General features: G+C 61.0%; 55 protein-coding genes (1 of these 55 only partly in view). 29 read left to right on the forward strand and 26 right to left on the reverse strand.

Annotated features, from left to right (window positions below):
* The first annotated feature begins 385 nt into the window (after nt 1-385).
* From GTP41_RS19170 to GTP41_RS19215, 10 genes are read left to right on the forward strand one after another with little or no spacing between them, the layout of a single operon-like run.
* On the forward strand, nt 386-1,864 hold the full coding sequence (locus tag GTP41_RS19170; protein ID WP_161027187.1) for a B12-binding domain-containing radical SAM protein: 1,479 nt from the start codon (nt 386-388) through the stop codon (nt 1,862-1,864).
* Nucleotides 1,865-1,915: 51 nt separating this feature from the next.
* Nucleotides 1,916-3,040 carry an MlaE family ABC transporter permease gene (locus GTP41_RS19175; RefSeq protein WP_161027188.1) on the forward strand — a complete coding sequence of 375 codons (1,125 nt, stop codon included), beginning with the start codon at nt 1,916-1,918 and terminating at the stop codon, nt 3,038-3,040.
* On the forward strand, nt 3,037-3,867 hold the full coding sequence (locus GTP41_RS19180; RefSeq protein WP_161027189.1) for an ABC transporter ATP-binding protein: 831 nt from the start codon (nt 3,037-3,039) through the stop codon (nt 3,865-3,867). The genes GTP41_RS19175 and GTP41_RS19180 overlap by 4 nt, the downstream gene beginning before the upstream one ends.
* A 10-nt stretch (nt 3,868-3,877) precedes the next feature.
* The gene (locus tag GTP41_RS19185) at nt 3,878-4,816 is read left to right on the forward strand and encodes an MlaD family protein (RefSeq protein ID WP_161027190.1); all 939 of its coding nucleotides are present in this window, start codon (nt 3,878-3,880) and stop codon (nt 4,814-4,816) included.
* Nucleotides 4,817-4,825: 9 nt separating this feature from the next.
* Entirely contained in the window at nt 4,826-5,422 is a 597-nt protein-coding gene (locus tag GTP41_RS19190; RefSeq protein ID WP_161027191.1) for an ABC-type transport auxiliary lipoprotein family protein, read from the forward strand.
* Nucleotides 5,423-5,428: 6 nt separating this feature from the next.
* Nucleotides 5,429-6,607, forward strand: a complete 1,179-nt coding sequence (locus GTP41_RS19195) for a VanZ family protein (RefSeq protein WP_161027286.1) — start codon at nt 5,429-5,431, stop codon at nt 6,605-6,607.
* A gap of 27 nt (nt 6,608-6,634) precedes the next feature.
* Nucleotides 6,635-6,955: a (2Fe-2S) ferredoxin domain-containing protein gene (locus GTP41_RS19200; protein ID WP_161027192.1), complete on the forward strand. Its 321-nt coding sequence runs from the start codon at nt 6,635-6,637 to the stop codon at nt 6,953-6,955.
* Nucleotides 6,955-7,584: an alpha/beta hydrolase gene (locus tag GTP41_RS19205; protein WP_161027287.1), complete on the forward strand. Its 630-nt coding sequence runs from the start codon at nt 6,955-6,957 to the stop codon at nt 7,582-7,584. Before GTP41_RS19200 ends, GTP41_RS19205 begins: the two co-directional genes overlap by 1 nt.
* 32 nt (nt 7,585-7,616) lie before the next feature.
* Nucleotides 7,617-8,762 (forward strand): D-alanyl-D-alanine carboxypeptidase family protein, encoded by a 1,146-nt coding sequence (locus GTP41_RS19210; RefSeq protein ID WP_161027193.1) that lies wholly within the window; start codon nt 7,617-7,619, stop codon nt 8,760-8,762.
* Nucleotides 8,762-9,637: an aldo/keto reductase gene (locus GTP41_RS19215; protein ID WP_229502969.1), complete on the forward strand. Its 876-nt coding sequence runs from the start codon at nt 8,762-8,764 to the stop codon at nt 9,635-9,637. The genes GTP41_RS19210 and GTP41_RS19215 overlap by 1 nt, the downstream gene beginning before the upstream one ends.
* A gap of 50 nt (nt 9,638-9,687) precedes the next feature.
* On the opposite strand, the gene pssA is transcribed toward GTP41_RS19215, so the two are convergent.
* Complete coding sequence (gene pssA, locus GTP41_RS19220; RefSeq protein ID WP_229502973.1) at nt 9,688-10,446, reverse strand: CDP-diacylglycerol--serine O-phosphatidyltransferase; 759 nt, start codon at nt 10,444-10,446, stop codon at nt 9,688-9,690.
* A 127-nt stretch (nt 10,447-10,573) separates the two neighbouring features.
* Between pssA and GTP41_RS19225 the strand changes: the two genes are divergently transcribed.
* Together GTP41_RS19225 and GTP41_RS19230 are read left to right on the forward strand one after the other, a co-directional pair.
* Nucleotides 10,574-11,509, forward strand: coding sequence for a CAP domain-containing protein (locus tag GTP41_RS19225; protein WP_229502970.1), 936 nt, complete (start codon nt 10,574-10,576; stop codon nt 11,507-11,509).
* Between the two features lie 106 nt (nt 11,510-11,615).
* The gene (locus tag GTP41_RS19230; RefSeq protein WP_161027196.1) at nt 11,616-12,158 is read left to right on the forward strand and encodes an Hpt domain-containing protein; all 543 of its coding nucleotides are present in this window, start codon (nt 11,616-11,618) and stop codon (nt 12,156-12,158) included.
* On the opposite strand, the gene GTP41_RS27180 is transcribed toward GTP41_RS19230, so the two are convergent.
* The 6 genes from GTP41_RS27180 to rpmH form a co-directional block, all read right to left on the reverse strand.
* Complete coding sequence (locus GTP41_RS27180) at nt 12,155-12,343, reverse strand: hypothetical protein (protein ID WP_202419812.1); 189 nt, start codon at nt 12,341-12,343, stop codon at nt 12,155-12,157. The two genes, GTP41_RS19230 and GTP41_RS27180, sit on opposite strands and share 4 nt — an antisense overlap.
* A 332-nt stretch (nt 12,344-12,675) precedes the next feature.
* Nucleotides 12,676-14,055, reverse strand: coding sequence for a tRNA uridine-5-carboxymethylaminomethyl(34) synthesis GTPase MnmE (mnmE, locus tag GTP41_RS19235; protein ID WP_161027197.1), 1,380 nt, complete (start codon nt 14,053-14,055; stop codon nt 12,676-12,678).
* Between the two features lie 169 nt (nt 14,056-14,224).
* Nucleotides 14,225-15,925: a membrane protein insertase YidC gene (gene yidC, locus GTP41_RS19240; protein ID WP_161027198.1), complete on the reverse strand. Its 1,701-nt coding sequence runs from the start codon at nt 15,923-15,925 to the stop codon at nt 14,225-14,227.
* Between the two features lie 8 nt (nt 15,926-15,933).
* Nucleotides 15,934-16,164 carry a membrane protein insertion efficiency factor YidD gene (gene yidD / locus GTP41_RS19245; protein ID WP_161027199.1) on the reverse strand — a complete coding sequence of 77 codons (231 nt, stop codon included), beginning with the start codon at nt 16,162-16,164 and terminating at the stop codon, nt 15,934-15,936.
* Nucleotides 16,161-16,568, reverse strand: coding sequence for a ribonuclease P protein component (rnpA, locus tag GTP41_RS19250; RefSeq protein WP_161027289.1), 408 nt, complete (start codon nt 16,566-16,568; stop codon nt 16,161-16,163). Before rnpA ends, yidD begins: the two co-directional genes overlap by 4 nt.
* Before the next feature lie 21 nt (nt 16,569-16,589).
* Nucleotides 16,590-16,727: a 50S ribosomal protein L34 gene (gene rpmH, locus GTP41_RS19255; protein ID WP_078035393.1), complete on the reverse strand. Its 138-nt coding sequence runs from the start codon at nt 16,725-16,727 to the stop codon at nt 16,590-16,592.
* A 390-nt stretch (nt 16,728-17,117) separates the two neighbouring features.
* Between rpmH and dnaA the strand changes: the two genes are divergently transcribed.
* The 3 genes from dnaA (at nt 17,118) to gyrB (ending at nt 22,416) form a co-directional block, all read left to right on the forward strand.
* On the forward strand, nt 17,118-18,509 hold the full coding sequence (dnaA, locus tag GTP41_RS19260; protein WP_161027200.1) for a chromosomal replication initiator protein DnaA: 1,392 nt from the start codon (nt 17,118-17,120) through the stop codon (nt 18,507-18,509).
* Between the two features lie 159 nt (nt 18,510-18,668).
* Nucleotides 18,669-19,775 (forward strand): DNA polymerase III subunit beta, encoded by a 1,107-nt coding sequence (gene dnaN / locus GTP41_RS19265; protein WP_161027201.1) that lies wholly within the window; start codon nt 18,669-18,671, stop codon nt 19,773-19,775.
* Nucleotides 19,776-19,920: 145 nt separating this feature from the next.
* Nucleotides 19,921-22,416, forward strand: coding sequence for a DNA topoisomerase (ATP-hydrolyzing) subunit B (gene gyrB, locus GTP41_RS19270; protein WP_161027202.1), 2,496 nt, complete (start codon nt 19,921-19,923; stop codon nt 22,414-22,416).
* Between the two features lie 185 nt (nt 22,417-22,601).
* Here the strand turns inward: gyrB and GTP41_RS19275 are convergent, their stop codons facing one another.
* Nucleotides 22,602-23,774: an FRG domain-containing protein gene (locus GTP41_RS19275; protein ID WP_161027203.1), complete on the reverse strand. Its 1,173-nt coding sequence runs from the start codon at nt 23,772-23,774 to the stop codon at nt 22,602-22,604.
* Nucleotides 23,775-24,503: 729 nt separating this feature from the next.
* Between GTP41_RS19275 and GTP41_RS19280 the strand changes: the two genes are divergently transcribed.
* Nucleotides 24,504-25,163: a hypothetical protein gene (locus GTP41_RS19280; protein WP_161027204.1), complete on the forward strand. Its 660-nt coding sequence runs from the start codon at nt 24,504-24,506 to the stop codon at nt 25,161-25,163.
* Between the two features lie 70 nt (nt 25,164-25,233).
* Here GTP41_RS19280 and GTP41_RS19285 read toward each other — a convergent pair whose 3' ends face one another.
* Nucleotides 25,234-25,599 carry a hypothetical protein gene (locus GTP41_RS19285; RefSeq protein WP_161027205.1) on the reverse strand — a complete coding sequence of 122 codons (366 nt, stop codon included), beginning with the start codon at nt 25,597-25,599 and terminating at the stop codon, nt 25,234-25,236.
* On the reverse strand, nt 25,596-26,048 hold the full coding sequence (locus tag GTP41_RS19290; protein WP_161027206.1) for a hypothetical protein: 453 nt from the start codon (nt 26,046-26,048) through the stop codon (nt 25,596-25,598). The genes GTP41_RS19285 and GTP41_RS19290 overlap by 4 nt, the downstream gene beginning before the upstream one ends.
* A gap of 211 nt (nt 26,049-26,259) precedes the next feature.
* Here GTP41_RS19290 and GTP41_RS19295 point away from each other — a divergent pair, with 211 nt between their 5' ends.
* The 3 genes from GTP41_RS19295 (at nt 26,260) to GTP41_RS19305 (ending at nt 29,534) form a co-directional block, all read left to right on the forward strand.
* A complete protein-coding gene (locus GTP41_RS19295) occupies nt 26,260-27,291 on the forward strand; it encodes a retron St85 family effector protein (RefSeq protein ID WP_161027207.1) in 1,032 nt (343 codons plus the stop codon).
* Nucleotides 27,281-28,219 carry a retron St85 family RNA-directed DNA polymerase gene (locus GTP41_RS19300; RefSeq protein ID WP_161027208.1) on the forward strand — a complete coding sequence of 313 codons (939 nt, stop codon included), beginning with the start codon at nt 27,281-27,283 and terminating at the stop codon, nt 28,217-28,219. Before GTP41_RS19295 ends, GTP41_RS19300 begins: the two co-directional genes overlap by 11 nt.
* 397 nt (nt 28,220-28,616) lie before the next feature.
* A complete protein-coding gene (locus GTP41_RS19305; protein WP_161027209.1) occupies nt 28,617-29,534 on the forward strand; it encodes a hypothetical protein in 918 nt (305 codons plus the stop codon).
* 240 nt (nt 29,535-29,774) lie between these two features.
* On the opposite strand, the gene GTP41_RS19310 is transcribed toward GTP41_RS19305, so the two are convergent.
* The gene (locus tag GTP41_RS19310) at nt 29,775-30,260 is read right to left on the reverse strand and encodes a type II toxin-antitoxin system YhaV family toxin (protein WP_161027210.1); all 486 of its coding nucleotides are present in this window, start codon (nt 30,258-30,260) and stop codon (nt 29,775-29,777) included.
* Nucleotides 30,257-30,583, reverse strand: coding sequence for a type II toxin-antitoxin system PrlF family antitoxin (locus GTP41_RS19315; RefSeq protein WP_161027211.1), 327 nt, complete (start codon nt 30,581-30,583; stop codon nt 30,257-30,259). Before GTP41_RS19315 ends, GTP41_RS19310 begins: the two co-directional genes overlap by 4 nt.
* Before the next feature lie 314 nt (nt 30,584-30,897).
* On the opposite strand from GTP41_RS19315, the gene GTP41_RS19320 reads away from it, so the two are divergent.
* The 8 genes from GTP41_RS19320 to GTP41_RS19355 all read left to right on the forward strand — a co-directional run bounded on the left by GTP41_RS19320 (nt 30,898) and on the right by GTP41_RS19355 (nt 40,297).
* Nucleotides 30,898-32,364, forward strand: a complete 1,467-nt coding sequence (locus GTP41_RS19320; RefSeq protein WP_229502974.1) for a TonB C-terminal domain-containing protein — start codon at nt 30,898-30,900, stop codon at nt 32,362-32,364.
* A 95-nt stretch (nt 32,365-32,459) separates the two neighbouring features.
* Entirely contained in the window at nt 32,460-33,206 is a 747-nt protein-coding gene (locus GTP41_RS19325) for an HNH endonuclease (RefSeq protein ID WP_161027213.1), read from the forward strand.
* 215 nt (nt 33,207-33,421) lie between these two features.
* Nucleotides 33,422-33,769 (forward strand): c-type cytochrome, encoded by a 348-nt coding sequence (locus tag GTP41_RS19330; protein ID WP_161027214.1) that lies wholly within the window; start codon nt 33,422-33,424, stop codon nt 33,767-33,769.
* Entirely contained in the window at nt 33,766-35,133 is a 1,368-nt protein-coding gene (locus GTP41_RS19335; protein WP_161027215.1) for a D-arabinono-1,4-lactone oxidase, read from the forward strand. Before GTP41_RS19330 ends, GTP41_RS19335 begins: the two co-directional genes overlap by 4 nt.
* Nucleotides 35,130-36,419 (forward strand): alanine racemase, encoded by a 1,290-nt coding sequence (locus tag GTP41_RS19340; protein ID WP_229502971.1) that lies wholly within the window; start codon nt 35,130-35,132, stop codon nt 36,417-36,419. Before GTP41_RS19335 ends, GTP41_RS19340 begins: the two co-directional genes overlap by 4 nt.
* 41 nt (nt 36,420-36,460) lie before the next feature.
* On the forward strand, nt 36,461-38,470 hold the full coding sequence (locus GTP41_RS19345; protein WP_161027216.1) for a neutral/alkaline ceramidase: 2,010 nt from the start codon (nt 36,461-36,463) through the stop codon (nt 38,468-38,470).
* 59 nt (nt 38,471-38,529) lie between these two features.
* Nucleotides 38,530-39,183: a TetR/AcrR family transcriptional regulator gene (locus GTP41_RS19350; RefSeq protein WP_161027217.1), complete on the forward strand. Its 654-nt coding sequence runs from the start codon at nt 38,530-38,532 to the stop codon at nt 39,181-39,183.
* 115 nt (nt 39,184-39,298) lie between these two features.
* On the forward strand, nt 39,299-40,297 hold the full coding sequence (locus tag GTP41_RS19355) for a tetratricopeptide repeat protein (RefSeq protein ID WP_161027218.1): 999 nt from the start codon (nt 39,299-39,301) through the stop codon (nt 40,295-40,297).
* A 59-nt stretch (nt 40,298-40,356) separates the two neighbouring features.
* Here GTP41_RS19355 and GTP41_RS19360 read toward each other — a convergent pair whose 3' ends face one another.
* From GTP41_RS19360 to GTP41_RS19400, 9 genes are all read right to left on the reverse strand, one after another.
* Complete coding sequence (locus GTP41_RS19360; protein WP_161027219.1) at nt 40,357-41,112, reverse strand: hypothetical protein; 756 nt, start codon at nt 41,110-41,112, stop codon at nt 40,357-40,359.
* Nucleotides 41,113-41,249: 137 nt separating this feature from the next.
* On the reverse strand, nt 41,250-42,515 hold the full coding sequence (locus GTP41_RS19365) for an NAD(P)/FAD-dependent oxidoreductase (RefSeq protein WP_161027220.1): 1,266 nt from the start codon (nt 42,513-42,515) through the stop codon (nt 41,250-41,252).
* On the reverse strand, nt 42,512-42,835 hold the full coding sequence (locus tag GTP41_RS19370) for a c-type cytochrome (RefSeq protein WP_161027221.1): 324 nt from the start codon (nt 42,833-42,835) through the stop codon (nt 42,512-42,514). The genes GTP41_RS19365 and GTP41_RS19370 overlap by 4 nt, the downstream gene beginning before the upstream one ends.
* On the reverse strand, nt 42,832-43,509 hold the full coding sequence (gene soxA, locus GTP41_RS19375; RefSeq protein WP_161027222.1) for a sulfur oxidation c-type cytochrome SoxA: 678 nt from the start codon (nt 43,507-43,509) through the stop codon (nt 42,832-42,834). Before soxA ends, GTP41_RS19370 begins: the two co-directional genes overlap by 4 nt.
* Nucleotides 43,510-43,625: 116 nt before the next feature.
* Entirely contained in the window at nt 43,626-43,949 is a 324-nt protein-coding gene (gene soxZ / locus GTP41_RS19380; RefSeq protein ID WP_161027223.1) for a thiosulfate oxidation carrier complex protein SoxZ, read from the reverse strand.
* 1 nt (nt 43,950) lies between these two features.
* Nucleotides 43,951-44,394: a SoxY-related AACIE arm protein gene (locus GTP41_RS19385; protein ID WP_161027224.1), complete on the reverse strand. Its 444-nt coding sequence runs from the start codon at nt 44,392-44,394 to the stop codon at nt 43,951-43,953.
* Nucleotides 44,391-44,828 carry a sulfur oxidation c-type cytochrome SoxX gene (gene soxX, locus GTP41_RS19390; RefSeq protein ID WP_161027225.1) on the reverse strand — a complete coding sequence of 146 codons (438 nt, stop codon included), beginning with the start codon at nt 44,826-44,828 and terminating at the stop codon, nt 44,391-44,393. Before soxX ends, GTP41_RS19385 begins: the two co-directional genes overlap by 4 nt.
* A 4-nt stretch (nt 44,829-44,832) precedes the next feature.
* The gene (locus GTP41_RS19395; RefSeq protein WP_161027226.1) at nt 44,833-47,019 is read right to left on the reverse strand and encodes a xanthine dehydrogenase family protein molybdopterin-binding subunit; all 2,187 of its coding nucleotides are present in this window, start codon (nt 47,017-47,019) and stop codon (nt 44,833-44,835) included.
* Entirely contained in the window at nt 47,016-47,510 is a 495-nt protein-coding gene (locus tag GTP41_RS19400; RefSeq protein ID WP_161027227.1) for a (2Fe-2S)-binding protein, read from the reverse strand. The genes GTP41_RS19395 and GTP41_RS19400 overlap by 4 nt, the downstream gene beginning before the upstream one ends.
* Nucleotides 47,511-47,678: 168 nt before the next feature.
* On the opposite strand from GTP41_RS19400, the gene GTP41_RS19405 reads away from it, so the two are divergent.
* Nucleotides 47,679-48,281: an OmpW/AlkL family protein gene (locus GTP41_RS19405; protein WP_161027228.1), complete on the forward strand. Its 603-nt coding sequence runs from the start codon at nt 47,679-47,681 to the stop codon at nt 48,279-48,281.
* Nucleotides 48,282-48,295: 14 nt separating this feature from the next.
* Here the strand turns inward: GTP41_RS19405 and GTP41_RS19410 are convergent, their stop codons facing one another.
* The 4 genes from GTP41_RS19410 to GTP41_RS19425 are packed head-to-tail and all read right to left on the reverse strand — an operon-like array spanning nt 48,296 to nt 54,430.
* Complete coding sequence (locus tag GTP41_RS19410; RefSeq protein ID WP_161027229.1) at nt 48,296-49,519, reverse strand: hybrid sensor histidine kinase/response regulator; 1,224 nt, start codon at nt 49,517-49,519, stop codon at nt 48,296-48,298.
* Entirely contained in the window at nt 49,519-50,127 is a 609-nt protein-coding gene (locus GTP41_RS19415) for a chemotaxis protein CheB (protein WP_161027230.1), read from the reverse strand. The genes GTP41_RS19410 and GTP41_RS19415 overlap by 1 nt, the downstream gene beginning before the upstream one ends.
* On the reverse strand, nt 50,124-50,954 hold the full coding sequence (locus GTP41_RS19420; protein WP_161027231.1) for a CheR family methyltransferase: 831 nt from the start codon (nt 50,952-50,954) through the stop codon (nt 50,124-50,126). Before GTP41_RS19420 ends, GTP41_RS19415 begins: the two co-directional genes overlap by 4 nt.
* Nucleotides 50,954-54,430, reverse strand: coding sequence for a response regulator (locus GTP41_RS19425; RefSeq protein WP_308700868.1), 3,477 nt, complete (start codon nt 54,428-54,430; stop codon nt 50,954-50,956). Before GTP41_RS19425 ends, GTP41_RS19420 begins: the two co-directional genes overlap by 1 nt.
* Nucleotides 54,431-54,530: 100 nt before the next feature.
* On the opposite strand from GTP41_RS19425, the gene GTP41_RS19430 reads away from it, so the two are divergent.
* Complete coding sequence (locus tag GTP41_RS19430) at nt 54,531-55,031, forward strand: hypothetical protein (RefSeq protein ID WP_202419807.1); 501 nt, start codon at nt 54,531-54,533, stop codon at nt 55,029-55,031.
* 12 nt (nt 55,032-55,043) lie between these two features.
* Here the strand turns inward: GTP41_RS19430 and GTP41_RS19435 are convergent, their stop codons facing one another.
* Nucleotides 55,044-55,974 carry the 3' portion of a zinc-dependent alcohol dehydrogenase family protein gene (locus GTP41_RS19435; protein ID WP_229502972.1) on the reverse strand. It continues 17 nt past the right edge of the window, so 931 of the gene's 948 nt are visible here — the last part of the coding sequence; the start codon falls outside the window, past its right edge; its stop codon occupies nt 55,044-55,046.

Here is a 55,974-nt window from a genome sequence, read left to right on the forward strand (position 1 = left end):
AATCTCTGTTTTTCGGTATTGCTACCGAGGTCACTCACTCAAAATACTGACGAATCTCTTTCGAGATTACGTTTAATATATTTTGTGCGAGCGTTATAACGTATATTTTGAGCATCGGACCCGAAGGTCCGGGCATATCGTCAAACGCCCACACTTATCGACTGTTGATTTTTAAAGATCGCTGCCTGTTTGTTCGACGAAGCGTTGTGTTCGTCAGCAGCAGAGAGGCGAGATTATGCGGTACAGCGTGCAACTCGTCAACCCCTTCTTTTTCTCGCTTCACTCTGCAGTTTTGTCTGCGGTGCGTTGCGAGGGACAGAACTATAACGGAGCGGCGCCCTTCGCGCAAGGGTAAAATGTGAGGTTTCGCGATTCCGGTTTCATCATGACGATCCTGCTCACTACTCTTAACGCCCGTTACACCCATGCTTCGCTCGGGCTGCGCTACCTGCTTGCCAATATGGGCGAGCTGCAGGCGCAAACGCGCATCCAGGAATTTGTCATCGGGGCGAAGACGACCGAGATGGTGGAACGCATCCTGGCAACACAGCCGAAGATCGTCGGCTTTGGTGTCTATATATGGAATGTGGAGGAGGCCTGCCGCCTGGTGGCGACCCTCAAGCGCGTGGCGCCGCATGTGGTGGTGGTGCTGGGCGGGCCGGAAGTGTCTTATGAGACGGGCGAGCAGGAAATCACGCGCCTGGCGGACTATGTGGTGACCGGCTGGGGCGATGTGACTTTCCCTAAGCTGTGCGGCGAGATCCTGAACGGGCCGAAGCCTTTGATGAAGGTGCATGCGGGCGTGCAGCCTCCGATGGCGGAGATCAAGCTGCCCTACTCCCTTTATTCGGATGAGGACCTGGCGCACCGCACCTTGTACGTGGAGGCTTCGCGCGGGTGTCCGTTCAAGTGCGAGTTCTGCCTGTCTTCGCTGGACAAGACTGCGTGGCCTTTCGGCATCGACGCCTTCCTGGCGGAGATGGAGGCGCTGTATGCGCGCGGTGCGCGCACCTTCAAATTTGTCGACCGCACCTTCAACCTGAATATCAAGACCAGCCTGAAGATCATGCAATTCTTCCTGGATAAGCTGGCGGCGGCGCCGGATGATCCGGTCTACGCGCACTTTGAGCTGGTGCCGGACCATCTGCCGGATGCGCTCAAGGAAGGCATTGCGAAGTTCCCGCCGGGGACGCTGCAGTTTGAAATCGGCATCCAGAGCTTTAACCCCGTGGTGCAGGCGAATATCTCGCGCAAACAGGATAACGCCAAGGCGGCGGACAATATCCGCTGGCTGTGCGAGCACTCGAGCGTCCATATGCATGTGGATTTGATCGCGGGCTTGCCGGGTGAGACGGTGGATAGCTTTGCGGAGGGCTTCGATAAGCTGTGGGCGCTGGGGCCGCATGAAATCCAGTTCGGTATCCTGAAGCGCCTGCGGGGCACGCCGATCATCCGCCATACCCAGGAATTCGGCATGGTGTACGACCCGTTCCCGCCGTATACGATCCTGGCGAACCGGGATATTGATTTTTCGACCATGCAGCGGCTGGTGCGCTTTGCGCGCTACTGGGACCTGGTGGCGAATTCGGGGCGCTTTACCCATACCGTGCCGGTGCTGCTGGGGGCGGCGCCGTTCAAATCGTTTATGGCGTTTTCGGACTGGCTGTACGCCAATACGGATGCGACGCATCGCATTGCGCTGGATCGGCTGGCGGTGATGGTAGGGCGCTGGCTGGGCGAAGCGGGCATGCAGGCCGGGGATATTTCGGAGCTGCTGGCGCGCGATGGGCATGGGGTGCGGCAGAAGGCGGTGGCTCAGGCTTCTGCGGCGCCGGCGCGGCAGGTGAGGCATTTGGCGGCCTGACCCACCCTGTCACGGGTGGCGCGGGAAACGAATCTCTTTTACACTGGCGGCATGCCTATTGCTCAAGAGCCAACGTTATCTGTCAGCCCAGACGGGCGCACGGTATTCGCCCGGGGAACCTGGCAAGTGCATGCGCTTGCGAGCAAGCGGGTGATGAAGGCCATTTCGGGCTGCCTGGGCCAGGTGCGCGATATCGATGCCGTTGAATGGGATTTGAGCGATATTGACATGCTCGATCACGTCGGCGCGCAGCTGTTGTGGGGCGCCTGGGACTATAAGCGGCCCGCCAAACTGAAACTGGTCAACGGCCAGGACGAAATCTTTAAACGCATCGAGTCGACCGGCAAGCTGGAATGCCCGCGCCCGCGCAAGGAGCATTTGGGCTGGGTGACGACGCTGGGCTTCGGCATCCTGCACTTCCTGGAACATATGCAGGGCTTCGTGAAGCTGATCGGCTCCGTGGTGCAGGACCTGGGCCGCTTTGCCGCCAACCCGATGCGCGGGCCGTGGCGCGAAATCTCGGCGAACATCTTCCATGCCGGCTTCCAGGCGCTGGGCATCACCGCGCTGGTGGGCTTTTTGATCGGCGTGGTGCTGTCCTATCTGTCGGCGCAGCAGCTGCGCAATTTTGGCGGCGATATCTATCTGGTCAACCTGCTTGGCATGTCGGTCATCCGCGAACTGGGGCCGCTGATGGCGGCGATCCTGGTGGCGGGCCGCTCCGGCTCGGCGATCACGGCGCAACTGGGCGTGATGCGGGTGACGGAGGAGCTGGATGCCATGCTGGTGATGGGCATTTCGCACGGCTACCGCCTGATCCTGCCGAAAGTGATTGCACTGGCGGTGTCGATGCCGCTGCTGGTGATCTGGACCGATGCGGCGGCGCTGTTAGGCGGCATGATCGCGGCCAAGGTGGAACTGAACCTGTCCATGCGCTACTTCGTGCAAAAGCTGCCCGATGCGGTGCCGCTGGCGAACTATTACATCGGCCTGTTCAAAGGCGCGGTGTTCGGCATGCTGATTGCGATGGTGTCCTGCCACTTCGGCTTGCGCATCAAGCCGAACACGGAAAGCCTGGGGCGCGGCACAACCACCTCGGTGGTGACGGCGATTACGGTGGTGATCCTGGCGAACGCGGTGTTTGCGATCGTCTTCAATGGAGTGGGCTACCGATGAACGAGCTGCCCGAAGAGAATTGCGGTTGCCCGGACGGCGAGGGCGGGCTGACCCTCGACGGCAGCGTGCCGGTGGTGGAAATCACCAACCTGCAGACCAAATTCGGCCGCACGGTCATCCACAATGACCTGAACCTGACCATTGAGCAGGGCGAGATCCTGTCCATCGTGGGCGGTTCGGGCACCGGCAAGACCGTGCTGCTGCGGCAGATGCTGGGGCTGGAGCGTCCATCCAAAGGGTGCGTGCGCATCTTCGGCGAGGATATCACCACGGCGTCGTCCAGCCACCTGCAGGAGCTGCGCAACCACTGGGGCATGCTGTTCCAGCAGGGCGCGCTGTATTCGGCGCTGACCGTGTTTGAGAATATCGCGCAACCGATGCAGGAGCTGGGCACCCTGCCCGCCCGCCTGATCCGCGATGCGGTGCTGCTGAAGATGAATATGGTGGGCCTGGGTCCGGAGCATGCGAACAAGATGCCGAGCGACCTGTCGGGCGGCATGATCAAACGGGTGGCGCTGGCGCGCGCCCTGGCGCTGGAGCCGAAACTGCTGTTCCTGGACGAGCCGACAGCCGGCCTGGACCCGGACCTGTCGGAGAGCTTTGTGTCGCTGATCAAATCGCTGCACCGTGAGCTGGGCCTGACCGTGGTGATGGTGACGCACGACCTGGATACGCTGTTTGCGCTGTCCACGCGCATTGCAGTATTGGCGGAAAAGCATGTGCTGGCCATCGGGCCAACGCGCGAGGTGATCAAGACCGATCATCCGTTTATCAAGGAATTCTTCCTGGGCGACCGCGGCAAACGCGCGCTTGAGGCCCTGGAGTAAGGAGCAAGGCATGGAAAACAGATCGCACGCTTTGATGACTGGGCTGTTCACGATCACGCTGCTGATCGCGGCGGTGCTGTTCGGCATCTGGTTCAACCGCGACCGGGTGCAGTACGAGCCTTACCTGATTGCGACGACGCAGTCGATCCCCGGCCTGAACCCGCAGGCGGCGGTGCGCTACCGGGGCTTGGAAGTGGGCAAGGTGGACGAAATCGATTTCGATCCGAAGATGGCGGGGCAGATCCTGATCCACCTGAGCATCGATCCGGCAACGCCGATTACCAAGACGACTTATGCGACGCTGGGCTACCAGGGCGTAACCGGCATCGCCTACATCCAGCTGGATGATGAATCGGTGGGTTCGCCGCGCCTGGCGACGGCCAAGGGCAATCCCAGCGCCATTCCGCTGCAACCGGGGCTGTTCGACCAGCTCGAGAAGCGCGGCACGGCGATCCTGGGCCAGGCGGAGGAAGTGACCAAGAAGCTGAATACCCTGCTCAGCCCTGCCAACCAGAAGGCCATGGTGGGGGCGTTCAGCGACGTGAGCGAGGCGGCGCGTTCCTACAAGGACCTGGCGGCGCAGCTGGAGCCGGCGGTGCAGAAGGTGCCGGCGCTGGTGGAGCGCGGCGAACATACCCTGCGTTCGGTCGATACCCTGGCCAGCGAGGCGAGCAAGGTGGTGCGCACGCTGCAGGGCCCGGATGGCGCGGTGCAGCGCATTAGCGCTTCCGTGGACCGGGCTGTGACCTCGGTCGAAGCGGTGGCCAGCGGGATCGAGCTGGAGACCCTGCCCGGCGTGACCGGGCTGGCGGATGAAACCAAGTCGTCGATGCGGGCGATCCGCCGCACCATGAATAACCTGAACGACCGGCCGCAGAGCATTTTGTTCGGCGCGCCGGGCACACCGCCAGGGCCGGGGGAGCCGGGTTTTGATCCCAAGGGCAAATAAGGAAACCGCATGAAGAAGACCATCCTCATTACCATTGCCGCCGCTGCCGTGCTGGCGGGGTGCGCCAGCAAAGGCCCGCAACCCACCGCGTTCGACTTCGGGCCGCTCGGGCCGCCGCAGCAGGCCGCCGGCACGGCGGCGCTGCCGGCGATCGTGGTGGCGGACGTGAGCGGGCCTGCCTCGCTGGATTCGCAGCGCATGTTCTACCGCCTGATGTACGCGGACGCGCGCCAGTCGCGCCCCTATGCCTACAACACGTGGGCGGCAACGCCCTTGCAGCTGATGTCGCAGCGCCTGAAGTCGCGCATCGCCCAGTCCGGGGTGAAGGTGGTGTCGACCACCGATTCCGCCGGCGGCCTGCCCCTGCTGCGCCTGGAGGCCGACGAATTCTCGCAGAACTTCGACAGCGCCACCCAGAGCAGCGCCAGCATCACCCTGCGCGCATCGGTCTTCCGCAACCACAAGCTGGTGGACCAGCGCACCTTTACCCGCACCGCGCGCGCGCCGAGCGCCGACGCGGCGGGCGGCGCCAGCGCGCTGGCCGAGGGCACCGACGCCATTGCCGCCGACATCCTGTCCTGGCTGGCGTCCCTGCCGCAGCAGTAATCGATGATGGAAGACGCGCCCGCCCCAGCCCCGGCCCCAGGGCGCCCGCCGGAAGCGAAGCCGCCCGCGCGCACCGGTTCGCCCGTCGCGCGCGCCACCCTGGCGGCCTACACCATGCTGATCGTGTACGCCAGCTGGTTCCCCTTCTCCGGCTGGCAGAACCAGGGCCTGTCGCCGCTGATCTTCCTGGAGTGGACCTCGCTGCCGCGCTACTGGACGGTGTTCGACGCCGGCATCAACGTGATCGGCTATATCCCGTTCGGTATGCTGCTGGTGTACGCCATGCGGCCGAAGGTGACCGGCTTCTGGGCCTTCCTGCTGGCCAGCCTGGCCGGCATGATGGTATCCGGCGCGATGGAGGCGGTGCAGACCTACCTGCCGACGCGCGTTTCCTCCAACCTGGACTTCTACACCAATAGCGCGGGCACCGCCGTGGGCGCCTTCATCGGCGCGCTGACGGCGCGCAAGCTGATGGACACCAGCCATTTGTACAAGCTGCGCCAGCGCTGGTTCGCCCAGCACGCCAGCCAGGGCCTGGTGCTGGTGGCGCTCTGGCCGCTGGCGCAGATCTATCCGCAAAGTTTCCTGTTCGGCCTGGGCCAGCTGCTGCCCATCCTGTCCGAGTGGCTGAGCGAGCTGCTGGATATGGAGATCGACCTGGCAGCCCTGGTGCGCCCCGACGTTGCGCTGACGGTGGAGCAGTACTGGCTGTCCGAGACCATTGTGACAGCCTGCGGCATGGTGGGCGCGGCCCTGGCCCTGCTCTGCATCCTGCGCAAGCCGGCCCCGCGCGCGCCGCTGGTGGCTTTGCTGGTAGCGGCTGCGGTGCTGGTGAAAACCCTTTCCACCGCGCTGCAATTCGGCCCGGACAACGCCTTTGCCTGGATCACCCCCGGCGCACAGGGCGGCTTCCTGATCGGCGTAATCATGCTGGGCGGCCTGATTTTCGCCCCCCAGGCAGCGCAGCGCCGGCTGGCGGTGGCCACCTTGCTGCTCAGCCTTTTAATCGTCAATACCACGCCGGTTAACCCTTACTTCAGCGAGACGCTGCAAAATTGGGTGCAAGGCAAATTCCTGAACTTTTACGGGGCGGGCCAGTTCCTGTCGCTGGCGTGGCCGCTGGCGACCCTCTGGTACCTTTGCCTGCCATCGCACAAGCTGAATAAGGAAACCCCGGTAAAATAAGCGCCTGCATTCAATTCGAGGCACCACATGAGCGACAACCAATACTTCAAGCATCACGTGTTTTTCTGCATGAACCACCGTGATGATGGCCGCGAAAGCTGCGGCCCGCGCGGCGCGGAAGCGGCGCAGAAGCACGCCAAGAAGCGCTGCAAGGAGCTGAACCTGAACGGCGCCGGCAAAGTGCGCATCAACCAGGCCGGCTGCCTGGACCGCTGCGAGCACGGCCCGGTCGCCGTGGTTTACCCCGAAGGCACCTGGTACACCTACGTTGACACCAGCGACATCGACGAAATCATCGACAGCCACCTGGTCAACGGCAAAGAAGTAGAGCGTCTGAAAATCAAATGATGAACAAGTTTTCCGAGAAGTTTACGCTGCAGGGCGGCGCCGGCCTGATGGAGGGCCTGATCGACTTACCTGCCGGCGCGCCGAAAGGCATCGCCCTGGTGGCCCACCCGCACCCGTTGTACGGCGGCACCATGGAGAACAAGGTTGCGCAAACGCTGGCGCGCACCTTTGTCACCATGGGCTATGTGGCGGCGCGCATCAACTTCCGCGGCGTGGGCGCGTCGGAAGGCGTGCATGACCACGGCCTGGGCGAGACCGACGATATGATGATCCTGTACCAGCACATGGTGCAGCAGTACCCCGGCCTGCCGGTAGCGCTGTCCGGCTTCTCGTTCGGCACCTTCGTGCAGTCGCACCTGGCGCAGCGCCTGGCCGCCGCCGGCACCCCGGCGGAACGCCTGGTGCTGGTGGGCACCGCCGCAGGCAAGTGGCAGCTTGCCGACGTGCCGGCCGACACTATCCTGATCCACGGCGAGAATGACGAAACCATTCCGCTGATCGACGTGCTGGATTACGCGCGCCCGCAGGACATTCCTGTGATCGTGATTCCCGGCGCGGACCATTTCTTCCACCGCAAGCTCGGTCACATCAAGAATTGGGTGATCGCCTTGTGGGGCCAGAAAGCCTGACTATTTTTAACCCCCCTACGAAATAAGCACCAATGAAAAAGATCATCGCTGCACTGGCAACCAGTGTGCTGCTCATGACTTCCGCGGTGGCGCAAACCCTGCCGCCGCCGACCATCGCCGCCAAATCCTGGCTGCTGCTGGACTCCACCAGCGGGCAAGTGATTGCCGCCCAGGACCCGGACGCGCGCGTGGAACCGGCCTCGCTCACCAAGATAATGACCGCCTACCTGACCTTCCAGGCATTGCGCGACAAGAAGCTGGCCATCGACCAGAAGGTGAATGTGTCGGTCAAGGCCTGGAAAGTGGACTCCAGCTCGTCCAAGATGTTCATCGACCCGGCCACCCCGGTGTCGATCAACGACCTGCTGCACGGCCTGATGGTCCAATCCGGCAATGACGCCGCCGTTGCGCTGGCGGAAGCCGTGGCCGGCGACGAGGCGGCCTTCGTCACCCTGATGAACCGCGAAGCACAGCGCATGGGCATGGCCAATTCGCGCTTCGCCAATCCGCACGGCCTGCCGTCGCCGGACAACTTCACCACCGCGCGCGACCTGTCGATCCTGGCGCGCCATGTGATCCAGGACTTCCCTGAGTACTACAAGATCGATTCGGTGAAGAGCTTCACCTACAACAAGATCACCCAGCAGAACCGCAACCGCCTGCTGTGGCTGGACCCAACCGTGGATGGCATGAAGACCGGCCACACCGAATCGGCCGGCTACTGCATGGTGGCTTCCGCCAAGCGCCCGGCGGGCAACCTGGAGCGCCGCCTGGTCTCCGTGGTCATGGGCACGAACTCGGACAGCACCCGTACTGCCGAAAGCCAGAAACTGCTGAACTGGGGCTTCCAGAACTTCGACACCGTGAAGCTGTACTCCAAGGGCCAGGCGATCGATTCGCCGGAAATCTGGAAGGGCTCGCAGTCGAACCTGAAGATCGGCTTTACCAGCGACGTGCTGGTCACCGTGCCGAAGGGCGTGGCGGCCAAGATGAAGCCTGTGCTGGAGCGCAAGGACCCGCTGGTGGCGCCGGTGGCGGCCAATACCCGCGTCGGCACCCTGAAGATGATGGTGGACGGTAAGCCCCTGCTGGAACTGCCGGTGGTGGCGCTGCAGACCGTGGAGCAGGCGTCGATCTTTGGCCGCGCATGGGATTCCGTGCGCCTGTGGCTGAAATAATGGCGCAGCTCAACCTCTCCCGCGTGGTGGCGGGCATGTGGCGCATGTCCGAGTGGGACATGACGCCGCAGCAGCGCCTGGATTTCATTGAGCAGTGCATGGCGCTGGGCGTGACTTCCTTCGACCATGCAGACATCTACGGCGGCTATGGCGTGGAGGGGTTGTTCGGCGAGGCGCTGGCGTTGAAGCCTGCGCTGCGCGCGCAGATCCAGCTGGTGAGCAAGTGCGGCATCAAGCTGGTGTCCGGCCGCCGCCCGACGCACTCCATCCAGCATTACGACACCAGCGCCGGGCATATCGTGGCGTCGGTGGAAAATTCGCTGAAGGAGCTGCGCACGGACTATCTGGACCTGCTGCTGATCCACCGCCCGGATCCCTTGATGGATTTCGATGAAGTGGCGGCGACCTTCCAGCGCTTGCGTTCAGAAGGCAAAGTGAAGGAGTTCGGCGTGTCGAACTTCTCGCGCCACCAGTTCGAGATGCTGCATAAGCGTATTCCGCTGGCGACCAATCAGGTGGAGTTTTCGCCGCTGCACCTGGCGCCGCTGTTCGATGAGACATTCGATGGGCTGCAGGACCTGGCTGTGCGGCCGATGATCTGGTCGCCGCTGGGCGGTGGGCGTTTGTTCACTGCCGGCGATGAGCAGGGCGAGCGCCTGCGCTTGAAGATCAAACAGATTGCGGACGAGTTGAATCGTCCGTTTGCGAGCGTGGTGTTTGCCTGGATTATGCAGCTGCCTTGCAAACCGGTGCCTCTCACGGGCTCCGGCCGTCTTGAGTCGATCAAGGTGGCAGTGGAGGCGACACAGTTCCAGTTGAGCAAACCGCAATGGTTTGAGATCCTGCGCGCCGCGCGCGGGCACGAGGTGGCCTAAAACCAGTAACCAGTACCTGACCCACAGGGTCAGGTACTGGTGTAACGGTTTTAATCGTCGTTAAACACCTGCGGCGGTGCAATCCCCTTCCAGCCGCTGCGCCACGCCAGGTTCAGCGCCACGGTCACCGCGATGTACACCACAAAGAACAGCACAAAGTAGTAAGCCCGCAGCCACACCAGCAGCCCCACATTCACCGCCAGCAGCACCAGCGCCGCCGCGCTCTTCTTCTGCTTCGAGCTAGGGAAGCGAATGGTGGACACCATCAAGCTCCCCACCACGAACAGCAGCGCCACCACCAGGTAGCCCTCCAGCTTGGTATCCGGGAACTGCGGCCACGCCACCACCACGGACGCCACGCAGGCGGCACCCGCCGTAATCGGCATGCCCACAAAATACTTCGGATCGGTGCGTCCCACATTCACATTGAAGCGCGCCAGGCGCAAGGCCCCGCAAGCGACGAAGAAGAAAGCCGCAATGCCGCCAATGCGCAGCAGGGTCGGGTCCGCAGGCCCCATCTGCACAAAGCCGTAGCAATACAGCAGCACCGCCGGCGCGCAGCCGAAATTCATCACATCCGCAATCGAATCGAGCTGCACGCCGAACTCGGAACTGGTGCCGGTGGCGCGCGCCACAAAGCCGTCCAGGGCATCGAAGATCCCCGCCAGCACCAGCAGGAAGGCGGCCAGGCGGTAATCCTGGGCGAAGCCGTAGTGGGCGTTATCGACCGAGATCACAATGCTGGCAAAGCCGCAGGCGATGGAAAGCAAGGTCACCGAACTCGGTAACGCAAATTTGGCACGCTGCAGGCGCTGTTGACGTGGAGTATTCAAATTCTGGCAATGATAAAGAAATGGTATGCCTATTTTACCCCGCCCGAAAAGAAACGCATCCTGTAGGAAATTGGCATAGAATCGGCGAATGGAGAAGTCAATCATGCGCTCGCTCACTTTCTTGCTCGCTGCCTTGCTGGTGGCATGCGGCGGCGGCGGCTCCGGGACGAATACCCCGCCCGTCACGCCTCCGGTTACGCCTCCCGTAACACCGCCTGTCACGCCGCCCGGCGCGCCTGTCGCCACCGGCGATACGGCGTTGGATGGCTTCAACTGGTTCAACTACCGCCGCACGGGCATTGGTCTGTCCACCCTGACGCGCAACGCGCGGCTGGACGCCGCCGCCCTTGGCCACTCCAACTACCTGCGCCTGAATAACACGGTGTCGCACGACCAGGTGCCGGGCAACCCGGGCTATACCGGCGCCACGCTGCAGAACCGCATTACGGCGGCGGGCTACACCCTGTCCAATCCTTACGCGTTCGGCGAGGTGATTTCCGCTGCGGGCGACCGCGCCGGTTTCTATCACGCGGAAGAACTGATCACCGCGATCTATCACCGCTTTGTGATCCTGGAACCGGTGTTCCGGGAAATGGGCACCGGCGCCTCCACCAGCTCCGGCAATTACACTTACTTCACCACCGACTTCGCCACCAGCGGCGGTTTCGGTCCGGGACTGGGGCGCGGCCGCATCGTGACTTACCCCGGCGATGGGCAGGTGATGGTGCCAACCATCTTCCTGAGCGATACCGAATCGCCGGACCCGGTACCGAACCAGAACGCGGTGGGCTACCCAGTCAGCGTGCACGCCGATATCTCGTCCAGCATCACGGTGAGCAGCTTCACAATCAAGCCGCGCAACGGCGCCGTGCTGACCACGCGCCTGCTGTCCAGCGCGACGGACTCGTACACCAAGCCGCAGGTGGCGGCCATTGTGCCGCTGACAACCCTGCTTGCCAACACTACCTATGACGTGAGCTACAGCGGCACGGTGGATGGCGTAGCCGTGGCGCGAAACTGGTCGTTTACGACAAAATAAGGTCCAGCCCCCTAGCCCGCGCCAGGCCGGAGTGCTAAATTCTGCCCTGATGAGCAACCTTGTTTCCAACGCGCCAATACGCCGATGCCTCGATACCGAGGAGGGATTGGATCGCCTGATGGGCGAGCGCGCGCTCTACCTGCAGATCCTGCGCCGCTTCCTGCAGGACCACCGCGACGCCTGCGCACGCATCCGCGTCCTGCTGCTGCAACGACTGGAAAGCCAGGCGCAACTCGCAGCGCACTCGCTGAAAGGATCGGCCGGGCTGATCGGTGCGCAGCAGGTGCACGACCATGCGGTGGAGGTGGAAAACGCCATCGCAGCGGGCGCCGATAGCAGCACGCTGCTGCCGCAGCTCGATGCGCTACTGGGCGCAGCCTGCACCAGCATCGACCAGCTATTGCATGATCAAGGCGACCAGGTCGCGCCGAGCGAAGCGCCGGTCATCGACGCGGCGCAATTGCGCGCGCTGCTCCAAGAGCTGGTAGGGTTGCTGCGGGACGGTGATGGTGCCGCGATCGACCTGGTGGAAAAATCGGCGCCGGTGCTGGCGGCGGCCCTGGGGGTGCCCACCTACCAGATGGTGGCGGCGGCGACCCATGCATTTGATTTTGAGACGGCACTCGACGCGCTGGAGATGGAACTCTAACCGGTGTAATTCGCCTCTTCGTCAAAGGCATCTGCGCACTCTTTGCCGCAGAAACGGCGCACCGCATCCAACGGTTTTTCGCAGTACCAGCACGAGCCCTTGGGCGGCAAGGACTGGCGCACGCCGCTCGGGCGCGCGACCGCTGCGACTTTCTCAGCGGGTGGGATTTCCTGTTGCGTCTCCACGTTATTCCCCTTTACAGGCAAGCCTCGGTAAAACAAGGTTACTGCATCGGCCGGCCAAGAGCATGACCTGCCTCAACAAAATAATAGCAGGATTAAATCTGTGGCATAGGTGACGCAACGTGCGCCAACACACCAAATGAAACAAAAAAATTCCAATTGGATGCGCCGGCGCGATAGGGAGTTAACAGCTGGCGCCTGGGATGTTTTCACCGGTACGCAGATCGAATCCCATCTAGCATCGGTATCCGTCCTTCGGGTGGAAACTGCAGATTCACCTCACCCAATTCTCACGCAGCATTGGCAACTATGGCTTAAGCAAAGTCAGCGTACGCTCACTTGCCAATGCAGAAGCGCGAGAAGATCACGCCCAGCAAATCGTCCGACGAGAATTCGCCGGTGATGGTGGAGAGCTGCACCTGCGCCAGGCGCAGCTCCTCGGCGAAGAGGTCGAGCGATTGGTCGGTTTGCGCGGCGTGCTGGCCGGCGAAGTCCAGATGCGTGGCGGCGTTGCGCAGCGCGATCAGGTGCCGTTCACGCGCCAGGTAAAGCGACTCGCCGGTTTGCTGCCAGCCGGCGATGCGCAGCAGTTCGGCGCGCAGCAGGTCGATACCGGTTTTCTCATTGGCGGACAGGTAGATGTGGGTGGCGTCATCCATCGCATCGACCGAGGGCTTGTGGCCCGACAGGTCGATCTTGTTCCAGATGCGCAGCACCGGCACGCCCGCCGGGAAGTTGGCGACGATCGCCTCGTCGGCGCGGGTCGGGCCGTGGTCGGCGTCCAGCAGGTGCAGGATGACGTCGGCCTTGCCCACTTCGCCCCAGGTGCGCTCGATGCCGATGCGCTCCACCACGTCCACCGCCTCGTCATGGCCGCGGATGCCCGCAGTGTCGATGATGTTGAGCGGGATGCCTTCGATCTGGATGGTCTCGCTCACCTTGTCGCGCGTGGTGCCGGCAATCGGCGTGACGATGGCGACATCGGCGCCGGCCAGCGCGTTCAGGAGTGAGGACTTGCCCACGTTCGGCTGCCCGACCAGCACCACGTTCAGGCCTTCGCGCAGCAGGGCGCCTTGCGAGGCTTGCTTGAAGACGTGGTCGAGGGCCTCGACGATGCCTTTCAACTGGCCGCGCGCGTCGGACTTTTCCAGGAAGTCGATTTCTTCTTCCGGGAAGTCGAGCGTGGCTTCCACCAGCATGCGCAGGTGGGTGACGCGCTCCACCAGGGCGTGGATGGTTTGCGAGAACGCGCCGCTCAGCGAGGCGGACGCGGACTTGGCGGCGGCTTCGGTGGAGGCGTCGATCAGGTCGGCCACGGCTTCGGCCTGTGCCAGGTCGAGCTTGTCGTTCAGGTAGGCGCGGCGGGTGAATTCGCCTGGTTCGGCCAGGCGCAGGCCCAGTTCCTGGCCGGCTTGCAGCACGCGCTGCAGCAGCATTTGCAGCACGATCGGGCCGCCGTGGCCCTGCAGCTCGATCACGTCTTCGCCGGTGTAGGAGTGCGGGCCTTTGAAGTAGATCGCGATGCCCTGGTCGATGATGCTGCCGTCGGCCTGGGTGAAGGGAATGTAGGTGGCGTGGCGCGGTTTCAGCTCGGCGCCGTTGAACAGGGCTTGCGCCAGCGCTTGCAGGTTCTTGCCTGAAGCGCGCACAACGCCGATGCCGCCGCGGCCGGGGGCGGTGGCGATTGCTGCGATGGGGGATGAGTCTAGGTTCATTTTGCTGATCGTGTTCTTTAAAACCGGTACACCAGTGTCTGACCCGCAGGGTCAGACACTGTCTACGCAACGGACTGCGGCTTCGGCATGAATGGTGTCTGACCCTGTGGGTCAGACACCGGTTTACCGGTTCAAAAAAAAGCCCGCGTCTGGCGCGGGCTTTTATGAGTTACTTGGCTTCGCCAGTTTCAAACTTCTTGGTGATGACCCATTGCTGCGCGATCGACAGCAGGTTATTCACCACCCAGTACAGCACCAGGCCGGACGGGAAGAAGAAGAACATGACCGAGAATGCGATCGGCATGAACATCATCATCTTGGCCTGCATCGGATCGGCCGGCTGCGGGTTCAGGCGGGTGGTGATGTACATCGAAATCGCGTACAGCACCGGCAGCACAAAGTACGGGTCCGGCTTGGTCAGGTCATGGATCCACAGCGCCCATGGAGCACCGCGCATTTCAACCGATGCATTCAGCACCCAGTACAGGGCGATAAACACCGGCATCTGCACCAGGATCGGGAGGCAGCCGCCGAGAGGATTGATCTTCTCGGTTTTGTACAGCTCCATCATGGCCTGGTTCATCTTTTGCGGGTCGCCTTTGTGGCGCTCGCGGATGGCGGTCATCTTCGGGGTCACCAGCTTCATCTTCGCCATGGAGCGGAAGGAAGCAGCCGACAGCGGGAAGAACAGCAGCTTGATCAGCACCGTGAAGGCGATGATGGTCCAGCCCCAGTTGCCTACCACGTCGTGGATCTGGTCCATGGCCCACCACATCGGGCGCGCCACCACGGCCAGCATGCCGTAGTCTTTCACCAGGTCCAGGCCTTCGGCGACCTTTTCCAGGGTCTCGGTATCCTGCGGGCCGGCGTACAGCTTGGCGTTGTTGGTGATAGTCGCGCCAGGAGCAACGGCGCCCAGCGGCTGCACCACGCCCACGGTGTAGATGTTCTCGCTCTCACGCTTGGTGAAGATATCGCGCGCCAGCTTTTCCTGCGGCACGAAGGCCGACACGAAGAAGTGCTCGGTGATCGCGAACCAGCCATCGTTGGACTTCTTGGCGTGTTCGGCAGGCGAAGGCTTGCCTGGGTTTTCCGCCATCCACTTGGCGTCTTTCTCGATATGCTTGAACTCGTACTTCTGGTACTTGGTTTCCGGCGTGTAGATGGTCGGCGCGATGAATTTAGGATTCAGCCAGGAGGAACCGTCCGGCTCCCAGCCGTCGTGCTTGAGCTGCAGGTACAGCTGCGGCGACAGCGGCGCGGCGCTGGTGTTGGTGACGGCGTGCTGCACGTCCACCACGTAGTCGCCCTTCTTGAAGGTGAAGGTCTTCACCAGCTTGACGCCGCCCTGCTCCGCTTCCAGCACCAGCTGCACTTTGTCGCCATCGTTCAGCATGCGCGCGCCCGGCTGGGCCACGAACGGGGTCAGGTGGGTTGGCAGGTTAGGCGCGCCCACCAGGCCGGTTTCGCCCAGGTAGGTGTGCTTCCCGCCCTGGCGGAACAGCAGCTGGTTCTTCTTCTCTTCGGTGCCGTCGTTATGCTTCAACAGCTCCAGGCGCTGGATCACACCGCCCAGGGTGTTGATATCCACGCGCATCACGTCGGTGGTGATGGTCACCACTTCAGTCTTGATCGGTGCCGGGGCGGCAGCATCGCCGGCCGGTGCGGTGGCGGCGGCCGCGGCCGAAGCGGCGGCAACTGCGGCAGGCACGCCGCCGGCGGCGGTGGCGGATGCCGAAGCCACGGCTGGCTTGGCCGGCGCCGGAGCGAACATGGACGGCTTACCAGTCGATACCATCCAGTTATTCCACAGAATAACCAGCGATACGGCGAAGACGATCCACAGGATTGAGCGTTTATTGATATCCATTCGGTTCTTCAGGAGTGGTTGAAGTGCTTGGGCGGCACGGGATCGACCCCGCCCGCATTCCAGGGATGGCAGCGGCATACCCGGCGCGTGGCCAGGTAACTGCCTTTAGCCGCACCATGCACGCGCAGGGCTTCCAGCGCATAGTTGGAGCAGCTAGGGTAAAAACGGCAACGAGGGCCCATCAGCGGGCTGAGGGCCACTTGATATACGCGAATCAGGAACGTGAGCAGCGTTTTCATTTCGCCGGCCTGGGCTTGTTGGCATTGGCGAACAGGCGCGTGAGTTCCTGGCGCAGTTCGGCCTTCAACTTGGCGGTGGTCGCCGGGCCATCTTTGCTATTCACGGGGCGCGACAGGCGCACCACGCAATCGATGGCGGGCAGGCTGGTGACGCGGAACAGTTCGCGCGTAACGCGTTTGATGGTGTTGCGGGTAACAGCGCGCGGTGCAAAGCGTTTGGCAACGACAATGCCCAGCCGCGCATTCGGCAGCTGATTCTGGCGGGTATAGAGCACGAAGTGCGCGCTCTTCTGCGTTGGGCGCAAACTAAAAACGGATGAAAATTCATCCGTTTTTATGATGCGCCGAGCGCGAGCGAAGTCGTGTCTGCCTTCGCCTGTCGAGCTGTTTTGACAGCTGTCCACGCGATCAGCGTACAAGCGGGCTTAAACTACAGCCAGACGCTTGCGGCCTTTTGCACGACGTGCGTTCAGGACTTGACGGCCACCACGGGTAGCCATACGGGCGCGGAAGCCGTGGGTGCGCTTGCGACGCACAACGGAAGGTTGGTAAGTACGTTTCATGTTGGTCTCGCTTAAAAATACAAAATCGGGACGGTGCTGTCCCTAAAAATGTTGGTGCCAATGACATTTCGCGCACTGCGCCAATCTCACTGCCCGCTAAAATCCGCGCATCGTATCTGCAAAAACACGGACTACGGGCGGGGAACCCAGAATTATCAGGATTTTTGGGCCCGGTGTCAACCACCAAACCCGGTAAACCTGGGTCAGACCCGAGGGTCTGACCCTTGGGCCTGACCCCGCCTTAGCGGCGTGGTTGCGAAAAAGCCAACCATAGCACGCTTGTGCAAAAATTCTGGTTAACCTGTGGATAACTTCCGACTTAGCGGCTAGAATAGCGCGTTACGTGTGGCGATTCGAACGCCCTCCCACACCTTTTGCATATAGAGATTCATGGAAACTTTCTGGCAGACCTGCTCCGCGCAGTTGGAGCTTGAGCTGACGCCGCAACAATTCAGTGCCTGGATTAAGCCGCTTGTCCCTCTCGACTTCGAGAATAACAAGCTGCGCGTTGCCGCGCCTAACCGGTTCAAGCTGGATTGGGTAAAAACCCAATTCGCGAGCCGCATCACGGCCCTGGCCTGCCAGTATTGGGAAACCGTGATCGAGGTGCAGTTCGTGCTCGATCCGCGCACCCATGCGCTGAAAAAGCCCGCCGCACCGGCGGTGATTTCCGGCCCGCTGAGCGACATCCGCCCGGAAACGCCGGCCGCCGCCGCCGCTCCCACCGCCGCCGCCGAATACTCAAACCCGAGGGGTCGCGAGAACAGCCGCATCAACCCGGACCTGACGTTTGACTCCTTCGTTACCGGTAAGGCCAACCAGTTGGCGCGCGCCGCTGCGATCCAGGTGGCGAACAATCCTGGCGTGTCGTACAACCCGCTGTTCTTCTACGGCGGCGTAGGCCTGGGTAAGACCCACTTGATCCACGCGATTGGCAACCAGGTGATGGCCGACCAGCCGGGCGCCCGCATCCGTTACATCCACGCGGAACAGTATGTCCGCGACGTAGTGACCGCCTACCAACGCAAGGGTTTCGACGACTTCAAGCACTATTACCACTCGCTGGATATGCTGCTGATCGACGATATTCAATTCTTCGGCGGGAAGTCCCGCACGCAGGAAGAATTCTTCTACGCGTTCGAAGCGCTGATCGCGGCCAAGAAGCAGATCATCATCACGTCCGATACGTATCCGAAAGAGATCACCGGCATGGACGACCGCCTGATCTCGCGCTTCGACTCCGGCCTGACGGTGGCGATTGAGCCGCCGGAGCTGGAAATGCGCGTGGCGATTTTGCTGAAGAAGGCGAAGTCGGAAGGCGTGACCCTGAACGACGACGTGGCCTTCTTCGTGGCCAAGCACCTGCGCTCCAACGTGCGTGAGCTGGAAGGCGCGCTGCGCAAAATCCTGGCTTACTCGCGTTTCCACGGCAAGGATATCTCGATCGATATCGTGAAAGAGGCGCTGAAGGACCTGCTGTCGGTGCAGAACCGCCAGATCTCTGTGGAGAACATCCAGAAGACGGTGGCGGACTTCTTCAACATTAAGGTCGCCGACATGTACTCGAAGCGCCGCCCGGCGAATATCGCCCGCCCGCGCCAGATTGCCATGTACCTGGCCAAGGAATTGACCCAGAAGTCGCTGCCGGAGATCGGCGAGCTGTTTGGGGGGCGCGACCACACGACCGTGCTGCACGCGGTGCGTAAGATTGCGGCGGATCGCACCAAGAACCCGGAGTGCAATCACGAGCTGCATGTGCTGGAGCAGACACTGAAAGGCTAACCCGGTACGGCAGGGTCAGACCCCGGTGCGCGGAAGCCACGGACTTCGGCAAGGAAGGGGTCAGACCCTTGGGTCTGACCCCGGTTTACCGGGTTCAGCCTGATATACTGTCAAGTTAACAAAAGAACTAACGTAACAACCCATTAACTGAGGATATTTATGCAACTGGTCAAAACCACCCGAGACACGCTTCTCCGGCCACTGCAGATTGTGAGCGGTATTGTCGAGCGTCGGCACACTATGCCGATTCTGGCCAATATCCTCATCCGCAAGGAAGGCGAAAGCGTCTCTTTCCTCTCCACCGACACGGAAGTGCAAATCACCACGCTGGCAGACATTGGCTCGGGTGCCGAAGTCACCGGCACCACGGTGGCGGCACGCAAGCTGCTGGACATCCTGCGCGCGCTGCCGGAAGCCGGCGACGTGACCATGACCCTGCTGAACAAGCGCCTGACCGTTCAAAGCGGTAAATCGCGCTTCGCCCTGCAGACCCTGGCCGCGGAAGAATTCCCGACCGTGCAGCAGGCAGAGAGCTTCAACGCCAGCTTCCAGCTGCCGCAAAAGACCCTGAAGCACCTGTTCAACATGGTGCACTTCTCGATGGCGCAGCAGGACATTCGCTACTACCTGAACGGCCTGCTGCTGGTATTGGACGGTAACAAAGTCATCGCCGTGGCGACCGACGGCCACCGCCTGGCTTTCTGCCAGGTCGAGACCGACCAGAACTTCGCCCGCGAAGAAGTGATCATCCCGCGCAAGACCATCATCGAGCTGCAACGCCTGCTGGAAGAGTCGGACGACGCCGTGTCGCTGGACATCGCCGCTTCGCAAGTGAAGCTGCAGTTCGCGGACATTGAACTGATCTCCAAGCTGGTGGAAGGCAAATTCCCTGACTACACCCGCGTGATCCCGAAAGGCTACGTCAACAACTTCACCATTGGCCGCGAAGAGCTGCTGCGCTCCCTGCAGCGCGCCGCGATCATGACCAGCGATAAGTTCAAAGGCGTGCGCTGCATCATCACCCCGGGCTCGCTGAAGATTTCTTCCACCAATGCGGACCAGGAAGAAGCGGTCGAAGAACTGGAAATCGACTACGGCGGCGACAGCGTGGACATCGGCTTCAACGTGACCTATTTGCTGGACGTGCTGAATAACCTGAAGTGCGACCAGGTCAACGTGGCGCTGGGCGACAGCAACTCGTCGGCCCTGATCTCGATTCCTGAGAATCCAGACTTCAAGTATGTAGTTATGCCGATGCGCATTTAAACCCGGTAAGTCTGGGTCAGACCCAAGGGTCTGACCCAAATATGCCGGAGCCCCAGGCCGTAGAGCCGCCAAGGGTCTGACCCTTGGGTCTGACCCCGGTTTACCGGGTTTAGAAGAAGAAATTCGTTAAGAGAGAAAGCAGTCCATGTCCGAAAGCCACAACGAACAACCAAAGGCCAAAGCAGAAGAATACGGCGCCGCCTCGATCCAGATCCTGGAAGGCCTGGAAGCAGTCCGCAAGCGTCCCGGCATGTACATCGGCGACACGTCCGACGGCACCGGCTTGCACCACCTGGTATTCGAGGTGCTGGACAACTCGATTGACGAATCCCTGGCCGGCCACTGCACCGAGATCCACGTCACCATCCACAGCGACAACTCGATCTCGATCACCGACAACGGCCGCGGCATTCCAGTCGGCCTGAAGATGGACGACAAGCACGAGCCAAAACGCTCCGCAGCCGAAATCGTGCTGACCGAGCTGCATGCCGGCGGCAAGTTCGACCAGAACTCGTATAAAGTCTCCGGCGGCCTGCACGGCGTGGGCGTGAGCTGCGTGAACGCACTGTCCAAGCTGCTGCGCGTGACCATCCGCCGCGACGGCAAAGTGCACCAGATGGAATTCGTGCGCGGCGTACCGCAGAACCGCGAACTGGAAATGCGCGACGGCGTGCAAGTCTCCCCGATCAAAGTGATCGGCGAAACCGACAAGCGCGGCACCGACGTGCACTTCTGGGCCGACGAAGAGATCTTCACGCACGTGGAATTCCACTACGAGATCCTGGCCAAGCGTATCCGCGAACTGTCCTTCCTGAACAACGGCGTCAACATCAAGCTGACCGACCAGCGCAACGGCAAGGAAGAAGTTTTTGCATTTGAAGGCGGCACCCGCGGCTTCGTTGAATACATCAACAAAGCCAAGACCGTGCTGCACCCGACCGTGTTCCAGGCCACCGGCGAACGCCAGTCCGACCAGAACACCACGATCTCGGTGGACGTCTCCATGCAATGGAACGACGCCTTCAACGAACAGGTACTCTGCTTCACCAACAACATTCCGCAGCGCGACGGCGGCACCCACCTGACCGGCCTGCGCGCGGCAATGACCCGCGTGATCAACAAGTACATCGACGAGAACGACTTCGCCAAGAAGGCCAAGGTTGAAATCGCCGGCGACGACATGCGCGAAGGCCTGACCTGCGTGCTGTCCGTGAAAGTACCGGAGCCAAAGTTCTCCAGCCAGACCAAAGACAAGCTGGTGTCGTCCGAAGTGCGCGGCCCGGTCGAAGAGATCGTCGCCAAGACGCTGACCGACTTCCTGATGGAAAAGCCGAACGACGCCAAGATCATCTGCGGCAAGATCGTGGAAGCAGCACGCGCCCGTGAAGCCGCGCGCAAAGCCCGCGACCTGACCCGCCGCAAAGGCATCATGGACGGCCTGGGCCTCTCCGCCAAGCTGGCCGACTGCCAGGAAAAAGACCCGGCCCTGTCCGAACTGTACATCGTCGAGGGTGACTCCGCAGGCGGCTCCGCCAAGCAGGGCCGCGACCGTAAGTTCCAGGCTATCCTGCCACTGCGCGGTAAAGTGCTGAACGTGGAAAAGGCGCGCTTCGAGAAGATGCTGTCGTCCGAGCAGATCACCACCCTGATCGCCACCTTGGGCACCAGCATCGGCGCCGATGAATTCAATATCGAGAAGCTGCGCTACCACCGCATCATCATCATGACCGACGCGGACGTCGACGGCGCCCACATTCGCACCCTGCTGCTGACCCTCTTCTACCGCCAGATGCCGCAACTGGTCGAGCGCGGCCACATCTACATTGCACAGCCGCCGCTGTACAAAGTGAAGGCCGGCCGCGATGAGCGCTACCTGAAGGACGACCTGGAAGAAGCCGGCTACATGATGAACGTAGCGCTGAACACCGCCGTGCTCACCCCGCGCGAAGGCGCCGACGTGATCCAGGGCGAAGCGCTGGGCGAACTGGCACGCACCTACAACATGGCCAACGCCATCATGACCCGCCTGACCCGCGTGATCGACCGCGCCGCGCTGACCGCCATCATGACCGGCGTAACGCTCGACTTGTCGACCATCGACGCAGCCCAGGCATCCGCCAAGGCACTGGTCGACAACATCAACGACAGCGCCGTTACCGTCCGCGTGACCACCGACGAACTGTCCGAGAAGCACACCCTGCGCATCGAGCGCCTGCACCACGGTAACGTGAAGGTATCCTCGATCGACGCCGACTTCGTGCAAGGCGCCGACTACCGCGTGCTGGCCGACGCCGCCGCCACCTTCACCGGCCTGATCGGCGATGGCGCCGTGATCCGCCGCGGCGAAGGCGAGCGCACCAAGGAAAGCGCCGTGGTCGACTTCCACCACGCCATGCAATGGCTGCGCGAAGAAGCCGAACGTACCGTCAGCAAGCAGCGCTACAAAGGTCTGGGCGAGATGAATCCAGAGCAGCTGTGGGAAACCACCATGGACCCAACCGTCCGCCGTCTGTTGAAAGTGCAGATCGAAGATGCGATTGCCGCGGATCAGATCTTCACCACGCTGATGGGTGACGATGTGGAACCACGCCGCAACTTCATTGAGACCAACGCGCTGCGCGCCGGTAACATCGACGTATAAAATATTGTGTAGCAGGAGCCATAACCTGAGATTTTGAAACGCATCCGTTGAGATTTCTATCTACGGATATGCTTCAATAGCTCAGGGCTGCCAGCCCTACAACGACTTGCAAAAAAGCCCACGAGTTTCGATTCGTGGGCTTTTTTGTTCGCAGATCCTGCGACTCCAAACTTTCGGAATTCGTTTCATTCCGTGTTTTCCCATCGTGGATGCTTGTCAGGCGTCACTTGATATAGACGCTTCGCGTCAGCCGCCTGAACATGCAGTTCGGGGAAGAGCTGGCTATGAGTTATGCCCAAGTGTGCTAACTCTCGAAGAATGAGCTCCTTACTTCCAGCCGCTATCCTGACCCTATGCACTTGCTGGGCATCTTCAAGCGACCAGTGCTCTGTCCTCCCTGGAGGGAAAATCACAAACGCGCCTTGCTGGCGACGAATGCGTTCGTTGTTCAGCGGTGAATGGACGAAGTAGAAATAGGTGAATTGAGAAAGTAGACTATGGACAGCGCCATTTCCGTCGTGACGCCGGATACGCAACTGCTCGCAGATCTTACCGACAAGGTCATCTCTTAGCTGATTGAAGTCCCGATAAAACCGCAAAATGAATAGATTCAGCTGCTGAGCAAGATGAGCCTGATCACTGCTTTCTGCCGCCTTCGTTTCGCCGCCAAAATGATGATCCCACTTATTCACGAAGGGCGCGGTTGCCGTTTCAATAGCCCGAAGAACCGCAGCTGTAACCACTAGATCGTGATTTTCTGCCACCCCTTGCAGCGAGCCAATACATTGATCCAAAAATCCGTGAAACTCGTCTTCAAATGCATGACGCCCCTCCTTCGGCAACTGAGCGCGGCGAAACACGAAGAAGTTTAGGAAATGCGTTATGGTTTGGCTGGCAATAAATGCAAAATCGGCGGCACGTTCGATTCCGGCATAGGCTGCGTCGGGGACATCAGACTGATAGTCAACCCATTCTCGTTTCCGCGGGAAAAACATGACTTCACCGTCCACACCAAGCTTACCAAGGCACGCAAAATACAATGCCACGAGCGGACTGGCCGTAATGTCGAGAAGCCTTGTCGGTAACTCGAAGTGCTGCATTCGAACCAGGCGCTCAAAAAGGCTCTGGTCTTCGTAGAACGCTGCTGGCGAACGACGAAGCATTTCTTCGTATAGCTGATGTTCTCTTTCGCGGTAGCTGCGGCCGTCTTGATCCCTTCGATAAACACCCGGTTCCAATCGATAGCTTGCGTCGGAATGCCCTCTATAGAAGAAAACACATTCCTGCTCAAGCAAATCGGCACGCATGCTTTCCACCCAGTGCATAAATTCCGCTAGCGATTTCACTTCTTGCGACATTAAGTTCCCCGGTCATGATCCTGATCTTGCAGGATGCAACATCGATCGATTTCGTGCAAGTCCATCAACATCCTGCACCTTCACGGCAACGGGACCAAAGTGGAACTCGTGAAAACTACCAGTGAATTGTTGAGGAGGAACGGCGGGGCGGTAAAGATTCATAAAGGAGACCGGCGCATTCCAAGAAGAACGAACCTATCCGCGATCCGCAGACCCCAAAAAATCCCCAGGATGAGATGTCCTTCCGACGGGAGTCTTGCATTTAAGGGGGAGCAAATTTGAGATTCTCTGCCCCCCACTCGACATCACGTGCCTTGTATATCCCCCTGGGTCGTTCACTGGATTTGGGCAAAGTACCCCATTTTGCTTTCAATTCTCGATGGCAAACGGTCATATCCAGCGCTTGCATCCACATGTCCAACGACGGTTGCAGCATCACCTTTGTCCGGGCCTTAGACATGGATTAAATTTGATGTACATTACTTACTTGACGCTACCAAATATTTTTCAGAATATCAGTGTTCACGTTCCAATTGTTTTATTATCAAAATAACCACCGAGGGCAATAATGACAGTACCAAAAAAGCCGGGATCGACACCAGTCACACCAAGTAAACCTGCTCCTAGGCCGGCACAAGACGGTGCTTTAGGAAACAAGGCGCCACCGCGTGATCAAGTCAGGTCTACGACGGTCACGCAACGTGTTCCAACTCCTCCGCCAACAAAAAAATGAACTCGAGTGAGCCGCCCAGCGACGTTAGTTTAAAGCTAAATGAGGTCAAATTTAGGGCCGAGCTGTCCGCGCTTTATCATCAGAAACGTGAACGCTTTTTTGAGCTATTTGACAAACTGAGCAAGGTTGCTAACTTGTTTGCCGGTTCTGCCGCCTTATGGAAGGCCGCCGATTCGAAATCTCTCTCGGCGGTCGCAATAGTTATGAGCGTATCGTCCGCCTTAGCGTTGGTATTTTCCTGGTCCGAAAGGGCGAGACGTCACAGCGAATTAGCGAGAAGTTACCGAGATGTATTAACAAAAATTGCACTAGAAGGAGAAGAGTCGCTCGAGCTGAAGACAATAAACTCATGGGCAAGCGAACTGTGCGCAATTGAAGCGAAGGAGCCTCCTTCGCTTGCGGCGCTCGTTGTTGCATGCCATAACGAGCTGGCAATCGCGCGCAACCAAGATTCTGAATATCACCCACAAAGTCTTTTGGTGCGATGCAGTATGCATTACTTCGACTTGCCGCATGCTCCAAAAAAACTCAACGTCGTTTCTAGCTCAGATGCACAGTCCTATACTGGAGGAGCCTTGAAGTTTTCCCTTGGTTTGGTTGTAGGAATAGCTTCATGTGCCATCGCTTATGGGATGAGTGATGGAATTCTGCCCTAAACTCGAAAAAACGGGCTCCGTTCGTGGAGGTCAATCTGGATAATCTAAGGAACCGTCCGAATAGCGCTGATTAACCATCGCTCACACCCCAAACTGTCGTCCGACGAGCCGCTACAAGGCGCGTCAGCATCGCGACATTTTTCCAGACCATATCCATCGTAATGCGGCTCTGCCGCGCAACCTGGCTGCATGCCATGATTACGATTTGAAGCGGGACTTCGTCGAAGAGCGTGCACACGTGCGCGAAAAACTTGCTTGGGACCCGGCCCGTCGATAAAGCATCAACCACGGCCAGTTCATCCATCGCATCGCTATAGCTGACACTGGCGGCCTGTGCTGCCATCCAAACCCAGCGACGCTCCCCAAGTGGCTGCAACGTTTCGGTATCCAATCCAAGCACCCGTGAAGGTACCCACACGATCGGTTTCATCATCATTTCCGCATGGCCGCACTAATGAAAGCAGCTGAAATGGACGCTACCGCCGCGAGCACAGCGACGGTGATTGGAATGATGACAGTCTTCCACGCTTCCTTGCGCTGAGTTTGCTGCGCGTGAAGATCCACTGCTAGTGCCATTAATTTTGCGGTGGTATCCGCATGAAGGGTCGGCCTGAGTTCGTCTCCGTTATCGTTGGAAACTGGCTCTTGGACATTCCTCGCTATCAATGAGACGTGGGCTCGCCTCTTCCCTTCTGGTTTAACGCGGAAAAACTCGCGGTGCTGCAAGCCGATCTCAATCCAGGACGACGCACTAGAGGGCGTCCCCTGCAACTCTTGAACAAGGCCTTCTTCGCTTCGACGCGTCATTGGCGAAAGAGCTAAGGCCTGAATTAAAGCAAGCACGTCAGGCAATCGGCCTTCTATGAGGTACGGGTGCGTTTTCATAGTTAATACTCATTGAGATAGTGGGCGCCAGTATACGACGTGATTACTTTAATCAAAGTACTCAAGCAGTCACGTTGCGCAATGCGCAACATCTGTTGGCTTTGTTGACAAAGTGAAATTCTATGGTAGTCTGTCGTTTCTCAATTACGCGTTTGATGATCGCTAATATTGCTTGATCATTAATGTCGGGCGTTTCGCCAGACTGTCTTGATTGTTTGCACTGGCAGCGCAGAAAGCCGCGCCCGGCCCGGACTGCGGGCTGGCGCCCTTGCCGTCCCGTGCACGTCTTCCTGCGCTGTTTTCAATGGTAGTTGAGCCCCAACACTTGGATAAAATAATCACATCGTTAGCGAGCGCAATCGACCTGCAAAAATCAAAGGTCAAGGTCGGCCCCCAGCGGGTTACCGTTTTTGGTGGCCCCGCTCTAGACGATGAAAATAAACCCACTTCACAAAGGGCAATTTTTTTACTTTCCCCTGGAGCTCTAGCCGACCATCTGGTAGTACCCGAAGATTTTAAGAATTGGAATCATTTCGGCACTTATGACAATCTATTGAACTTTGAAGAAGATGTTTGCGCATTAGTCGACACAGTTCTTGTCTTTCTAGAGTCGGCCGGCTCAATTGCCGAATTTGCCGCTTTCATCAAGAATAAAGATATTGCCCCAAAGCTCTTTGTTGTTGCCAACTCTGAGCACGATCAAGACTCGTTCATACGGCTCGGATTGATAAAATATCTAACTTCCGAATACTCCAATCGGATTAACTTTATCACCTCCCGAGCCTCCAGCTTAGAGATCGAAGAGATTCAATTTATTCTTGCTGAGATCAACAAGCGCTTCCAAAACACCCCAAGGGCACCTGCATTTACTAGAACCAACACTCGTCATATGATGTACTTGATTGTTGATTTTATAGACTTGATCCAGGTCGCCAGAATTTCAGACATTCAACTCTTCCTCAAAGAATTAGGTTTCCTAGTAAGCAAACGACGAACGGAGCAATTAATTTTAGCCTTAAAAAATGTTCGACTAATCAACGAGGATCGAGTACTCAGTGAACGGTGTTTTTTTCTTGACGACGCCACCTCATTGATCGATTACTCGTTTCATGTTGGCGCTACTGCCAAGCGGTTATCGTGGAAGGCTCGACTTTTTGAAAAAACGATGGACGACAAGTGGCGAGCATTCGCATTTCGGCACTTGAAACAGCCGCAGCAAAAGGAGCTTTCTAATGTCGCTTAGAGACCAGCTCCTAAGAGCCCTGCCCTTTAATGCAACCGAGCTGGACTTGTTGATCTGGTCTGCTCCCCTACGGTATAAAACTTACTATATTAAAAAAAGACAACCCGGTCTTTTTAGGGAAGTCTCCCAACCTACGCCCGAGGTAAAACTGTTGCAACGATGGCTTGTTGCGAACGTACTGAGCAATTTCCCAGTGCACACTTCTGCTAAAGCATACAAACGAGGCACGGGATTAATCGAAAACGTTCAGCCCCATGTGCAACATAGATTTCTCCTAAAAGTAGATTTCGAGAATTTTTTCCCATCAATAAAAGCGGATCACTTTATCAGATTTGCAAGCGATGCTGGGATCGATGATTTGGATTCGAATTTAATGAAACAGGTTCTATTTAAGCGAACCAAAGGAACCGGTAGTCTAGCACTGGCCATTGGCGCGCCAAGCTCCCCTCATTTGTCGAACCTTATGTTGCATAGTCTTGATTGCGCCTTAGCTTTGACGGCAAGTCGAGAAAACATTGCTTACACCCGGTACGCAGATGACCTCAGTTTCTCAACCTCTACCCCAGGAGTTCTCTCCGAGTTTGAGAAAAAGCTTCCTCTCATAATTCGTGAAAACTGCGATATACCACTCAAGTTAAATGCGGAGAAGACGATTCACGCATCAAAGAAGAGCGGCCGACGAATTACGGGATTGACCATCACGCCGCAAGGCACTATTTCAGTTGGACTCGAACAAAAGAAATTATTGCGGTCTCAAATACATCGCTTTAGCAAAAATGAATTAAATGCCGAGTCCATACAGAGCCTTACGGGTTACATAGCGTACCTAGCGTCAATTGAACCAGCGCATCTTGTGCGGTTAGCACGTTACTACGGAATTGACGTCATGCGGGCTCTTTATCCGCCAATTTCTGATTTGCTGGTGTGAGCAAGCGGTGGGATCGCACTTCTTTGCAACTTGAAACGAAAGCATTTGCGCTGATAAAGGGAGCCAACGAAACGATGGGAAGCACTGGGCAGAAAGCCATCGCGGAGCATGCGCACGTGCGCTAAGCTAAGTACTTCCACGCAATCTGGCGGGCCAGTTTATCTTTAACCATGCCCCGTCCTCTATCACCTCATTGTAGCTAATGCGCGCTCTGTGCTGTCATCCAGACCCGCGACGCGTACCAACTAGTGGCTGAGTTTCTGCACCCAGGCCATGCGCTAACACCTCCTAAGTCAACAGCCAGGCCAACGCCGGCACGCTGGCACAAGTGCTGGAGCGCGTGCTGCGATGATCGGCCTGGTACAAACCTTCCTAATCACCTTTTGGAGTATTCGCGATGAGCGATAAAGAAATAGATAAGCCGAGTTCAAAACTTAGTACGTACAAAGAGATTGCCGAATTGATAGGCCTGTATGCCAAGTGGGGGACGCTTGCCGTTGGCGGGTTGTGCCTGCTAATTTACAGCAATGAGATTGATCAGTTCCCGGAGGGTATCAATCTTGGCGAAGGGCTGGCGTTCTACCTGGTGAGTGCGGGGTTCTTGATCGCGTACACCGTGTTCGCCATTGCGGTAACCGCCATGGGATCGGTATTGATGGCATTACCAACAAATATTTTTGAACGTTCTCGCCACAACCGTTCAGTAACTAGCCGCGCACACATCGAATCACAGCTCAAACCCGATTACTCACCGATGTGGAGCGGCCCGGTGCTGGGCATCGGGTGTCTCGGACTAATCATCTGGGTACTCTACTCGCTCAAGAATCCTTTCAACGGTATAACCTTCGCTCCTGTCCCATTGATGCAAGGCCTTTTAATCGCGCTGTTGTTGGGAGTCCAGCAGCGTCTGGCTGTTCTCGATGTAAATCTTGTGCTGGGTGGCAGCAATGCCGAAGAAATTGATCGAAAACGAGCGAACAACCGCTTTGCGCAAAAGTGCTTTTTCATTGGGCTCGTTGTATGCCCAATGCTGCTCGCTCCAAATCGGACATTCCTCGTCGACGCTGGATTCAGAATTGCTCAACTAAGAAAGGACAATGCGACAATCCACGTGAAAAAACCGTGGGCAGATCGCGTAGCCAACTCAACATTAAAACAGCGAAGTAGCTTCCTTGGTAATGACTACGTTGAGTTCGATCACGTAGATGTACTTTTGAGATCGGTTGGCACTAAGGTGGTCATCTCGTTACCACAAGCCAGTGATAAGCCAGTTACGCGGCTATCGATTCCATCAGAAGCTATCGTGGTTGAATAAGCGGCCTGTGCAAGGGGGCGACGTCGTCGACCTCTTGCTACCTTCACCCGCAACTACCCGGACACGGCGGTCTATCAACGCCGCTGTTTCCTCGAGTTCGCTGGCAACGCCTGGCCGCAGAGATGGAAACTCGAGATGCCAATTCTCTAAGCTGAAAGGGTTGGGCCATCGCAAGTTTCAAAGCCGGCGTTTTGCGGCAGGCGTAAAATACCCTAGCCGTTCCCAGCCGTGTGCAATCATTCAATCCGGATGGCGGGTCGCGATTTGCCGCAGGCGTGACTCTTCACGGGACGCCTCTGCGAGCAAGGTAGGCCAATCATCTGGCGGGTGCCCACCCTGTACCATTTTGCGGAAGACGCGGTAAGCATCATCATCGCTTTCGTAAGCCCGTTTTGTGTCTTCGTCATTGACCCATGCCAGGACAATCAGTTTGCTGGCGGCGTGATATCGAAAGAAGAGCCGATACTGTTGGAAGAACTTGGCGCGGAACCAGTGCTTAAAGTCTTCTCCCAGCGCGTCACCCTGGCGAAACTCGGGTCGCGTCGGATCCTGCGGGATTACATCAAACGCCAGCTTCGTGATGGCTGCCAGGCGCTTTGTCGCGTTCTTCTTTACATAGCCAGTTGGATCTTTTTGCTTCAGAGCCTCCACCTGCCTGACCAGGATTTCAAGCTGGGCTAGGAATAGCGGATGGGCGAATACTGCCCAGCCATGTATTTGCATCATTCGTCATCCGGCGACAGTGGCGCGTCGAGGTCGATTTCGACTTCTTTGGTCAGGGCACGTAGGTGTCGGACCAACTGGTCATCCACCAGTTGCAGGCGCTCTGGGGAAACGGTCATGTCGTTTGCAAGGAATCGCAAAAACTCACCCAAGACCGGATCGTCCCCCTCGGCATTCACACGCGACAAGACTACCTCTCCATTGGAACCAATGGTGTATTGGATTTTGTCCCGCTTTCCCAGACCCAAGGCGCGACGTACCTGCTCCGGCACCGTAGTTTGGAATCGGTCAGTCAACGTTGATTCGGCTTTCAGGATGGCTGCCATGGCATTTCTTACTGCGGAGAAGTGGTGATTTTCATGGTAATGCGATTGCATTACCTCGTCAAGTTTAACATGTGGGGAAAGCAGCCCCTCGCCATGGCTCGGCCGCCACACCTAATACGCCATTCGCTCAACATCCGCTTGCCTTATGGTAGGCTGTATTGATCTTCTCGCAACCCCTTTCAAAACACCGCGATGGCCAGCAATCCAGCAAACTTGAATGACAGTGCGCTTCAATTCGCGGGGCTTGCGGCTTGAGCACATCTCTCGTCAGTCAGCGTGACCCGTGGCGCCTGAGCATAGCGGTGTTGATCTCCATGCTCGTGCATGCGCTATTTTTGAGCATGGCGATCGGCGGCCAAGGCTTAGGACTTCCAGGCTTGCATCTTCCATGGCAGGAACGTCGCCTGCAGGCGAACGACTTGGAGATCTTGCTGCTACCGACACGATCCGCGGCACCGGCTTCACCGCTGCCATTGCCTCCCGCTGAAATCCCCCTGCCGATAGCGCCACCCACGCCGGCAGCCGCCGCAGAAATGCCGCCCAACACCAGCTCTGCGGTATCTGCGCCCCAGCCTGTGCCAGTTGCGTCACCGGCTCGAACAGTTGCTCCCCCACCGGCCACCACCGCGGCCAAAACGCCAGATATTCCATTGCCCACCGCTCCGGCGGCACCGCCAGTCGTCCTGCCTACCTTAGCCGAGACGAAGCAAAAACAGCTCGAGCAAGAAACGCGTGAACGCGCCATTGAGCAGGCGCGTTTTGAGCAAGAGAAGCAGGTTGCAGAGAAGCTCCGGCAATCGGAACTCCTCGCAGAAGCCCAACGTGAAGCAGCGCGCCAGGATCTGCTGCGGCAAGAGGCCGTCCGCGTCGAGGCAGCACGCGTGGAAGCGGCTCGTGCGGAGGCTGCGCGAGTTGAGGCCGCACGAATCGAAACTGCGCGGGTCGAGGCCGGGCGCATTGAACTCGCCCGTCAGGATGCTGCGCGACGTGAGGCGCTTCGCCTGGAGCAAGCAAAGCAGGAAGAAGCGGCCCGTGCTGAACAAATAGCAAAGGCGGACGCGGCGCGGCGGGAGGCGGAACGTCTCGAGCAGGCGCGCCAGGAAAACCTGCGGCGCGAAGCGCTCCGCCAGGAACAGGCAAGGCAAGACGAAAAGGCGCGTCAGGATGCGGCCCGGCAGGAGCTGGAGCGAGCCCAGAACGCGCGGCTTGATGCGGAACGACAGGAAGCAGCGCGGCAGGACGCCGTCAGGCAAGAGGCGGCACGACTGGAGCAGGCGCGCAAAGAACAGGCGCAGCTTGCGAAGGCCAAGCAGGAGGCCGAGCGTGAGGAGCGCCTGCGCGCCATTGGCAGGCAACTCAATGAGGAAGCTGCGCAGCGGGAGGCGGCACTAAAGAATCCGTCGCGCTCACTGCTTCCAACAGTTAGCGCTCTGCGCCGGGGATGGCTCTTTGGCCGGGCCGACCCGAACGCCGAGTTGGTTCAGTATGCGGATGCCATCGGCAAGAAGTTCGAGCTCAATATGGCGTTCGATATGGTCCGCGATATAGTGAAACAGCGTCACGTCTCACCGATGGTCACGATCGCGGTGCGGGCCGACGGCTCTGTGGAGAAGGTGACGTTCGTGGTCTCCAGCGGCGTGCCGGCGATCGATGAAGGCATTCGGAAAATAATTGCGAGCCATGCGCCCTTTGGCGCCTTCCCACCTACTCTGGCACGTCAGTATGACGTGATCGAAATTCGCCGAACCTGGGTGTTCGACACCGCCATTCGCCTGCAATAGCCTGCGCGGGAAGGCCATAGCTCGTAGCTGGTTACTAAAAGTATTGCTGTGCTACACTTGGTTGCAAACCAACAATAGGTATTGCAACCAACTATATGTCGGCAGAAATCGAAGGCCAAAGTGATTGGTCCCAGGCAGAACTGGACGCGGCCGTTGTCGCTTATTTGCAGATGCTTCGCCATGAGCTTGAAGGTACCGCCTATGTCAAAGCTCATTACAATCGACAACTGCGTGAGAGCAAACTTGCCTCGCGCAGCAAGGGCTCGGTCGAAATGCGAATGCAGAACATTTCGGCGGTCATGATGGAGCTGAAGCTTCCGTTTATTTCTGGCTATCTACCCAAAGGGCAGGTTGGAAGTCGCGTAAAACCCTTCCTCATTGCTGCCATCGAAAGTCATAGCGGGAATATGCCATGGGCGGCCACATCAGACCCAAAGATCCTGGATGATCGCGTTGGCGTGATGCTAACCCAGCCTCTAGTCGAAGCGCCTCCCGGCAATCCCACTCCGAAACGAAGCACTTCTCAAGTCACTGTCTACGAGCGTAGCCCTGCGGTCAAAGCCTGGGTACTTAAGCACGCGGGGCCTTATTGCGAAGCTTGCCATGCGGTTGCGCCATTTGAGGCACAACCTGGCATTCCGTACTTGGAAGTTCATCATGTGAAGCCTCTTTCCGAGAACGGTGAGGATACGATCGAAAACGCTGTCGCTCTGTGCCCCAACTGTCATCGACGATGCCACTTCTCACATGCTCGGGCCGAATTCATTGCGGAACTCTATTACAAAATTCCACGCCTACTTCCACGCCCAATCGATGAAAGCGGCGTTGACATCTACATTTGATAAGTCCACGCAGCACCCCAGATGCAAACTCTGTCAATGACTCTGCAAATCACGCAGTCATTGAGGCTGTCGATGCGCTGGTTACTTCCCTCCTCCGCCTCGACTGTATGTAGCTTTTCTCGCAATAAAATTGCACACCTCAAGAAAAACATTGTTTTTTTCTAAGTTCATCGTTACTCTCATTTGACCTTATCCCACTTGATGAAGGGGTGTCGATGCGAGCATTGTTGGGGGTTGCAGTTTTACTGGCTGCCTGTTCGGGCGCCAAGCAAGAGCCGGGGGCGGCAGACCTGCAATGGGCTGAATCTTCACGGCCCGCTAGCGCGCAACTGGCCGAGCGCTACGAACGATCCTGCATGGCCTGCCATTCCGTGAACGGCACCGGCGCGCCGCTGGCCGGCTTTGCCCCGCACTGGAAACCGCGCATCGACAAAGGCATCGACCAGCTGGTGCGCCACGCGAGCGAAGGCTTCAACGCCATGCCCGCCATGGGCGCCTGCAACGACTGCAGTGCGGACGACCTGCGCGCCCTCACCCTCTTCATGGCAAGGAGCGGAACATGAAGCAGCGCCGTCTTTTCCTGAAGGCCGGCGCCATGGCTGCTGCGGCTGGCCTGCTGGTGGGCCGCACGCACGCCGCGCAGGCGCAAACGCGCACCATCCGCTGGAAGAACTGGTCGGAGGTGCAGCAATGCCAGGCCAAATCACTGGCCACACCAGCCGACGAGCAGGCGCTGGCCGACCTGCTGCGCAACGCCACCGGCACGGTGCGCTGCGTGGGCGCGGGCCATTCCTTCACGCCCCTGGTGCCGACCAACGACACCATCGTCTCCCTGGAGCGTATGCACGGCGTGCTCGCGCACGACAAGAGCGCCATGACGGCCACACTGCGCGCCGGCACGCGCCTTTCCATGCTGTCGCGCCAGTTGGACGCCCAGGGCGTCGCCCTGCGCAACCTGCCGGATATCGACATGCAGTCGCTGGCAGGCGCCATCAGCACCGGCACGCACGGCACCGGCGCTACTATCCAGGCCATGCATGCGGACGTAACGGCCCTTCGCCTGGTCACGCCGCAGGGCGAGGTGGTGGAGTGGAACCAGGAACGCCATCCCGAGCAGATGGCGGCGGCGCGCGTTTCCCTCGGCAGCCTGGGCGTGATTACGCAGGCCACTGTGAGGGTGGTGCCCGCCTTCAGCCTGCACCGCAAGGTATGGCTGCGGCCGATTGGCGAAATGCTGGAGCGCGCCGGCGAGCTGGCTGCCAAGCATCGGCACTTCGAGTTCTACTACCTGCCCTTCACCGGTTACGCGGCAGCCATTGCGCACGACGAGTACAAAGGCAGCGACGTGCTGGTGCCGCACTCCCAAGACGAGGAGATGCTGAGCGACCTGCGCACCCTGCGCGACTGGCTGGGTAGATTCCCCGACCTGCGGCGCTGGACGGCGGGCAAACTGATCGACCCGGACTTGACCGAGGAAGCCAAGAACCGTTCGTGGAAGCTGCTCTCCACGGTACGCCCAACGCGCTTCAACGAAACCGAATACCACGTACCGCGCGAAGCGGGCATTGCCTGCGTGCGCGAGATCATCGCAGCGCTGGAGAAGCGCAACGAGGTATTCTTCCCCATGGAGTTCCGCTTTGTGAAGGGGGACGATGCCTGGCTTAGTCCCTTCTACAAGCGCGACAGCTGCTCCATCGCCGTGCATGCGGCTCATGGAGAGGCTTACGATTACCTTCTATCCGACCTGGGCCCCATCTTCCGCAAGCACGGCGGCCGGCCGCACTGGGGCAAGCTGCATAACCTGGGCGCGAAGGAACTGACGACGCTCTACCCCCGCTGGAACGATTTCCTGGCGCTACGGCAGCAGATGGACCCTAAAGGCCGCATGCTGAACCAGCATCTGCGCACTTTGTTCGGGGTGGCATGATGGTGGCGCTGAAACGACGCGCGGTCATCACGGCGATAGGCGCCGGCCTGGTTGGTGCGGCGGCGCTGGCGGTTCGTCCGCGCGACAAGGGTGCGCCGCATGCAGAGTACTTTGCGCGGGCGTCGCAGGCTTTGCGCGCGGCCGGCATTGCCACGCCGACCATGGTAATCGACAAGGACAGGCTGCTGGCCAATGCGCGCCAGGTAATGCAGAACGTGAACGGCCGCCTGCCATTGCGCCTGGTCGCCAAATCCCTGCCCTGCCTGCCCTTGCTGGACCTGCTGATGCAAACCATGCAGACGCGCCGGCTGATGGTGTTCAACCTGCCCTACCTGCAGCAACTGGCGGCGCAGCGTTCGGATGTCGATCTTTTGCTGGGCAAGCCTTTGCCGGTTGCGGCGGCGGCGGAGTTTTATCGCAGCTTCCAGGGCGGGCAGTTCCAGCCGGGCCAGCAGCTGCAATGGCTGGTGGATTCGCCGCAACGCCTGGCCCAGTATCGCGACCTGGCACGCGCGCAGCAGCTGGACATGCGCGTGAGCCTGGAGATCGATGTAGGCCTGCATCGCGGCGGCGTGGATAGCGCGCAGATGCTGCAGGAGATGCTGGCCATCCTCAAGGCGGAACCGCGCCTGCATTGGAGCGGGATGATGGGGTACGACGCGCATGTGCCCAAGCTTCCGCTGGCGAGCCTGCGGGAAAAGGCGCTGGCGGATGCCAAATCCATCTACCAAGAATATGCGGGGCTGGCAAAGCAGGCGTTGCAGCCGGCAGGTACGGGTGGTGCGCTTGTTCTCAATGCTGGAGGCTCGCCGACCTATCGCATGCATGACGGCAGCGGCGCGGCGAACGAGATTGCGCTGGGATCGGCACTGGTCAAGCCGAGCGACTTCGATACAGAGGCGCTGCAAGACCTGGCCCCAGCGGCCTTCATCGCCACACCGGTGCTGAAGGCGGAGCGACGCTTCCAGATGCCGCGCGGGGTGGAGGCTTTGAGCGATGCGGCGCGCGCGTGGGATGTGAACCAGGAGCGCGTCTACTTTGTCTATGGCGGCAACTGGATGGCAGATCCGGTATCGCCTGCCGGCCTGGCGCCAAGCGGGCTATATGGCAATTCGTCCAACCAGCAGGCCTTGCTGGGCTCCGGCGCGCAGCAGCTGCAGATGGACGACTATATCTTCTTCCGGCCGCGCCAGAGCGAGTCGGTTCTTCAGCAATTCGGCGACATCGCATTGATGGAGTCGGGACGCATTATCGAGCGCTGGCCCGCCATGCCAGCCATGCCATAAGTTTTTTTCCGGTAGTTGGTCAACTTCGAAGGGGGACGTTCATGACGAATTCAGTTCGGTTCGTGCGCCTGGCTTCTGTGTTGGGCGCAATTCTGGTTGGTGGTGCGGCTTACGCCGATCCTTTCCTGGTCGGGCGCGGCATGTCCGACATTACCGGCGAGGCGGCGGAGGTGGGGATGATGGGCTACGGCTCAACATCGCAGGTGACGGCGGGCATCCATATGCGGCAACGCGCGCGGGCATTCATTGTGGTGGACCAGGCCAGCGGCAGGCGCATGGTCTTCGTCAACAATGACCTGGGTATGGTGTTCCAGGGCGTGCAGCAGGCGGTGCTGCGACAGCTGCAGGCGAAGTACGGCAACACCTATGGGCCGGAGAATGTGATCCTGTCTGCCACGCATACGCATGGCGGGCCTGGCGGGCATTCCCATTATGCCCTGTACAACTTCACCACGTATGGATTCAACAAGCGCACGTTCGATGCCATCGTCAGCGGTATGGTGGCGGCTATCGACAAGGCGCACCGCGACCTGAAACCGGGCAGCATCGCCATCGGCAAGGGCGAGCTGACCGATGCAAGCAACAACCGCTCGATGCAGGCCTACCTGCGCAATCCACAGGCGGAACGCGAGCGCTGGGGGCGCAATATCGATCCGGAGATGACGGTGCTGCGCTTCAAGCAAGGCAGCGCGGATGTGGGGGCGATCAGCTGGTTCGCCACGCATGGCGTTTCCATGACGCCCACCAATCGCCTGATCACGCCGGACAACAAGGGCTATGCAGCGTGGCGCTGGGAGCATGACCTGAAAGGCGTGCGCTACAACTCCGATGCGGACTTTGTGGCGGCCTTCGCGCAGTCGAACGCCGGCGATATGACGCCGAACCTGAACCTGGACGGCACGGGCCCCACCGCAAACGAGCTGGAAAACACGCGCATCATCGGCGAACGCCAGCTGCAGAAGGCCCTGTCCATCTATAACGGCGCGCTTGAGGCGCTTTCCGGCACGGTGGATTACCGCCAGCGCTATATCGACTTCTCGCGCGTAACGGTAGCTGGCGGCTTTGCAGACGGCGTATCACGCAGCACGTGTCCCGCGGCGATTGGCAGCGCCTTTGCGGCCGGCACCGAGGATGGGCGCGGCCTGGACGGCTTCAACGAGGGCGACCTGGCGGGCAATCCCTTCTTCACGGCCCTGGGCGGTGTAATTGCGCCCGCGCCGCAGTGGGTGCGCGATTGCCATGGCGCGAAACCGGTGCTGCTGGCCACGGGGACGCAGTCGCCCTTCCCCTGGTCGCCTGAGGTGCTGCCGGTTTCCATCGTGCGGATCGGGCAGCTGGCGATCATTGCCGCCCCGGCGGAATTCACGATCATGGCGGGGCGGCGCGTGCGCGAGACCGTCAAGGCGGCGCTGGGGGATAGCGTGCGGCACGTGGTCTTCGCCGGCTACTCAAATGCCTACGCAGGCTATGTGACCACGCCGGAGGAGTACGACGCGCAGCACTATGAAGGCGCGTCCACCCATTTCGGCAAGTGGACATTGGGCGCATACCAGCAAAGCTTCCATGAGCTGGCAACGGCCTTGCGTCAAGGGACTTCAGCCGGCAGCAATGCGGCTGTGCGCGACCTGACCAACAACCAGATGTCTTTCCAGACTGGCGTGGTGCTGGATAACACGCCGGTCTTCAAAAGCTTCGGCGATGTGGAACGCCAGGCCAATGCAAGCTACTTGCGCGGGCAGCGGGTCGAAGTGTCATTCTGGACGGGGCACCCCAAGAACAACCTGCGCCAGAATGGCACTTTCCTCGAGGTGCAACGATGGGATGGCACGACATGGCGCACCGTAGCGACGGACGGGGATTGGAACACCACATACCGATGGGAGCGCGTCGATCCGGTATGGGGAACGTCGCGCGCTGTCATCGGCTGGGACATTCCCGCCACTGCGGCAACCGGGCAGTACCGGATCCGCCACTACGGGGACTACAAGAACGGCTGGAACGGCAATGTCTATGGGCTGACGGGAACCAGCAGGACTTTCCAGGTCAATTGAACGGGGTGCGCAGCCAGGAATTCCGCGTAAAATGGCTGCGCACTTCACCAGAACACAGCATGGACAAACCCAACTCCGTTGAACAGCGCAAAGCGCGCGAGTCAGAGCAGCGCCGCAAGGACATCATCAAGGCTGTCCGTTCCCTCATTCGAACTGGCGGCGCACGCGAGATCACCCTGCGCAAGGTCGCGGAGAAGGCGGGGTTCTCCACCACCGTGGTCTATAACCTATTCCAGAACAAGGCCACGCTGATCACTCAGGCGATGGACAGCGATTTGCTTGACCTGGTCAAGACCATGCGCAATTCGATGGATGCCAAGTTGCCGCTGCTGGAGAACATCCGCCGGGTGGGACGGGCGTATGTCACCTTCGGCATGCGCCATCCGGACCAGTATGCGCTGGTGTTCATGGAGCGCCGTCCTCACGCGCCGGTGGAAAGCTCGCGCGTGGAGCATGGCAATTCGATGCAGGATCCTTATGCGTTTGCGTGCCAGTTGTTTGTCGACCTGGCCGCAACTGGAGCGATTCCAGCCGACCAGGCGGAAGCCATGGCCCAGATCTACTGGGAGGGGCTGCATGGCATGGTGTCGCTACGCTTGGTGTTTGGCGATGGTGAGGCTTGGTTTGAGCATGACGAGTTCAATCGGCATTTGGATGCGTTGATCGATGTGCTCATGACGGGCATTTTGCATCGCTCACAGTCAACAGCGTAAAACTTCGGCTCCCTATTCTGGTTCTCATACCTCATCGCGCCATTGATTCTTATCAAAGGCCCATCTCCTCCCTGCTGCCTACAATCGAGTTCACACTCTTTCAAAGGGAGCCGTCATGGAATTCAAGGTCTTTGAGGACAAATCCGGTGCCTTCGTCTTTAACGCTCCCGGATCTCAGGAAACGGCGGACAGGTTTGAACTTCTGTTAGAGGCCTTCAAGGACGGGCGCATACCCCAAAAGCGCATGGTCTCCATCTGCGAGAACATGATGCGCGATTTTCCGCCGCTGCTGCGGCCCTACCACGTCCTCGCAACCATCTATTTCGCGAAGGGGAAGCATGAGAAGGCCCTGGCCACTGCGGTGCGCGGACTGGGCTCAGTCCACTACATGTTTCCGGATGATTTCACCGGTGCGATCCCATGGCATCACGATGGCAACCGCCCTTACCTGGACCTGTTGAAGACCATACTGCTGTGCCACATCGCCAGCAAAAAGTTTGAGAAGGCCGTCGAATGGTGCGGCTTGATCCAGCGGGCCGACCCGGACGATAGCTGCGGCGTGCGCTTCATCATGGGCCATGTCTTGTTGCGTTCCGGTGAAATGGAAAAGGCGCAGGCGTGGTTTGCCGATCATGGGACGGAATACGCGCCCTATTACTACGAGCTTGGCCTTTGCTGCGTGCGTGAAGAACGCTATGTCGAGGCGGCCACCGCGTTCCGGCGCGGCATCGCGATCAACCCTTATATCGCGGAGATGATCTTTAACGGCCACAAGCCAAATCCCTATGCGGTCATGCATTTCTGGGCCAATGAAATGCCGCCGCTGGCCGAGCTATATCTCAACTCTTACTCGGACCTGTGGGAGGATGGTTTGCTGGAACAGCGCTTCCTTTACTGGATCTTCAACCATTCGAAGGTGCTGGAGGAGCGGGCGCGCTTGATGGCTTGCCGCGAGCAGCGCTCAATCGATACCGATTTGCCGCACCCGAAGGAGCAGGTTGCGCACTACCGCATGCTGGTCGACGCGATCAACGACCAGCAATCGCGCGAGATCGTTCAGCGCCGGCCCGGTGGCGATGGCTTCATGGAATGGCCGTGGGAAGTCTACCGTTAGATCAGCTGCGCGCAGGCGGCCCAGCTCTTGCGCGTAGTGCTGCAGTAGTTTTTCCATAGTCATTGGCGAACGTTGACGACGATTTTTATGCCGACCTCGCGCTCGAATCGGGCCAGGCGATAGATCCACAGGTAGGCGTGTACCACCAGGCGGGAGATGGTGTGCGCCGCCATCGGTGTGGTGATCAGCGCGCAAAACGCGAGGCTGGAGCTGGATTTGTCGTAGCTGACGTTGGCGAGCAGGATCGGCGCGCCGGCGATGATGGCGGCGGCCATTGACCAGCCGTCGATGCGGGTGGGACCGACCGGGTGGCGGCCAACGTGCGTCAACAGGGTATTGATGGAATGGGTGGTGATGACGTTCTCTTTCAATTCGTCAGCGAGAAAAGTTTCGAAGCGGCGGCCTGTGTCCTTGTCGCTCGCAATGCTCCAGATGCGGATCAGGGCGAGCACGCCTCCTGCGATCATCATGAGCATTGCCACTGTCTTCCATGCGGGCGACGGTAGTGCGTATGCCGCCAGGACGATCGCGGGAGCGACCAGCATGCAAAGCGGGACAAGGAAGATGAAGACCATGGTGACCAGCGCAGTGTCCAGCAAGCGTTCGGGGTTGCCGCGCCGGGAGGCAAGCCGCCAAAGGTACAACACGCCGGCGAAATGCGCGAGCAACAGGCAAAGCTGCAAGCGCAGGCCGAGCGGGTTGAACGAGATCGGCATGGCAAACAGCGAGAGCAGCAGATTGCATGTGCCCCATGAAAGGGCGGAGACATGCCAGAGGTTTGGTCGGGCTTGCGCGCTGGGTCGGGGGTTACGCATGGTGTCACCATTAGTCAGGGCTAGCCCGACCAATGGTGGCACTTACGAGCACAGCAGCATTTGCGTTAGCACAAAGGTGGTGCTGGCTGCCTTATGGAAAATGTCCACTTTTCTTCCTGACCCCAGGGTGGACATTTTTAGGTGAGCATGTCGGACCAGATGTTGTGGGCCCAGCTGTTGGCGTAGTGGCCTTCGAGCTCGGTGGGGGCGGGGCTGACGCCGCCGCTGCCGGGGACGACGAGCAGCGTCTTCTTGTCGGTGTTGTAGACGTGCACGCTGGCGACGTGGATCACGTCTTTGTCGCTGACGTAGCTGTAACAGGTGTTGGTGAGCAGGGGTATCTGTTCGGGTGTGCGGCCGGCCAGCAGGTCGACCACCGCGGCGGCGCAGACCTTGCCGTGCTGGTTGGCCATGTGGCCGGATTTTGGCATCAGCGGGGAACCCTGTATGGCGTCGCCTATCACGTGGATGTTCCTGGCTTGCGTGGATTCGAATGTGATGAAGTCGACTTCGCACCAGCGTTTGTTCATGTTGGCCAGGCCGGTTTGCGCGGCGATGGCGCCGGCACGGTGCGGGGGAACGACGTTCAGCACGTCGGCCCTTACCTTGTCGCCCAACTCGGAGATGGCGGTGCGCGTGGCGACTTCCACTGCGGTGGTGCGGTAGCTGGGGCGGTATTCAATGATGCCGGGGTAGCGCTCTTTCCATACCTTCTTGAACAGGGGGCCTTTGCTGACAACGTCTTCGTTGGCGTCGAGCAGGAGGACTTTGGATTTCGGCTTGTGTTGGCTGAAGTAGTGGGCAACCTGGCAGGCGCGTTCGTATGGGCCGGGCGGGCAGCGGTAGGGTGCGAGTGGGATCGTCATGGCGAAGACGCCGCCGTCGTGCATGGCTTCGAGCTGGGCGCGCAGGGCTGTGGTTTGCGGCCCGGCTTTCCATGCGTGGAGGATCTTGTCCTGGGCGCCGGCGACGTCCATGCCGGACACTTCGTTCCACAGGAATTCAATGCCGGGACTGAGGATCAGGCGGTCGTATCCGAGCACTTCGCCGCTTAACAGCTTGATCGTGCGCTTTTCAGGGTCGATGCTGGAAGCACTGTCGTGCAGGATCTTCACGCCGTGCCGGCGCTTTAGATTGTCGTAGCTGCGGGTCAGGTCGTTCAGCTGGCGCGAGCCGCCCAGCACGAGGTTGGAGAGGGGGCAGCTGACGAACTTGGCGTTGGGTTCGATCAGGGTGACGTCGATGCTGCCGTGGCTCCACATGCGGATGTATTTGGCCGCCGTTGCGCCGCCGTAGCCGCCGCCGACGACCACGACGTGGGGCCGGGCCTGGGTGGCAATGGTGGCGCAGCCGGTGGTGGCTACCAGCACGGCGCTGGCTTGCAGGAAGTCGCGGCGCTTCATTTGGCGTCTCCTTTGCGTTGGGCGGCGAAGTAGCTTGCCAGGGCTTCCAGTTGTTCGTCGGTGTAGCCCTTGGTGAGCTGGGTCATGATCGTGGCGGGGCGCTTGCCTGTCTTGAAGTCTTTCAGGGCGGCCAGGAGCTGCTCTTTCGGCTGCCCTGCCAGCGGCGGCAGGGCATTGCCTTGGGTGGCGCCGTTGGTGCCGTGGCAGCCGGTGCAGCTGGCGGCCAGGCGGGCGCCGGCCGGGATGCTTTCTGCGGCTTGGGCTGGACTCAGCGCGGCGGCGCTCAATGCGATGGACAGGGCGGCGGCGGGTATCTTCATGGGCGGACTCCTGGCGTTTCCATTGGCATGCCTTGGGCGCGTTGGGCGAGGTAGGCTTCAAGGTCTACCAGGTCGGGCGCGCCGTAGGGGGGAACTTCGGCTCTTACTCCGCTCATGCAGTTGCGCAGGCGGCGTTGCAGGCTGCCGACGCCTTGCCATTCAAGGCGGTAGATGGGGTAGGCGTTGGCGTGGCCTTGCGGGATCAGTGCGCCGGCCAGGCGTTTGCCGGCGTTGTTGTCGTGGCATTGGGCGCAGCTCAGGTTGAGCTGGCCGATGCGGGTGGTGAAGAGCTTTTGGCCTCGGGCGGCGGCTTGGCGGGTCTGGGGGTCGCGTGACGGTGACACGGGCAGGCCTCGGCTTTGCAAGGCGACGTAGGCTTCCAGTGCGAGCAGCTCGGCGGATTCTTGCGGCAGCGCGGCGGCTTGCTGGGCGTTGCTGCGGCATTGGTTGATTTGCTGGCTGAGGGTGATGACTTTTCCGGCGGGCGCGGAGAAGCGCGGGAAGCCGGCGGCTTTGCTGCGCATGCTTTCTTTGGCGTCGCTGTGGCAGGCGGCGCAGGATTTGCCGTTGCTGTCTTTCGGTGCGGTGTGCCATAGCTGTTGGCCGTTGGCTATCCAGAGCATGGCGGGATTTTGCGTGTCCTCGCGCTGCATGGCTTGGGTGGCGGGGCTCATGTACTCTGTGCCGGATTTTAAACCCGGTAAACCGGGGTACGACGCGAAGGGTCGGCCCCCGTCTGTGCGGCAGCTGGTGGTGAACACGAGCGTTAGGAGCAGCGCAAGTATTCGCGTCATGGTTGCACCGTTAGCTGCTTGCGTTCTGTTTGGGTGAAGGCGTTGTCGCCGCTCCAGGTGAACTCTAATGCGCCGCCTGTTGTCGCTTTGAGGTGGAAGGCGAGGTATGGGTTGGCGCTGATGGCGGGGTGCAGGTCGGCGGCGATCACCAGCTTGCCGTTGTACTTGCATTCAAAGCGGCGGATGATGTCGCGGGCGATGGGCTTGCCGTCGCTGCCGGGGCGGTAGCCGGTTTCCATGGGGTGGGCGATCAGGGCGCGTATCTCGATGATTTCGCCGGCCCTGGCGCTCGCGGGCATGTGGATCAGGGCGGTGGCCATGTCAGATCGCCTCCCCTTCTATGCAGGCGGCCAGGGTGACGATCACGTCGATCGATTGCTGCCACCATTGGCCGTCGCTGGTGCGTGCGAGGGCGGTGATGTGTTGGCTGGTGGCGAGGCGGATGCGGGTGCTGATCTCGGCTTTGCCGCTGGCGGCTGTCAGCTGGAAGCGGACGACGTCGGGCAGGGGGTTCTTTTCGTTGAAGATGGCGAAGTCGGTGACGTGGTCTTGCTCGGTCATGGGGCTTGCCACGCGCACGGTGATGGGGACTGCATTGCCGTTATCGATCAGTTTGGCGATGTCGATTTCCACGCGGGCTTTTTGCGGCTTGGCGTTTTGCGTGTAGGCGGCGATTGCCTGGGCCATTTCTTCCGGCGTGGCTTGCGCGGGGCGGATAATCGCCAGTAGCGGCAGCGCTGCGAGCAGGCGGCGGCGCGTGATCATTTGGCGGCCTCGCGCAGGGTGGCCAAGTAGGCGACAACGTCTTCTATTTGCTGCTCGCTCAGGATCGGCTTGCCGCGCTGGGCGGGCGCGACGCGGGTCAGGCCTTCTGTCTTGTGGTACGCGGGCATGATGGTGTCGGGGTTCAGGGTGCTGCTGTCTTTTATGCGCTGGCGTAGCTGCTCTTCTGTCCAGCGGCTGCCGGCGCCGGCCAGGTCGGGGGCGAGGTTGCCTTGGAAGCGTTCTTCCGGGATGGGGGCGCTATGGCAGAGGAGGCAGAGGCCGAGCTGGCGGTTGGCGACTATTTCCCGGCCGCGCTGTGCGTCGCCGGGGGCGGCTTGGGCGGTCGCTGTTATGGTTGCGGCTAGCAGGAACAGGGGAACCAGGGTACGGCCCTTGGGCCGGACCCTGTCTGTTCTGCTGCCGCCGGGTGCCATTTCCTTACGCTTTCTTCAGGCTGTGGTTCTTTAGCGGGAGGTCGCGGATGCGCTTGCCGGTGGCGGCGAAGATGGCGTTGAGTACGGCGGGGGCTGCGACGGCGATGGTGGGTTCGCCTACGCCGCCCCAGAAGCCGCCGCTGGAGACGATATGCGTTTCGACTTTCGGCATTTCGTCCATCTTCATCACCTGGTAGGTGTCGAAGTTGGTTTGCTCGGCGGCGCCGTCCTTCACCGTGATCTCGCCATATAGCGCGGCGCTCAGGCCGTAGACGAAGCTGCCTTCCACCTGCGCTTCGATCTGCTGCGGGTTCACGGCGTAGCCGGGGTCGGTGGCGGCGACGATGCGGTGGATCTTCAACTTGCCTTCTTTATTCACCGAGACCTCGGCCACGGCGGCGACGTAGCTGCCAAAGCCCATGGTCTGGGCGATGCCGCGATAGACGCCCTTCTTCAACGGCTTGCCCCAGCCGGCCTTTTCGGCCACGGCGTTCAGCACGGCGAGGTGCTTGGGGCTGTCCTTCATCAGCTTGCGGCGCAGGGCCAGCGGGTCTTGTTTGGTGGCGTGGGCGATCTCGTCGAGGAAGCACTCGAGGTAGATCGCGTTCTGGTTCAGGTTCACGCCGCGCCAGAAGCCGGGCGGCACCGCCGGGTTGCGCATGGCGTGGTCGATCAGCAGGTTGGGGAAGGTGTAGCCGATCGAGGCTTCCGGGCCGGGCGGGTTCAGGCCCTGGAAGACTGCGGGGTCTTTGCCGTCTTTCACGTTTTGCGGGAACAGCGCGGCCAAAATCGATTGGCCGGCAATGCGCATGTGCAGCGCAGTGACCTCCCCTTTCGCGTCCAGGCCGGCCGTCAGCTTGCACTGGGTGATGGGGTGGTAGCGGCCGTGCTGCATGTCCTCTTCGCGCGTCCAGATCAGTTTGACCGGTATGCCGGGCATCTCCTTGGCGATCTTCACCACCTGGGTCACCCAGTCGTGCGTGGCCCCGCGCCGGCCAAAGCCGCCGCCCAGGTGCAGCTTGGTCACGTCGCATTTGGCTTGCGGCAGGCCGGCGGCTTCGCTGGTGGCGGCCAGGGCGGCTTCGCCGTTCTGGGTCGGCGTCCACACTTCGCAACGGTCCGGCGTCCAGACGGCGGTGGCGTTCATCACCTCCATCGTGGCGTGGTTCTGGTGCGGGTAGCTATAAACGGCTTCGATCTTGCGGTGGGCGCTGGCCAGGGCAGACCTGGCGTCGCCGTTTTTGTTGCCGACTGCGGCATCGTCGGCGTCGAGGCCGGCCTTGATCCAGGCGGCGGTGTCCTTGCTGTTCATGCCGGCGTTGGGGCCCTTGTCCCATTCGATCGGCAGCGCATCGAGCGCGGTGCGGGCGCGCCACCAGGTGTCGGCCACCACGGCCACGGCGCTGTCGCCCACCTGCACCACCTTCTTCACGCCCGGCTTGTTGGCGATGGCTGCCGCGTCAAAGCTCTTTACCTTGCCGCCGAAGACGGGGCAGTCCTTGATCGCGGCGTTCAGCATGCCAGGCAGCTTCAAGTCCATGCCGTAGATTTGCTTGCCGGTGGTCTTGTCCACCGTGTCCAGGCGCGCCAGGCGCTTGCCGGCCAGCTTCCAGTCCTTCGGGTCTTTCAGTTTGATGTCGGCGGCGGCGGGCGCCTGCAGCTTGCCTGCGGCGTCGGCGACTTTACCAAAGGTCAGCGTGCGGCCGCTTGGCGTGTGGGTGATCACGCTTTTCGCCACCGTGCATTCGGCGGCGGGCACGCCCCACTGCGCGGCGGCGGCCTGCACCAGCATCATGCGCGCGGCGGCGCCGCCCTTGCGCACATAGTCGTGCGATTCGCGCACGCCACGGCTGCCGCCGGTGGAGAAGCTACCCCACACGCGGTTGCGCGCCAGCTGGCGGCCGGGGGACGGGTATTCGGTGGTGACCTTGCTCCAGTCGCCATCCAGCTCTTCCACCACCAGCTGCGCCAGGCCGGTCAGGGTGCCCTGGCCCATTTCGGAGCGGGCAATGCGCACCACGATGGTGTCGTCCGGCTTCACCACCACCCAGGCGTTGATCTCCGGCGCATCGGCGGCGGGCGCCTGTTGCGCCTCCGCGAACGGGATATGGAAGCCGAACATCAGGCCGGCGGTGGCGCCCAGCGAACGGCCCAGGAAGCTGCGGCGCGAGGTCGAGGCCGGGGCGTTCATGCTTTGCTCCCTTCCACGATATCCAGGCCGGCCAGCTTGGTGTTGCCGCCCCTGGCGATCACGTGGATCGCCTTGCGCACGCGGTTATAGGTGCCGCAGCGGCAGATATTGGTCATGGCGGCGTCGATGTCGGCGTCGGTCGGCTTTTTCTTTTGCTTCAGCAGCGCGGCGGCGGCCATGATCATGCCGGATTGGCAAAAGCCGCACTGCGGCACATCGAGCGCGGCCCAGGCCTTCTGCACCGCATGGCTGCCATCCTTGCTCAAGCCTTCGATGGTGACGATCTTCTGCTCGGCCGTCACGGTGGAGACCGGACGCACGCAGCTGCGCGTCGGTTCGCCGTCAATGTGCACGGTACAGGCGCCGCATTGCGCCACGCCGCAGCCGTATTTGGTGCCGGTCAGCCCTAGCTGCTCGCGGATCACCCACAGCAGCGGGGTATCTTCCTCGGCCTCGAAATCGCGGACCTGGCCATTGACGTTCAGTTTCATTCCTGCCTCCGGGGGAAATGGGTGGGAAGTAAGTTCGCGTGATCTTACTCCCGTTTTATTAACTAATGTTCGTTCAGCCAATTTTGACCTAGGTCAAAGATTTTGCTGCGTCGCGTCAATAGACTTCTACCTATCGAATATCGATGACCACATGAAAGAGGTAGTGAAATGAAGAAAGCGATTCTGGCAGTTATCCTGGGTGGCCTGGCACTGAATGCAATGGCGGTCGACAATCCATGGCAAGTGCGCGCACGCGCCGTGCACATCAACCCGGCGGACAAGTCCGACCCAGTAGGCGGCACCGGCGCATCCGACCGCATTGGCGTCAGCGACAAGACGATTCCGGAAGTGGATATCACCTATTTCGTGACCCCGAACATCTCGGCCGAGCTGGTACTGACCTACCCGCAGAAGCATGATGTGTACCTGGATGGCAAGACCATCGGTACCTTCAAGCACCTGCCGCCGACCCTGCTGGCGCAGTACCACTTCAGCCCATCCTCGCAATTCAGCCCGTACGTTGGCGTGGGTGTGAACTGGACCACCTTCTCCAAGAACAAGATCCTGGACGGTGCAGGCAGCCTGGAGCACGACAGCTTCGGCCTGGCCCTGCAAGCTGGCGTGGACTACAAGCTGGACAAGAACTGGTCGCTCAACCTGGACATCAAAAAAGTGCAGATCCGCAGCGACGTCCTGATCGCCGGCGCCAAAGCCTCCAAGGTCAAAGTTGACCCGGTCCTGCTCGGCGTAGGCGTAGGCTACCGCTTCTAATGTCCGATTTGGGGTCAGGAAGAAAAGTGGACATTTTCCTGGGAAATGTCCACTTTTCTTCCTGACCCCAAAGTGGACAATTCTTGCTCGCGGGGAAGGGTGAAGGTGAAGGTGCTGCCTTCGTGGGGCTTGCTGCGGACGGTCAGGGTGCCGTTGTGGGCTTCGGCTAACTGGCGCGAGATGTAGAGGCCGAGCCCGAGGCCGGCGGGGACCTTGTCGGCCTGGCCGCGCTCGAAGGGTTCGAAGATCTTGGGCAGCACATCCTCGGGAATGCCGTCGCCCTGGTCGATTACGTCGATCCGGGCGTTTGCGCTGTCGGCGTGCAGGCGCACTTCTACCGGCTTGCCGCCGCCGTAGCGCAAGGCGTTGGTGATCAGGTTGACGATCACTTGCTCAACGCGGAATTCGTCCCAGCAGCCTGCCACCGGCTGCACAATCGTGAGCCGTAACTCGCCGTGCATGTCGCTGGCCTGGTGCGACAGGTCGCCCACCACGCGCTGCAGCAGCGCTTCCAGGTGGACCCGGCCCGGGCGGATCGAGAGCTTGCCGCTGCGGATGCGCGATACGTCCAGCATGTCGTCAATCAGGCGTACCATGGCGTGGATCTGCCGCATGTCGCGCGCCACCATGCGTTCCAGCTGGGCCGGCGCGAAGTGGTCCATATTGCCGCGCTCGAGCTGCAGCTTGCGCATCTGCGCTTCCAGATAGAGGGTGTTGAGCGGCGTGCGCAACTCGTGCGCCACCATGGACATGAACTGGTCGCGCACCTTCAGCGCATATTCCAGCTCTTGCCGCACGGCGTCCAGCTCGCGCACCGTGGCGTCGCGCTGCGCTACGATCTGGCGCACCTCCTGTTGTTGCTTGTACAGGCCGACAAACACGTTGACCTTGCTCTTGACCGCGTCGGCGTCGAGCGGTTTGTGCAGGAAGTCGACCGCCCCTGCTTCGTAGCCTTTGAAGGCGTAGTTCAACTCCTTGCCGGCAGCGCTCACGAACACGATCGGGATGTGGCGCGTCTTGCCGGTGCCGCGCATCAGCTCCGCCAGCTGGAAGCCGTCCAGGCCTGGCATCTGCACGTCGATAATGGCAAGCGCGAATTCGCGTTCCAGCAGCAGGGCCAGCGCTTCGTCGCCGTTGCGCGCCTGGTAGATTACGCGGTCGTCGGCGCGCACCAGCGCGCTCAGTGCGCGCAGGTTCTCCGGCAGGTCGTCAACCAGCAGGACATTGGTGGTCTCCATCAGTGCTTCTCCAGCATTAGCAGCAGTTGCTTGATCTGTTCCAGCGGCAGTACGAGGTCGGGCTGGCGCGCGCGGATCGCTTCGGCCGGCATCACGCCGACGTTGGCCTCCTGCGGGTCTTGCACGACGGTCAGGCCGCCTGCCCTGCCGATCGTGGCCATGCCTGCGGCGCCGTCTTCGTTGGCGCCCGTGAGCAGGATCCCCGCCAGGCGCGCGCCGTAGGCTTCGGCCGCTGTCTCCATGGTGACGTCGATGGCGGGGCGGGCGAAGTGCAGCGGTGCGTCGCAACTGAGCGAAAAGCTGCGGTCGTTTTCGATCAGCAGGTGGTAGCCGGCTGGTGCAAAGTAGAGAGTACCTGCATTGATGTCATCCTTGTCGCCCGCTTCGCGCACCGGCAGAGCGACGCGCTGCTGGAATACTTCGACCAGCTGGTTGGGGCGACCACTTCTTACATGCAGCACGACCACTATCGGTAAGCGGTAGCCGCGCGGCAGGGCGGGCAGCAGTTGCAGCAGCGCATTCACGCCGCCGGCGGACGCGCCGATCAGCACCGCTTGCGTGGCGCGGCCGTGCACGGCCTGGTCGAGCGATGGCAGGCCGTCCATCATCTTTTCCTGAACACGCGCTCGCGCTTGGCGAGGGTTTCAAAACGCGGGCCGTAGCTGGAGAAGTCGATGCTCTCCTTGCCGCCCAGGCCCAGGAAGCCGCGGTGGCACAGCGATTCATGGAACAGGCCGAGCGCCCGCTCCTGCAGCCGCTTGTTAAAGTAGATCATCACATTGCGGCAGCTGATGAACTGGGTTTCGGCGAACACGGCGTCGGTCGCCAGGCTATGGTCGGCAAAAGTCACGTTCTCGCACAGCGTGCGGTCGAACAGGGCGGCGTTGTAGGCGGCGGTGTAGTAGTCGGAGAAAGCGTGCTTGCCGCCGGCGGCCTGGTAGTTGGCGGTGTAGGTGCGCATGCTCTCCAGCGGGAACACGCCCTTGCGCGCCTTTTCCAGCGATTCGGGGTTGATGTCGGTGGCGTAGATGATGCTGCGTTCCAGCAGCCCTTCTTCCTTGAGCAGGATGGCGAGCGAATAGACTTCTTCGCCGGTGCTGCAGCCGGCGACCCAGATTTTCAGCGAGGGATAGGTGCTCAGCACCGGCACCACGTGTTCGCGCAGGGCAGTGTAGTAGCCGGGGTCGCGGAACATCTCGGTGACGGGGATGGTGATGTATTGCAGCAGCTGGCTGAAAGCTTGCGGCTCGTGCAGCACGCGCGATTGCAGCTGCGACACGGTGCTGCAGCCCATTTCGCTCATGGCGTGCAGCACGCGGCGCTTTTGCGAGGCGCCGGTGTAGTCGCGGAAGTCGTAGCTGTACTTGAGGAAGATGGCTTCCATCAGCATGCGCAGCTCGATTTCAACGCTGCTGAGAGGGGCGCCGTCGCTCATCACACAGTGTCCATGGCGGGCATCCATACCCGCAGCAGCGAGTACAGGCGCGACAGGTCGATCGGCTTGGCCAGGTAGTCGTTGGCGCCGGCGGCCAGGCATTGCTCCTGGTCGTCCTTCATCGCCTTGGCGGTGATGGCGATGACCGGCAGGCGCACAAAGCGCGGGTCGGCGCGCAGGCGGCGCGTGGCTTCCAGGCCGTCCATGCCGGGCATCATGATGTCCATCAGTACCAGGTCGATGTCGGGCACGGCGTCGAGCTTCTCCAGCGCTTCCAGGCCGTTGCGGGCGATTTCCACAGCGGCGCCTTTCTGTTCAAGGGCGCTGGTCAGGGCGAAGATGTTGCGCACGTCGTCGTCCACCAGCAGGATGCGCCGCCCTTCAAACACCTTGTCGCGGCTGCGCACGGCCTTCAGCATGGTTTGCCGCTCGCTGGAGAGCTGGGACTCCACCTTGTGCAGGAACAGGGTGACTTCGTCCAGCAGGCGCTCGGGCGAGCGCGCGCCTTTGATGATGATGGAGCGCGAGTATTTGGACAGCTCGGCTTCCTCGGCGCGCGTCATGCTGCGTCCAGTATAGACAATCACGGGCGGGAAGCCGGCGATCTCCTGCTGCGACATGTGCTGCAGCAGTTCGCTGCCCTGCATGTCGGGCAGCTTCAGGTCCATGATCATGCAGTCGAAGACGGTGGCGTGCAGCTGCCGCAGCGCTTCGGCACCGCTGGCAACGGCGGTAATGGCGATGTCCTCGTCTTCAATCAGCGCCACCATGCTTTCGCGCTGCCTGGCGTCGTCTTCGACCAGCAGGATGTGCTTGATCTTTTGCGTGAAGCGGCGCTCCAGGCGCTCGAACACGGAGAGCAGGTCTTCGCGCTGGGCGGGCTTGCGCACGTAGCCGATGGCGCCCATATGCAGCGCCGCTTCGCCGCTGTCGGAGGCGCTGATCACGTGCACCGGTATGTGGCGCGTTTGCGGGTTGTCTTTCATCAGCTGCAGCACGGACAGGCCGGAGCGGTCGGGCAGGCGGATGTCGAGCAGCACGGCTTGCGGCTGGCGTTCGGCGGCCAGCTGCAGGCCCTCTTCCGCCGTCAGCGCCACCAGGGCGCGGTAGCCGGCTTCGTGCGCCAGGTCGTACAGGATGTGGGCGAAGGCGGGGTCGTCTTCAATCACCAGCACCACGCGCTCGGGCGGCGGCGGCATGTCGCGGTCGTCGGTGAAACGCTGCGCGGGCGCTGCGGGCTCGGGGACGGGCGTGCTGCGCGTTTCCACGGCGGCGGCCTGCGGCGCGGGGCTGCTTGCGGGGCGCGCCGCGATCGCCCACTGCGTCGGCAGCGACAGGGTGAACGTGCTGCCCTGGCCGGCAATGCTGGCCAATTCGATCTCACCGCCCAGCAGCCGCGCCAGGTCGCGCGAAATCGACAAGCCCAGGCCGGTGCCGCCAAAGCGGCGGCTGGCCGTGCCGTCGGCCTGCTGGAACGCTTCGAAGATGGCGTCGTGCTGCTCTTCGCGCACGCCGACGCCGGTGTCGATCACCGCAAAGCGCAGCTGGCCGGCGTCGCCCGGCGACACGCGCAGGATCACTTTGCCCCGGTCGGTGAACTTGATCGCGTTCGACAGCAGGTTCTTGAGGATCTGCTCCAGGCGCTGGCGATCGGTGTACACGGTGGGCGGCAAGCCGGGCACCAGGTCGATCACGAAGTCGAGCTGCTTTTCCTGCGCCAGCGGCTGGAAGATGTCGGCCAGGTTGTCGACCACGCCGGCCAGCGGCACATCCTCCGGCGCCAGTTCCAGCTTGCCCGCCTCCACCTTCGAGATATCGAGGATATCGTTGATCAGGGTCAGCAAGTCGTTGCCGGCGGTGTGGATGGTCTGGGCAAAGCGTACCTGTTCCTCGTTCAGGTTGCCCTGCGCGTTTTCGGCCAGCAGGCGCGCCAGGATCAGGGAGCTGTTCAGCGGCGTGCGCAGCTCGTGCGACATATTGGCCAGGAATTGCGATTTGTATTCGCTGGCCCGCTCCAGGTCGTAGGCGCGCGCCTCCATCTCCATGCGGGCGGCGGCCAGCGCGGCATTGCGCTGGTCCAGCAGCGCCGCTTGCGCCGCCAGTTTCGCATTGCTCTGCTCCAGCTCCACCTTTTGCGTTTCCAGGCTGGCCTGCGAGCGCTCCAGCACGCGCGATTGTTCTTCCAGTTCCTCGTTGGCGGTGCGCAGCTCCTCCTGCTGCACCTGCAGTTCCTCGTTCAGCGACTGGGTTTCGGCCAGCGCTTCGGTCAGGCGCTGGCGCGCCAGCGTGGCCTCGATGGCGCTGCCGATATTGCCCGCCACCAGCTCCAGGAAATCCAGTTCGCGCCGCCCGACCTCGCGCAGGAAGCCCAGCTCCAGCACGCCGTTCACAAGGCCGTCGCTATGCACCGGCAACAGCACCAGCTGCTGCGGCACGCCTTCACCCAGCGACGAGGCGACCTTGATATACCCTTCTGGCAGTTGCGACAGGTGCAGCGCGCGCCGCGCACGCGCCGCCTGGCCCACCAGGCCTTCCCCGGCCTGCAGGTGGCGCCCGGCTGCTTCGGCCTGCGCCGACAAGCCGTAAGCGGCAACGCGTTCCAGCGAGCGATCCGGCTGCACGACATAAAAAGTGGCCACTGCCACCTGCAGGTAATTGGCCAGGAATTCCAGCAGGGTGGTGGACAGCAGCGGCAGCGCCATCTGCCCGATGCCCTGCTCCGCCAGTTGGCCCTGGCCGGCGCGCAGCCAGGCCTGGTGCTGCAGCTGGTGGGCGTGGGTGTGCTGTTCCTGCAGCGCGTCGCGGTAGGTATCGGCCAGGCGCAGCAGGTCGCGCCGCCCGAACCACGCCAGCAAGGCGCTGGCGCTCAGGCCCACGGCGAGGAAGATGGCGATGGTCCAGAAGGCGGTGGCGCGCGCCGCGTCGGAGCGCTGGGCGCGCAGTTCTTCCTGCTGCGCAATGAAGGTGCGGAACTGTTCGCGCAGTTCATCAAAGGGGATTTTTCCGGCGCCGCGCCGCACCATGGCCATGTAATCGCCGCCCTGGCGCCGCGCCGCGATCATCTGGTCGGCGGCGCGCAGCCATTCGGCATGCTGGGCGCGGATCTGGCGCAGGCGCTCGGCTTGCTGCGGCTGGTCCGCCACCAGTTCGGACAGCGCGCCGGTGGTGCTGTCAAAGCGTGAGCGCGCGGCCAGATAAGGCGCCAGGAAGGCGTCGTCGCCCGTCAGCAGGAAACCGCGCATGCCGCTTTCCATATCCACCGCCAGGTGCCGCAGTTCCTGCACCGTGCCAATGGCGCGCCCAGTCGATTCGGCGGCGCTCCAGGTGTTGATCAGGTAGCCGAAAAGGGCGACCACAATCGCCGACGCGGCGACACCGCCCAACAGCGGTATTTTCACGTTACGGGTCAGGATGCGGCGGAATGCGCGGTCGTCGATCGTCGAGCTGGGCGGCATGGCAACTTGTCGATTCATCATCGGAAGCCCCAGTGTATCCCAGCCGCCCGGCCATGTATGTTTCGCGGCAATCGTGCGCGAGGGCTATAATCGTTTGCAAACCAATTACTGTCTACCGCCCATGCGTAAGCTCCTGACTGTGGCACCGGTCCTCCTGCTGGCTGGCTGCGTTAATGATTCCGCAACCTTCTACGCCGATCCGACGCGCGAGCATACGCTGACCGTGCGCCGGCAGCAGGAGTTCTTCTGGAAGGAGGATGCGCAGTACACGCTGATGGCGGCGCGCCTGCCGGACTGCCAGCGCGCGATCCCCCTGGGGGAAATGCCGCTGGAGGACCTGGACTTCGAGCTGTTCGCCAGCGGCGACAACGTCTGGAGCCTGCGCGCCGGGAAGTATGTCTGGCAGGTGGAGACGCAGGGCTGCTCGCTGGTCGCGGAAGGCGGCAATACCGTCGCCAGCGGCGACAAGCTGGGTACGTTTGCCATCGGCAGCAAAAAGGAGAAGCTGCGCTTCGATGCGGAGGCAGCGCCGGCCGGAGCAACAGCGCCAGCAGCGGGACAGGCGGCCGAACCGCCCGCTGCCGCTGGCGACGCCACGGCAGCCCCGCCGCCAGGCCAGTAACCCCGCCCGGCCTCACACCAGGTCAATCACCACTTTTCCTGCCGCCTTGCCCGCCGCCAGATGGGCATGGGCCGCATTCGCGTCCGCCAGGGCGAAGTGCTGCGGGTCAAGCCGCACCGACAGCTGGCCCGCATCCGCCAGGCGCGTCGCCTCGCGCAGGATCGCGCCGTGCGCCGCGCGCCCGTGGCCGGTCAGCAGCGGGAGCAGGGTGAAAACCCCGGAATAGGTCGCGGCACGGAACGACAGCGGCGCCAGCCCGTGATTGCCCCAACCCAGGCAGCTCACCACGTGCCCGCCGTATTGACGCACCGCCTTGAATGAGGCATCCAGCACGGCCCCGCCGAGCGTGTCGTACACGATATCAAAGTCCCCGCCCTCGGCCTGTTCGACGAAGCGCGCCCCGAGCTGTTCGATCTGCTCGCGCTGTGCGGCCCGGCCGGTCGCCGACACGCGCGCGCCGCGCGCCAACGCCAGTTGCAACGCCGCCCGCCCGACCCCGCCCGCCCCGCCCTGCACCAGCACCGATTGCCCCGGCTCGATACGGGCGCGGTCCACCAAACCTTCCCACGCCGTGATGAAGACCAGCGGCAGGACTGCGGCCTCGCGCAGGCTCATTGTCCGGGGCGCATGCGCCAGCAAATCGGCGTCCACCGCTGCATACTCGGCCAGCGAACCCTGTACGCCACCTACGCCGCCGGTCATGCCAAACACCCGGTCGCCGGGCGCAAAGCCGCTTACACCGGGGCCGACAGCTTCCACCTGCCCCGCCATATCGATGCCCAGCACCGCCGGCAGCGGCATGCGCGCATGCCCGGCGCTGCCCGCCGCGATCTTCAGGTCAAGCGGATTGACCCCGCTGGCATGGATACGCACCAGGACCTGTCCCGGCCCGGCCACGGGTTGCGGCAACTCGCCGAGGGTGAGCGGCTCTCCCGCCGCATGA

The organism is Pseudoduganella guangdongensis (assembly GCF_009857475.1).
Lineage (GTDB): Bacteria > Pseudomonadota > Gammaproteobacteria > Burkholderiales > Burkholderiaceae_D > Rugamonas > Rugamonas guangdongensis.

Bases quoted from the DNA above. Each gene is read 5' to 3' on its own strand.
- GTP41_RS19170 (WP_161027187.1), top strand. From the start codon at position 386: ATGACGATCCTGCTCACTACTCTTAACGCCCGTTACACCCATGCTTCG.
- GTP41_RS19175 (WP_161027188.1), top strand. From the start codon at position 1,916: ATGCCTATTGCTCAAGAGCCAACGTTATCTGTCAGCCCAGACGGGCGC.
- GTP41_RS19180 (WP_161027189.1), top strand. From the start codon at position 3,037: ATGAACGAGCTGCCCGAAGAGAATTGCGGTTGCCCGGACGGCGAGGGC.
- GTP41_RS19185 (WP_161027190.1), top strand. From the start codon at position 3,878: ATGGAAAACAGATCGCACGCTTTGATGACTGGGCTGTTCACGATCACG.
- GTP41_RS19190 (WP_161027191.1), top strand. From the start codon at position 4,826: ATGAAGAAGACCATCCTCATTACCATTGCCGCCGCTGCCGTGCTGGCG.
- GTP41_RS19195 (WP_161027286.1), top strand. From the start codon at position 5,429: ATGGAAGACGCGCCCGCCCCAGCCCCGGCCCCAGGGCGCCCGCCGGAA.
- GTP41_RS19200 (WP_161027192.1), top strand. From the start codon at position 6,635: ATGAGCGACAACCAATACTTCAAGCATCACGTGTTTTTCTGCATGAAC.
- GTP41_RS19205 (WP_161027287.1), top strand. From the start codon at position 6,955: ATGAACAAGTTTTCCGAGAAGTTTACGCTGCAGGGCGGCGCCGGCCTG.
- GTP41_RS19210 (WP_161027193.1), top strand. From the start codon at position 7,617: ATGAAAAAGATCATCGCTGCACTGGCAACCAGTGTGCTGCTCATGACT.
- GTP41_RS19215 (WP_229502969.1), top strand. From the start codon at position 8,762: ATGGCGCAGCTCAACCTCTCCCGCGTGGTGGCGGGCATGTGGCGCATG.
- GTP41_RS19225 (WP_229502970.1), top strand. From the start codon at position 10,574: ATGCGCTCGCTCACTTTCTTGCTCGCTGCCTTGCTGGTGGCATGCGGC.
- mnmE (WP_161027197.1), bottom strand. From the start codon at position 14,055: ATGAACCTAGACTCATCCCCCATCGCAGCAATCGCCACCGCCCCCGGC.
- yidC (WP_161027198.1), bottom strand. From the start codon at position 15,925: ATGGATATCAATAAACGCTCAATCCTGTGGATCGTCTTCGCCGTATCG.
- yidD (WP_161027199.1), bottom strand. From the start codon at position 16,164: ATGAAAACGCTGCTCACGTTCCTGATTCGCGTATATCAAGTGGCCCTC.
- rpmH (WP_078035393.1), bottom strand. From the start codon at position 16,727: ATGAAACGTACTTACCAACCTTCCGTTGTGCGTCGCAAGCGCACCCAC.
- dnaA (WP_161027200.1), top strand. From the start codon at position 17,118: ATGGAAACTTTCTGGCAGACCTGCTCCGCGCAGTTGGAGCTTGAGCTG.
- dnaN (WP_161027201.1), top strand. From the start codon at position 18,669: ATGCAACTGGTCAAAACCACCCGAGACACGCTTCTCCGGCCACTGCAG.
- gyrB (WP_161027202.1), top strand. From the start codon at position 19,921: ATGTCCGAAAGCCACAACGAACAACCAAAGGCCAAAGCAGAAGAATAC.
- GTP41_RS19275 (WP_161027203.1), bottom strand. From the start codon at position 23,774: ATGTCGCAAGAAGTGAAATCGCTAGCGGAATTTATGCACTGGGTGGAA.
- GTP41_RS19280 (WP_161027204.1), top strand. From the start codon at position 24,504: ATGAACTCGAGTGAGCCGCCCAGCGACGTTAGTTTAAAGCTAAATGAG.
- GTP41_RS19285 (WP_161027205.1), bottom strand. From the start codon at position 25,599: ATGATGATGAAACCGATCGTGTGGGTACCTTCACGGGTGCTTGGATTG.
- GTP41_RS19290 (WP_161027206.1), bottom strand. From the start codon at position 26,048: ATGAAAACGCACCCGTACCTCATAGAAGGCCGATTGCCTGACGTGCTT.
- GTP41_RS19300 (WP_161027208.1), top strand. From the start codon at position 27,281: ATGTCGCTTAGAGACCAGCTCCTAAGAGCCCTGCCCTTTAATGCAACC.
- GTP41_RS19305 (WP_161027209.1), top strand. From the start codon at position 28,617: ATGAGCGATAAAGAAATAGATAAGCCGAGTTCAAAACTTAGTACGTAC.
- GTP41_RS19310 (WP_161027210.1), bottom strand. From the start codon at position 30,260: ATGATGCAAATACATGGCTGGGCAGTATTCGCCCATCCGCTATTCCTA.
- GTP41_RS19315 (WP_161027211.1), bottom strand. From the start codon at position 30,583: ATGGCAGCCATCCTGAAAGCCGAATCAACGTTGACTGACCGATTCCAA.
- GTP41_RS19320 (WP_229502974.1), top strand. From the start codon at position 30,898: ATGCTCGTGCATGCGCTATTTTTGAGCATGGCGATCGGCGGCCAAGGC.
- GTP41_RS19325 (WP_161027213.1), top strand. From the start codon at position 32,460: ATGTCGGCAGAAATCGAAGGCCAAAGTGATTGGTCCCAGGCAGAACTG.
- GTP41_RS19330 (WP_161027214.1), top strand. From the start codon at position 33,422: ATGCGAGCATTGTTGGGGGTTGCAGTTTTACTGGCTGCCTGTTCGGGC.
- GTP41_RS19335 (WP_161027215.1), top strand. From the start codon at position 33,766: ATGAAGCAGCGCCGTCTTTTCCTGAAGGCCGGCGCCATGGCTGCTGCG.
- GTP41_RS19340 (WP_229502971.1), top strand. From the start codon at position 35,130: ATGATGGTGGCGCTGAAACGACGCGCGGTCATCACGGCGATAGGCGCC.
- GTP41_RS19345 (WP_161027216.1), top strand. From the start codon at position 36,461: ATGACGAATTCAGTTCGGTTCGTGCGCCTGGCTTCTGTGTTGGGCGCA.
- GTP41_RS19350 (WP_161027217.1), top strand. From the start codon at position 38,530: ATGGACAAACCCAACTCCGTTGAACAGCGCAAAGCGCGCGAGTCAGAG.
- GTP41_RS19355 (WP_161027218.1), top strand. From the start codon at position 39,299: ATGGAATTCAAGGTCTTTGAGGACAAATCCGGTGCCTTCGTCTTTAAC.
- GTP41_RS19360 (WP_161027219.1), bottom strand. From the start codon at position 41,112: ATGCGTAACCCCCGACCCAGCGCGCAAGCCCGACCAAACCTCTGGCAT.
- GTP41_RS19365 (WP_161027220.1), bottom strand. From the start codon at position 42,515: ATGAAGCGCCGCGACTTCCTGCAAGCCAGCGCCGTGCTGGTAGCCACC.
- GTP41_RS19370 (WP_161027221.1), bottom strand. From the start codon at position 42,835: ATGAAGATACCCGCCGCCGCCCTGTCCATCGCATTGAGCGCCGCCGCG.
- soxA (WP_161027222.1), bottom strand. From the start codon at position 43,509: ATGAGCCCCGCCACCCAAGCCATGCAGCGCGAGGACACGCAAAATCCC.
- soxZ (WP_161027223.1), bottom strand. From the start codon at position 43,949: ATGGCCACCGCCCTGATCCACATGCCCGCGAGCGCCAGGGCCGGCGAA.
- GTP41_RS19385 (WP_161027224.1), bottom strand. From the start codon at position 44,394: ATGATCACGCGCCGCCGCCTGCTCGCAGCGCTGCCGCTACTGGCGATT.
- soxX (WP_161027225.1), bottom strand. From the start codon at position 44,828: ATGGCACCCGGCGGCAGCAGAACAGACAGGGTCCGGCCCAAGGGCCGT.
- GTP41_RS19395 (WP_161027226.1), bottom strand. From the start codon at position 47,019: ATGAACGCCCCGGCCTCGACCTCGCGCCGCAGCTTCCTGGGCCGTTCG.
- GTP41_RS19400 (WP_161027227.1), bottom strand. From the start codon at position 47,510: ATGAAACTGAACGTCAATGGCCAGGTCCGCGATTTCGAGGCCGAGGAA.
- GTP41_RS19405 (WP_161027228.1), top strand. From the start codon at position 47,679: ATGAAGAAAGCGATTCTGGCAGTTATCCTGGGTGGCCTGGCACTGAAT.
- GTP41_RS19410 (WP_161027229.1), bottom strand. From the start codon at position 49,519: ATGGAGACCACCAATGTCCTGCTGGTTGACGACCTGCCGGAGAACCTG.
- GTP41_RS19415 (WP_161027230.1), bottom strand. From the start codon at position 50,127: ATGATGGACGGCCTGCCATCGCTCGACCAGGCCGTGCACGGCCGCGCC.
- GTP41_RS19420 (WP_161027231.1), bottom strand. From the start codon at position 50,954: ATGAGCGACGGCGCCCCTCTCAGCAGCGTTGAAATCGAGCTGCGCATG.
- GTP41_RS19425 (WP_308700868.1), bottom strand. From the start codon at position 54,430: ATGATGAATCGACAAGTTGCCATGCCGCCCAGCTCGACGATCGACGAC.
- GTP41_RS19430 (WP_202419807.1), top strand. From the start codon at position 54,531: ATGCGTAAGCTCCTGACTGTGGCACCGGTCCTCCTGCTGGCTGGCTGC.